The sequence below is a fragment of the Streptomyces sp. CB02923 genome (assembly GCF_001905005.1).
Lineage (GTDB): Bacteria > Actinomycetota > Actinomycetes > Streptomycetales > Streptomycetaceae > Streptomyces.
On record NZ_LWKZ01000026.1, the window covers coordinates 447,852 to 504,621 of the forward strand.

Genomic DNA, 56,770 nt, shown 5'->3' on the forward strand with positions numbered 1-56,770 from the left:
CGCGCCGCGCGTCCGGGGCCGTACCCGCCCCGGGCGCGCGGCGCGGCCACCCGACTGCGCCCACGATCCTGGAGTCAGGAGCGGTGGTACGGGTTGGGGACGTGGATGTCGGCGCCGAGCTCGCGGGCGGCGTTGCGGGCGAAGTACGGGTCGCGCAGCAGCTCACGGCCGATGAGCACGGCGTCCGCCTGGCCGTCCACGACGATCTTCTCGGCCTGCTGGGCCTCGGTGATCAGCCCGACCGCGCCGACCGGGAGGCCGGTCTGCTTCCTGACCTGCTCGGCGAACGGAACCTGGTAGTTGGGCTCCACGGTGATCTTCGCACCCGGGGCGTTGCCGCCCGTGGAGGTGTCCAGCAGATCCACCCCGTGCGCCTTCAGGTCCGCGGCGAAGCGCACGGTGTCCTCGGAGGTCCAGCCCTCACGCTCGTCGTCCGCGTTCTCCGACAGCCAGTCCGTCGCCGAGATGCGGAAGAACACCGGCAGCTCCTCGGGCCACACGGCCCGCACCGCGTCCACGACCTCCAGGGCGAACCGGGTGCGGTTCTCGTACGAGCCGCCGTACTCGTCCGTGCGCCGGTTGGTGAACGGCGAGAGGAACTCGTTGATCAGGTAGCCGTGCGCGCCGTGGATCTCGGCCACCTGGAAGCCGGCCTCCAGCGCCCGCCGCGCGGTCGCGGCGAACTGCCCGACGATCTCCCGGATCTCCTCGGCCGACAGTTCCTCCGGCTCGGTGGACGCCTCGTCGAACGCCAGCGGGCTCGGGCCCACCGGCTGCCATCCGTGGCCCTCGCCCGGGGCGATCGGGGCGCCGCGGTCCACCCACGTACGCTCGGTCGAGGCCTTGCGTCCGGCGTGGGCGATCTGGATGCCGGGTACGGAGCCGTGCGCCTTCAGGAAGTCGGTGATGGGGCGGAACGCGGCGGTCTGCGTGTCGTTCCAGAGCCCCAGGTCGTACGGGCTGATGCGCCCCTCAGGACTCACCGCCGTCGCCTCGGTCAGGATCAGCCCCGTACCGCCGACGGCGCGCGAGCCCAGGTGCTGGAAGTGCCAGCCGGTGGGCGCGCCCTGCTCCGGGCCGTCCGGAGCCGCCGAGTACATGCACATGGGGGCCATCCATATGCGGTTGGGGATGGTCAGCGACCGGAGGGTGAGGGGCTCGAACAGTGCGCTCACGACGGACTCCCGCGTTTGGGGGTTGCTTCTGCTTGACGTTTCATACGATAGACCTCGTAGTACGGAGCTTGTCAAACTACGAAGGTTCTCGTACTTACTCCCGGGAACGGGATGCGTCGCGCCGTCGCCGGCACATGAAAACGGGGCCGGTCCCTGGTGGACCCGGCCCCGCACCGGCGCTTTCGCGGCCTCGGCGAGGCGGTATCGCCACCCCAGCCGCCGTCGTGCCGTCCGCTCGCGACGTACCCCCGTACCGCCGCGACCCGGCCGCCCGGCCCGGAGCGCCCCTGGGCCGACCGGCTCACGATAGGGGCCCCGGCGCTTCCCGTACGAGCGATTTTTGACGCCGCCGGGAGAGCGGCGGTGCGCGCGGTGCCGCAAGGTGGGAGCCGGGCCCGCAGCGATCAGGCCGGGGACCACGTGGCCGCTCAGGTCCGGCCACACCGGACACACGCAGGTGCGATCCCCACAGCCCGTCGCGGCATTCCGCGGCATTCCGAGGAGGGCGCGCACATGGCCACGCGCGGCATCGACCACATAGGCGTCACGGTTCCCGACATCGACACGGCGACAGCCTTCTTCACCGCGGCGCTGGACGCGGAAGTGCTGTACGACACGCTGCCCCGCGAGGACGGCCCCAAGGGAGGTGCGGGCACCGAGCGGCGCCTCGGAGTGCCGCAGGGCACCACCCAGGTGGCCATACGGATGCTTGCCCTCCCGAACGGGCCCGGAATCGAATTGTTCGAGTTCACCGGTCCGCGGCAGCGAACCCCCGCGATCCCCTGCGACCTGGGGTGGCAGCACGTGGCCTGCTACGTGGACGACCTGGACTCCGCGGTGTCCCGGGCCGAGGAGGCGGGCGCCGTGTCCCTCGGGCCGCCGCAGCCTCTGCCCGGTCCGGAGGAGGGGGCACGGAACCGGTTCGTGTATCTGCGTACGCCCTGGGGGAGCACTCTGGAGCTGCTGACGTACCCGGACCCTCAGCCGTACGAGCAGGTGACGCGGCGGCGTCGGTGGCGTCCCTGAGGGGCGCGATAGGGGCGCGCAGGCGGCCGCACTAAGAACCGATGCACTTGCAGTGTTTCGATCCGCAAAAGCGGGAAACACCAGAGTCGAAGCGTTTTGATCTTATTTGTGAACGAGGTGAGCTGCCGTGGGAATCATCGCGTGGATCCTGATCGGGTTGCTGGCAGGTGCGATTGCGAAGGCGCTGATGCCGGGCAAGGACCCGGGTGGATGCCTCGTCACCATGCTGATCGGCATTGTCGGCGGTCTGCTGGGCGGCTGGCTCGGCAAGGTGATCTTCGGGGTGGAGTCGATCAACGGCTTCTTCCACCTCTCGACGTGGATCGCGGCCATCATCGGCTCGGTGATCGTCCTGGCGATCTACCGCATGACCATCGGCCGTAACCAACAGCGCTGACGCGGAACAGAGAGAACGCAGCGCCGCCCGCACGACGGCGGCGACCGGCCGGCCCCCTGGCGACAGGGGGCCGGCTCTTTCTGTCGGTCCGGAGCCCTCCGCAGACGACAGTTCGATGTTCGGCGTTCGGCGTTCGGAAAATGGCGGCACATACGTTCTGACCTGTGAGGACATCGTGCCGGAGGGCCGTTGTCAGTGGTCGGGTGCAGACTGAGCGGTACCTGAGACAACGGCGTCCCGGAGGTGTTCGACATGGCATCCGGCAAGGCAGACGTACTACTCGCGGTGGGCACACGCAAAGGGCTCTTCATCGGTCGGCGGCGGCGCGGTGACTGGGAGCTGAGCGGTCCGCATTTCGCCGCGCAAGCGGTGTATTCGATCGGCATCGACACCCGCCGCCCGACACCCCGGGTGCTGGCCGGTGCGGACAGCGCGCACTGGGGCCCCTCGGTCTTCCACTCCGACGACCTCGGCGAGACCTGGCGGGAGCCGACCCGCCCGCCCGTCAAGTATCCGTCGGATACGCAGACTTCGCTGGAGCGGGTCTGGCAGCTCCATCCGGCCGGCCCGGCCGCCCCCGACGTGGTGTACGCGGGGACGGAGCCCGGCGGGCTGTTCCGGTCGACGGACGGGGGCGAGACCTTCGAGCTGGAGCGCCCTTTGTGGGACCACCCCTCCCGTGAACAGTGGGTGCCCGGCGGTGGTGGCCTGGCGGTGCACACGGTGATCACGGACCCGCGGGACGCGGACGTGGTGACGGTCGCGGTGTCCGCCGCGGGCGTCTTCCGCACGAAGGACGGCGGCCAGAGCTGGGCCCCGTCGAACAGCGGTGTGAAGGCCGTGTTCCTGCCGGACCCGGATCCGGAGTTCGGACAGTGCGTACACAAGATCGCGCAGGACCCCGTGGACCGCGACCGGCTCTATCTGCAGAACCACTGGGGCGTCTACCGCAGCGACGACGCGGGCGCGAAGTGGACCGACATCGGCGGCGGCCTGCCCTCCGACTTCGGGTTCGCGGCAGCCGCCCACCCGCACCGGGCGGACGTGGCGTACGTCTTCCCCATCACCGCGGACATCGACCGCGTCCCGGCGGAGCACCGGTGCCGGGTCTACCGCACCGAGGACGCCGGTGTGAGCTGGGAGGCCCTCAGCGACGGCCTGCCCCGGGAGGACCACTACGGCACGGTGCTCAGGGACGCGCTGTGCGTCGACGACTCCGACCCCGCAGGGGTCTACTTCGGCAATCGCAACGGGGAGGTCTTCGCCAGCGCGGACGACGGCGACAGCTGGGAGCAGCTCGCCTCGCACCTGCCGGACGTGCTGTGTGTACGGGCAGCCGCCGTCGGGTGAGCCGGGAGGGGAAGCGCAAGGCAGGGCCAGCCGGGAGGGGGACTGAGCGGGGGCAGCCGGGAGGGAGGGTGAGCGGGGGCAGCCGGGAAGGAGGGTGAGCGGGAGCGGGTCGGGAGGAGGGTGCGTCGGGAGGGAGGGTGAGCGGGGGCCAGCCGGGAGAGTAAACGGGGTGAGCAGGCTGAGGGGGTGAGTTGTGGAAGCGGGGATCGAGGTGGCCGTGGAGAGCCGGGGGGTGAGTGTTCGTCAGGGCGTGACAGGGAGGAGGGCGGGGCGGAACGGGGTGGACGGGCGGCTGGATCGGGGGGTCGGATCAGGCCATCGGTTGAAGAGGATCACCTTGCGGCCAGTAGGGTGACGTGCGTGGCTGCACGACCTCTTCATGAAATCGTCGAACCCGGCTGGGCCAAGGCACTTGAGCCGGTCGCCGGACAGATCGCCAGGATGGGCGAGTTCCTGCGGGCGGAGATCGCCGCGGGACGTACGTACCTTCCGGCCGGCAGCAATGTGCTGCGCGCCTTCCAACAGCCCTTCGATGACGTCCGGGTGCTCATCGTCGGACAGGACCCGTATCCGACTCCCGGACACGCGGTGGGACTGAGTTTCTCCGTCGCGCCGGACGTCCGCCCGCTGCCCGGGAGTCTGGAGAACATCTACCGCGAGATGGCTTCGGACCTGGGGCTGCCGCGGCCGTCCAACGGTGATCTCACGCCGTGGACGCGGCAGGGCGTCCTGCTGCTCAACAGGGCGCTGACGACGGCGCCGCGCAAACCCGCGGCGCACCGGGGCAAGGGCTGGGAGGAGGTCACGGAGCAGGCCATCCGGGCGCTGGTCGCGCGGGGCCGTCCGATGGTGTCGGTGCTGTGGGGCCGCGACGCGCGCAACCTGCGGCCGCTCCTCGGCGACCTGCCCTCGGTGGAGTCCTCGCACCCCTCCCCCATGTCGGCCGACCGGGGGTTCTTCGGCTCGCGTCCGTTCAGCCGGACCAACGACCTGCTGGTGCGGCAGGGCGCGCAGCCGGTGGACTGGAGACTGCCCTGACCCTGCGGGATAGTGTGCCCGCATGACGAACGCGAACATCCCTGCGGGTTGGTATGCCGACCCGCAGGGCACGCCCGACCGGCTGCGCTGGTGGGACGGCTCCCGGTGGACCGAGCACACGCACGCGGGGCGGCAGCAGGCCCAGGAGCAGGCATCGGCCTCCGGCCACGCGGCGCAGCAGCAGGTGCCGCAGCAGGATCAGCAGCTGCAAGCGCAGCAGCCGTCGTACGTGAAGGCCCAGCAGCAGAGCGGCCCCCACCAGCAGGGCGGGCAGCAGAGCGGGCAGCCGTACGGCCAGCAGATGCACGGCCAGCAGGCCCCCGGGCAGGGATACGCGCCTCAGCAGCAGGGTGCCGGACAGTCGATGCCGCAGCAGCCTCAGCAGTACGCGCCGCAGGCTGCACAGCAGACGCCTGCCGGACACCAGGCTCCGGTCGGCCAGCACGTTCCGGTCGGCCAGCACGCACCGGCGGGCCAGCAAGTGCCCGGCGGGCCGCCGATGCCGGGCGGACAGCCCATGCCGGTTGGACAGCCCATGCCGGGCGCGCAGCCGGGCTACGGGCAGCCGGGGGGCAACCCCGGGCAGGTGCAGCACCAGGTACAGCAGCAGGCCGGCGTCGCTCCCACCGCCCAGGGCGGCGGGACGCTGTTCACCGAACCGGTCCTGGTCGTGAACCAGAAAGCCAAGCTGATCGAGGTGACGAACGAGTACAGCGTCTTCGACCAGCACGGCAACACCCTCGGTACGGTCGTACAGGTCGGCCAGAGCACCGCGAAGAAGGTGCTGCGGTTCGTCTCCAGCCTCGACCAGTACATGACCCACCGGCTGGAGATCCGGGACGCCTACGGCCAGCCGCAGCTGGCGCTGACCCGCCCGGCGAAGTTCATCAAGTCGAAGGTGCTGGTGGAGCGGCCCGACGGGCAGCCGGTCGGCGAGATCGTGCAGCAGAACGCCATCGGCAAGATCAACTTCGCGATGATGGCGGGCGGTCAGCAGATCGGCGCCATCAAGGCGGAGAACTGGCGCGCCTGGAACTTCGCGATCGTCGACCACACCGACAACGAGGTCGCCCGGATCACCAAGACCTGGGAGGGCCTGGCCAAGACGATGTTCACCACCGCGGACAACTACGTCCTGCAGCTCCACTCCCAGCTGCCCGAACCGTTGCGGAGCCTGGTCGTCGCCACGGCCCTGACCGTGGACACCGCACTCAAGCAGGACGCGCGCGGGTTTGGCTGAGTCCCGGGGCAGTACGGCCCGCCCGTCGCCCGGCCATGTTCTCGGGGTGGATTCGGGCGGTTCCGGCCTGCGGATCGCCGTCGCCCGCGCAGACGAGAGGGACGTACTGCCGCTCGCCTCGTACACCTCCCAGGAGCCCATCGGCACCGGGCCGAACGGTGTGGACGCCCATCAGCTGCTCAAGCAGCTGGTACCGGCCGCGCAGGACCTGATGCGGGACTCCGGGGCCCGGCGGCTCGACGCCGTGTGCGTCGGCGCCGCGGGCATGGCGACGCTCGGTGCGGAGCTGCGCGCCGAGTTGCCGGGGGCGCTGGCCGAAGCGTTCGGTGTACGGCGGCTCGCGCTGGCCGCCGACGCCGTGACCGCGTACGCCGGGGCGCTCGGCCAGGCTCCGGGCGCCGTCGTCGCCGCCGGTACCGGCGTGATAGCGATGGGCACCGACCTCACCCGGACCGGCGGCTGGCGCCGCGCCGACGGCTGGGGCCACCTGCTGGGCGACTGCGGCAGCGGCGCCTGGATCGGCAGGGCCGGGCTGGAGGCGGCGCTGCGCGCCCATGACGGACGGCAGGGCGGTTCGGCTGTGCTGCTGACCCGTATGGAAGCGATGTTCGGTCCGGCGGCGGAGCTGCCGGGCGCGCTGTACCCGCGCGCCGACCGGCCCGCCGTACTGGCGTCGTTCGCGCCGGAGGTCGCCGCCTGCGCCGGACACGACTCCGTGGCGGCGGCGATCCTGAGCGAGGCCGCGCGGCACCTGGCAGAGGCGGCAGCGGCGGTCTGCCCCCAAGCGGCGGGCAGTGCGGTGGCGTTCACCGGGGGGCTTCTGCATCTGGGCGGCCCGCTGCTGACACCGCTGCGTGCCGCGTTCGGCGAGTTGCTGCCGCACGCCCGGCAGGTCGAAGCGGAGGGCGATCCGCTCGGCGGGGCGCTGCGCGTCGCCGCGGCACTGGCCACCGACCGGCTGCTGCTGCCCACGGACGAGAAACTGTTGCGCGTCACGCGGTAGGGCACGGCACGGCACCACCGTGCGCCTCCGGCTGCAAAACCCCTGCTGCAAAGCCATGGCGACAGAACCCCGGCAACGGAACCCCGGCAGCAGGACTTCGACAGCAGGGCCCGGCAAAGGACTTCAGCGGCAGAGCAATGCCCGTTAAACCGTGATGTCGTGATTTCCGTAAGTCGTCATGGATATCCAGCGAATCGTTCCAGCGCCCCGAAGGGCGACTGCCGGACGGCGCAGGCCGCCCCGGACCGGCACGGACAGAGGCCGTCACCGAGTCCGTCACGCACTCCGTCACGGAGCCCGCCACGGAGCCAGTCACCGAGCCCGTCACGGAGCGCGTGACGGCGCGCAGGAGGGCGCACGGGGCGGCGGCGCAGCCCCCCGCTCCGGGGCGCCCTGAGGGCTCGCACCATCGCTCGATCCGGGCTCTGACCTGCCCATACGCCGCGCGGGACAATTCGGGACGGATACCTCCCGGCCGAACCCTCCCGCCGCGCGGGGGACCCCTGAGGCGTTAACATGCGACGCCATGAGTTCCCCCACTGGGCCCGCACCCGGCTCGCCCCGTTTTGACGAAGTTTCTCCGAGCTCGGGCGCCGCACCTGGCCTGCCTGTACGAATGCCGCGTCCCCGGCAGTCCGGTCGTCACCGCCGACCGGAGCCCGTCGCTGCGCCCGAGGGCGCACCCGCCCTGGTCCTCGCCGTGCCCGGCACCCCTTCGGCCGCCGCGCGCGGCCTCGCGGCGGAGGTGACCAGCATCGCCCGCTCCGAGCTGCCCGGCCTCGACGCCCGGATCGGCTACGTGGACGGCGGCGACGCGGAGTACCCCGCGCTGGAGGCCGTGCTGGCGCAGACCGCCGGCGAGCACAAGGCCCGTACGGGCGACGGCTCGCAGGCCGAGCAGCAGGGCCCGCCCGCGGTGGTCGTACCGCTGCTGGCCGGGCCGGACAGCGCGCTGCTCCGCCGCATACGCCAAGCGATCATGAACAGCGGTTCGGCGGCCGAGCTGACCGACGTGCTCGGCCCGCACCCGCTGCTCGCCGAGGCCCTGCACGTACGCCTGTCCGAAGCCGGTCTGGCCCGCGCCGACCGGGCCCGCCTGTTCACGGTCGCGACGGCCGCCGACGGCATCGTCCTCGCGACGGTCGGCGGCGAGGAGGCCGTACAGGCGGCCGGGATCACCGGCATGCTGCTGTCCGCCCGGCTGGCCGTGCCGGTGCTGGCCGCCGCGCTGGACCAGGAGGGCTCCATCGCCCGTACGGCCGACGAGCTGCGCTCCTCGGGCTCGCAGCAGCTGGCCCTGGCCCCGTACCTGATCGGTCCGGAGATCGCCGACGGCCTGGTGGGGGCGGCGGCAGCGGAAGCGGGCTGCTCGGCGGCGGAGCCCCTGGGCGCATACGGGACGGTCGGCCGCCTGGTGCTGTCGAACTACGCGTCGGCGCTGGGCATCACGCTGCAGTCGGCGGGGCAGGGCGCGCCGGTACGGTGATGCCGTAGGGCGGCGGCCGACGCCGTCGTCACCATCGCGAAGGGCCGCTCCCCCTGCGGGGGGCGGCCCTTCGGGCTCTCCGGGCACCGCCCGGCTCACGGCGCAGTCGGCCGCGTCAGACGAAGACCACGCAGGAAGCGGCCGGGGCCTCGATCGAGCCGCCCGCCTCCGGCACCCCGGTCGCGGGGTCGACGGAGAACCAGGTCACGTCCCCGGAGCGCTCGTTGGCGGCGTACAGGTGCCGCCCTCCCGGGTGCAGCGCCAGGTCGCGCGGCCAGTGCCCGCCGCACGGCACGGTCGTGACCAGGGAGAAGCTCTCTCCCGAAGGGGCGACGGCGAGGACGGAGATGCTGTCGTGGCCCCGGTTCGCCACCCAGGCGAAGCGGCCGTCGGGCGAGACGACCAGTTCGGAGGGGTGGTTGCCGCCCGCGTCCGGAGGGAGGACCGCCGTCTCGGCCAGCGGTGTGAGGGTGCCGGTGGTGGCGTCCCAGTGGCACGGCGTGGCCGTGGAGGACAGTTCGTTGATGACGTACGCATGGTCGCCACGCGGGTGGAAGGCGAGGTGCCGGGGCCCGCTGCCCGGACGCAGCCGTACCTCGTGACGTATCGCGGGCACCCCGCTCGCGGGGTCGGGTTCGCAGATGCGTACGGAATCGGTGCCCAGGTCGACGCTGAGCAGCCAGCGGCCGGTGGGGTCGGGCAGCACGGCGTGCGCGTGCGGGCCTTCCTGGCGGTCGGGGTGCGGGCCGCTGCCCGTGTGCTGGAGGACGACGGCGGGCTCCGTGAGGGTGCCGTCTGCCCGTACGGACAGTGCGCTGACGCTGCCGGAGGTGTAGTTGGCGGTCAGCAGGTGCCCGGACCAGAGGGCAAGGTGGGTGGGGGCGGCGCCGCCCACCGGTATGGGGGCACCGAGCAGCGCCGGCCCCTTCTCCGTGAGGGCGAAGGCGGCAGCCGCGCCGTCGGAGGTCTCGCTCACCGCGTACAGGTGGCGGCCGTCGGGCGCGGGAGCGAGGTAGCTCGGGTCGCGTACCTCGTCCGTGGCGTGCAGCGGGGTCAGGGCGCCCGTCTCCGCGTCGACCGCCGCCGTGATGATGCCGCGCCCGCCCGCCGACGTGAACGACCCGATGTACGCCCGCTGCCCGCTGCCTGTCGTACCCATCGGCCCCATCGGCGCTCCGCCTGCCCTTCGTCCGCCCTGCGTGTCGTACGGAGTTGTACGCGCTGACGCTAACAGGCTCGTACGGGCGGGCTGCCGGGCACGGGCCGCCAGTCCGTACGCCGGTCACGGGCGGCGCGGGTGACCGTGACCGGCAGCGGATCCACCAGCGGTTCTCGTCGCAGTTCTCAGGCGTCGGCCAGCGGCGAGCGCGGGGAGCTGCGCAGCGGTGCGGCCAGTTCGGCCAGGGCGCGCTCCAGGCCGTGCAGGTGAGCGAGCGCGGGCTCCAGGGCTGCCGGGTGCGGGACGGCGGCCGTGGTGGCGGCCGTGAACTCGCGGGGCTGCTGTGGCGTGGTGAGTGCTTCGACGGCGGCCTCCACACGCTGGCAGGCGGCGGTCAGCCGGGCGTCGTGCGACGCCTCCGGGTCGGCGGCGATGGACGCCAGTCCGCGGACCTCACGGGCACAGTCGTCCAGCAGCGCCAGCACCTGCCGGGCCCGTCCCTTGCGGGCCCGCATCGGCGCCAGCGGGTGCACCAGCGGGGAGAGGGAGAGCCGTACCCGGCGGAGCAGCACTTCCAGCTCGGCGACGAGCGGTCCGGGGTCGGCGCTCTCGGTCCCCGCGATGCGCGCCGCGGCCTCCGCGGTGCAGTGGTGCACGCAGCGCAGGGCGCGCTGGACCCACGCGTCCGTCGTGGCGTGCGTGGTGACGGGCAGGACCACGAGGACGGCCAGCACCGCGCTCAGCGCGCCGACACCGGTCTCCGCCAGGCGCAGCGCGAGCAGCCCGGGGTCCAGGACGCCCAGCAGCCCGTACAGCAGCCCGACCATCAGGGTCACCGCGAGCATGTTCCAGGTGTACGAGACCGGTGAGGCGTAGAAGATCGAGAAGACGCAGACGGCGATGAGGACGGCCGTGGGTGCCAGCGCTCCGTGCAGGGGCACGGCGATCAGCAGCCCGGCGGGGATGCCGAGGAGCGTGCCGAGCATCCGGCGGAAGCTGCGGACCACGGTCTCGCCGCGCGAGGCGGTGTTGACGAAGATCCACCACATGGCGCCGACGGCCCAGTACCACCGCTCGTGGGAGAGCAGCTGGCCCGCGACCAGGGCGAAGGCTCCGGCGGCGGTCGCCTGGAGCGCCTGGCGGGTCGTCGCGCGGGCGAAGCCCTTGCCGCCGGGCAGGGCGGGGACGGCGGGCGGCGGCGTACGGCGCTCGTAGCACCACAGTCCGAAGCGGACGAACGAGCAGGCGAGAAGGGCGAGCGCGGTGGCGGCGTACAGCTCGGGCAGCTGCTCGGGCACCGTGCGCAGGAACTGCGCCTCGAAGAAGGACATGAACGCGAAGATGCCGAGGGCGTTGCCGCGCGGCCCCCAGCGGCGGGCGTAGACGCCGATGCCGACCATGGCGAGGAAGGCGGTGTCCCGTACCAGCGGATAGTCGTGCAGCATCGCCGCCGCGGCGAGCACCGGGAAGCCGACCAGCGGCAGCAGGGCGGTGGACACCATCTGGCCGCGGACCGTCGTGTCCGCGACGGTGAAGAGGGCGAGCAACGCGGCGACCCCGCCCACCACGGCACCGACCAGCGAGTGGCCGACGGCGGCGCACACGGCCACCGCCAGGCCGACGCCCACGACGGCCCGCGCGGCGCTGCGCAGCCGCAGCCGGCCCGGGTCCGGCGCCACGAACACCCTCTTCAACACGTTTTTCCACCCCTTTGCTTTCAGCACTGTCCGCCGGCTCCGCGCTTCGATTCCGCGGTGCGGCGCTGTGGTGCGGCGCTGCGTGCCCGCATCAAAGCTGCGTGCCCGCATCAAAAAGGCGCCGCGGAAATCCGCAGCGCCGTCGACTGGCCTATGACAACATCAACACTACTGTTGGCTCAACAGAGCCCGAAAACACTGATCCATTGGCACAGTCCCGCCGCGGACCCGGCAGCCAAAAGGTGACCATTGGCGCGGGACGCCGCCCGTCTGCCCGAAACGACCCACCCCCGGGTGCCTCGTCTCATTCGCGCGTCCAGATGACGGAACACCGCAACCGCGTGCACCTTTCACGCATTACCCTCGTCGCCATGTCCGCACCCGCACGCCTCCTCTGTCTCGCGCTCTTCGCGAACTCGGCCTGGTGCGTCGACGACGGGCTCTGTCGCCGCTGAAGCCCGCCGCCCGCGCCGTACCGCACGGCGTCGGCGTCCGTGATGTCCGCTTTCCCCCGTGGACTCTCCCCAGGATTTCCCTGCCCCGGACGTTTCCGGGATGACGTGAGCCTCCCGCGCCCCGGGCACCCTCCTCGTGCCGCGTCCCGTCGACTCCCGCTCAGCTCACCTCACCTCACCTCACCGCTCAGCTCACCGCTCACCCTCACGGAGCCCGCTGTGACCACAGCACCCCCTGATCCGCTCGTCGGAGCCCCCCGCCCCGGAGCCCTGCTCGCCCCTTCCCCCACCTCCCGGCCCCGGCCCGCGGCTCCCCCGGCCCCGCCCGTACGCCGCCTGCCGCTCGCCGTCGGGCTGCTGATCGCCGTGGCGCTGGCGGGCCACGTCTTCGCCTCGTACGGCGCGAAGTCCGGCGTCCTGCTGCTGCTCGGGCTCGGACTGGGGGTGGCCCTGTTCCACTCCCGGTTCGGATTCACCTCGGCGTGGCGGCAGCTCGTCGCCGTGGGCAACGGGGCGGGGCTGCGCGCCCACGCGCTGCTGCTGGGCACGACGGCCACGCTGTTCGCTCTGGTCATCGGCACCAGCACCGGACTGTTCGGTTCGGCGCCCGCGCCCTCCGGCGGGCCGCTCGGTGTGGGGCTGCTCCTCGGCTCGTTCGTGTTCGCCGTCGGTATGCAGCTGGGGGGTGCCTGCGCCTCCGGCACGCTGTTCGCGGTGGGGTCGGGGCAGACGTCCATCGTGCTGACCCTGGGCGGCTTTATCGCCGGTTCCACCCTGGCCGCCTGGCAGTTCGACCTGTGGAAGGACCTGCCGGCGTACGAGCCGGTCGTGTTCGCCGACCACATCGGCTGGTTCGGTTCGTGGGCCGTCACCATCCTGGCGCTGGCCGTCGTCGTGGTCGTCAGCCGGGCGGTGCAGGCGCGGCGCAATCCGCCGCCGACCGGCCCGGTTCCGTCGGCGAAGACGTCGGCCGCCCGTGTCCTGCGCGGTTCGTGGCCGCTGGCCGTCGGCGCGGCGGTGCTGGCGCTGCTGGGCGGCGGCGTGCTCCTCGTGTCCGGCGGGGCATGGGGTGTGACGAGCGCGTTCAGCCTGTGGGGCGCGAAGCTGGTGAGTGCGCTCGGCGGGCATCCGGAGACGTGGTCGTACTGGCAGAAGCCCGCGAACGCGCACGCGCTGTCCGGCCCGGTACTGGCCGACAAGACCAGCCTCACCGACATCGGCATCATGATCGGCGCTGCGGTGGCCGCCGCGCTGGGCGGCACCTGGGCACTGCACCGGGGCACCCCCTGGCGCACCGCGGTCGCGGCGGTCGCGGGCGGCGTCCTGATGGGCGTCGGCGCCCGGCTGGCGGGCGGCTGCAACATCGGCGCCTACCTCGCGGGCATCGCCTCCGGCAGCCTGCACGGCTGGATCTGGGGCGCGACGGCGCTGCTGGGCACCTGGGCCGGTCTGAAGCTGCGGCCCGCCTTCCGGCTGGCCAACCCGAAGCCCGGTGACGGGGTCTGCTGACGGGTGACGGGTGACGGGTGACGGATGACCCGGGGGGGGGACGGAGCGGGACGGTCCCCTCACGAGGACCCCGAGGACCCCGAGGACGCCGAGGACGCCGAGAGCCCCCACGCCCCTCTCCGCCAGTGGCCGCCGCACGCGCCCGCCGAGTGGGCCATTGGTACAGTCACCAGGACCCCGTACCGCTCCTGAGGAGGCCGTCGGCCCATGGCCGTGGACACGCTCGACGCGAAGATCCTCCGGCTGCTGCTGGAGCAGCCGCGCACCAGCGTGCGGGAGTACGCCCGTATCCTCGGCATCGCCCGAGGTACCGTCCAGGCGCGTCTGGACCGGCTGGAGCGGGACGGGGTGATCACGGCGTACGGGCCCCGCCTCTCGCCCGCCGCCCTCGGCCATCCCGTACTCGCCTTCGTGCACGTCGAGGTCACCCAGGGGCACCTGGAGGACGTCGCCGACGAGCTGGCCGAGGTGCCGGAGATCATCGAGGCGTTCTCGACGACCGGCGGCGGTGATCTGCTGACGCGGGTGGTCGCGCGGGACGCGGCCCACCTGGAGGACGTGATCCAGCGGCTGATCAAGATGTCGGGGGTGGTCCGTACGCGTACGGAGGTGGCGCTGCGCGAACGGGTGCCGCACCGGATGCTGCCGCTGGTCGAAGCGGTGGGCGGTACCGCCAAGCCGCGCTGAGGGGCGCCTTGGCATGCTGATGCCATGAGCATCCCCGTCAGCCCCTCCTCCGCCCCCGCCACCGGCTCCCACCCCGCTCCCGCTCCCGTCGTCTTCGACCTGGACGGAACGCTCGTGGACAGCGAGCCGAACTACTACGAGGCGGGGCGCAGCGTGCTCGCCGGGTACGGCGTCACCGACTTCACCTGGGAGCACCACGCCCGCTTCATCGGCATCGGCACCCGCGAGACGCTGGAGATCCTCAAGCGCGAGTACGGCATCGACGCCCCCCTCGACGAGCTGCTGGCCGGCAAGAACCGCGCCTATCTGGAACGGGCGCGGGCGCACACCGAGGTCTTTCCCGAGATGCGCACGTTCGTGGAGCGGCTGCACGCGGCCGGACACCCGCTGGCGGTGGCCTCCGGCTCCTCGCGGTCCGCGATCGAGACGGTGCTCGCGGCCACCGGGCTGGACGCGTGGCTGACCGTGCTCGTCTCCGCCGAGGAGGTGGCGCACGGCAAGCCCGCGCCGGACGTCTTCCTGGAGGCGGCCCGCAGGCTGGGCGCGGAGCCGCGGACGTGCGTGGTGCTGGAGGACGCGCCGCCCGGAGCGGAGGCGGCCCGCCGGGCGGGCATGCGGTGCATCGCGATCCCGTACGTACCGGAGACGGCGGCGGACCCGGCCTTCGGCAGCGCCGGGCTGTTCTTCCCGGGCGGGCAGAAGGAATTCACGGCCGAGGCCGCGCACCGCTGGATCACCGCGGGCGGAAGCTGAAACCGGCGCATGCGCTCCGCCATTTGCAGCAGGGTCGCCGCTCCGGGCCGGCGCCCCGTAAGAAGGTGACGGAACCGCTGAGGGCCGGGCCGCCGCGCCGACCGGAAATCACCGGCTGCGGAGGGTCCGGCCCGTAACGCGCTCACTGATTCGGGCGACATCGGCTCCGGATCATGCTGACTTCTTCCGTGCCGGGCACTCCTTTTCTGCCACCCGCCCCCGCATCGCGGAACACCATGGAAAGCAGGTAGCAGAGCATGCGTCATTCAACGCCCGTAACCAAGTCCCTCATAGCCGTCTGCCTGGCCGTGACGGCAACGGCGGTGTCCACGGCGGCCGCGCCCGCCGCCACGCCACCGGAGCAGTCGCACACCGCCCCCCGGGCCCCGAAGGAGTACGTCTCGCTGGACACCGGTGTCCTGATCCACGCGAAGCATTCCGCGGCGTATCTGAACAGGCTCGACACCGCGATGGGAAAGCGCAGACCCTGCATCGTGCCGCAGGTGAACACGGAATTCGGTGCGGGCGGCAGTCAGGAACGTGCCTGGCTCAACACCTTCCTGAAGAACCGGTCGGGAAAGAAGAGCAGCACGTACGCGACCAAGGCGGCGATCGACAAACTGAAGGCGCGGGCCGCCGACACGGGGCAGAACCTCGAAGCCAAGGACACGCAGGTGGTGAGCCAGACCAAAATGCTGAAGCTCTCCCTCATCACCGCGGACGTACGGCTCGCGAACAACCTGGACATCATCAACAGGAAGTACCCGAGGGCCTATCCGGTGGAACGGCTGCGCTTCGCGAATCGCCAGTATCAGGCGAAGCAGCCGCACGCAAAACAGTCCCAGGCGAAGCAGTCGCAGGCGAAGCAGTCGCAGGCAAAGCAGCCCCACGCAAAGCAGGCGCACGCCCCGCAGGCGCACACTTCCCAGGCGCAGGCCCCCCGGGTGCGCGCGGAGGCCGCGTGCAAGTGACTCCGTACGCCGCGGCCTGACCCGCGTACGGCAGCAGAGCTCCCCACGTGACACGCCCGTGGGGAGCTCTGCCCCGTCGTGCCGGGTGCACCGTCCCGTTCGCCTCCTACGGGTGCGCCGTAACGCGGACCAGAGAGCCGGTCTCCAGTGCCGCCCACATCGCGCCGTCGGGGCCGAGGGTGATGCCGTGCGGTTCGGACGCGCGGTCCGGGAGGTCGTGGACGTCGATGTGCCCGTCGGTGGTGATGCGGCCGATGCGGCCCGCGCCCCACTCGGTGAACCACAGGGCGCCGTCCGCGCCCGCGGCAATCGCGTGCGGGCGCGACGCCCGGTCCGGCAGCGGGAATTCGGTGACCGTGCCGTCCGTGGTGATCCGGCCGATCTGCCCGGCCCCGATCTCCACGAACCACAGCGCGCCGTCGGGGCCCGCCGTGAGTCCCACGGGCGCGGCGCCGGACGTGGGCAGGTCGTACAGAACGGTGGCGCCGTCGAGCCCCGTCCGGCCGATCGCGTCGGCCTGGTTGGCGGTGAACCACAGGGCGCCGTCCGGCCCCGGCGCCAGCACCGAGGCGAAGCCGCCGCGTACCGGCAGGTCGTACTCGGTGACCGTGCCGTCCGCCGTGATGCGGCCGATGCGGTCGGCGGCGGACTCGGTGAACCAGACCGCGCCGTCCGGCCCGGCGGCGATGCCGAGGGGCGCGGCATCCGCGGTCGGCAGGGGGAAGGTTTCCACCTTCGCCTCGGCCCCGTCACCGTCACCGTCACCGTCACCGGGCACGATGCGGGTGATGCGGTGTTCCTTGAACTCGGTGCACCACAGGGCGCCGTCCGCGCCGGCCGTGATCATTGTCGGCGCGCCGGTGGCGGTGCGCAGGGGGTAGGTGGTGACGTGCCCGGCCGTGGTGACGCGTGCGATCCGCCCGTGATGCACCAGGGTGCACCACAGCGCGCCGTCCGGCCCGGCCGTCAACGCGTACGGGCCCGCCCCGGGTTCGGCCACGGCGTACTCCTGCATGGTCACCTTTGAACGGGATCGGGATGTCATACGCGGCATCCTGCCATCGGCACTCCCGCCCGCCTCATGAGGGTTCGCCTCAGCGCACCCGCCCGCCCCGCAGAAGTTCATCCGCACGCGGCGGCAACCTTTCTCCCACCGGCGGCAACTGAGGGGCTGACAGAGCGTCCCCGACCAAGAGAGCCTGCCCCGTGGTCAGTCTTCGCTCCCGCGGCACCACCGGCACCGATCCGGCACCGGGCACCGGTCCGTCCCCGAGCGCCGGTCCGTCCCCGGGCACCCGTCCGGCACCGAACGCCGGTCCGTCCCCGGGCACCGATCCGGCCCCGGGTGCCCGTCCGCTCCCGGACACCGGTCCGTCCCGCAGCCGCCCCGACGACGCGTCCGCGGAGTTCCACGCCTTCTTCGAGTGCCATCACGCCGAACTGGCCCGCCTGGCCCACCTGCTCACGGGGGAGACGGACGCCGCCGACGACCTCGCGGCGGACGCGCTGCTCGCCCTGTGGCACCGGTGGGACCGCGTGCGCGACGCGGAACACCCGGTGGCCTACGCCCGTGGCGTGGTCGCCAACATGGCCCGGGGCCGCATCCGCAGCACCGTGCGCGAGCGGCGCCGTATCGCCCTGTTCTCGTCCCGGCGCTCCGAGCCGTCGGACGGCCCCGACGTGGCCGCCGTCGTGGACGTCCGGCAGGCGCTGGAACGGCTGCCGTTCCGCAAGCGCGCGTGCGTCGTACTGCGGCACGCGTTCGACCTGTCGGAACGGGACACCGCCCTCGCCCTGGGCATATCCGTCGGTACGGTCAAGAGCCAGACCTCCCGGGGCCTGGCGGAACTCCAGCGGCACCTGGGCGCGGAGGCCGTGGACGGCCTGGCCGGGAGGAGGAAGTGATGGCGGACGACGAGGTGCGCGGGCAGCTGCGCGAGGTAGCGCAGGCCCACCGCCCGGACCGCGTCCGGATGCTCGCGCGGGTGAAGCGCGGCATGGCGGACTCCGCGGACTCCATTACGGAGGCACGTCGCCGGGCGGCGCCGGCCTGCTCGTGGCCGCGGATCGCCCTCGCGGCCGCCGCGACCGCCGGGGCGCTCGTCGCCGGTGGTTACACGGTGGCCACGGTCGTGCAGTCCCCCGGCCCCGGCACGGTGACCACACGCCCGGCGCCGCCTGCCGGGCGCGGCGAGGACCGGCCCGTACCGCCCGCTCCCCTGCCACTGCCACTGCCACTGCCACTGCCACTGCCACGCGCCGTGAACGGTCCCTTGTGGTCGGACGGTTCCGTGGACCCGCACAGCAACATCTACTGGGCGCAGAGCAACGTCACGCTCAAGGCCGGGCGTCCGCTGACCTCGCTCACCGTGGAACTGCGGGTCGCCCAGACCGGCGGCGTGGCGGACACCGGCTACTGGAGCACGTTGCCCTCGGCCGACTTCGCGGTGTCCGTGGGCGAGCGCGGCGGCGTGCTGGTCTACCGGTGGACGCTGAAGGCGGGCCGGACCGTGCCCGCCGGGCGGCATGTCTTCGCGGGCCAGTACGACCACGCGGAAGGCATCCGCGATGCCAAGGGCGACTCGTATGCGGCGACGGCCGGGGCGCCGGGTGGCGTGCTGCGCGTACAGGGGGCCTTCTGACCCGTACAGAGAGTCGTCTTAAGGGGATGTCGAAGCCGTAGGGAGACGTTGAAGCCGTAGGGGGATGCCGAAGTCGTAGGGGGATGTCGAAACCGTAGGAGGATGTCGAAGCCGCGCCGCACGTCACTTCTTCGCGCGGCTCGGCTGCACCCGCTTAGGTTCGCCCTTCATCTTCGGGTGCTCCGGCGGATACGGGAGATCCCCGAGTCCGTGCTCGCGCTCGTCGCGGTCGGCGAGTTCGAGCGCGGCCTCCAGGCGGCAGGGGTGGCGGTCCATGGTGGCGTGCAGGTCGCCCAGTTCGGCGAAGCGGGCCGGCATGGTGCCGAGGTCGAAGTCCTCGGGTACGGCGTCGGCGAGTTCGTCCCAGCGCAGGGGCGCGGACACCGGCGCGTGCGGGAAGGGCCGTACGGAATAGGCGCTGGCGATGGTGCGGTCCCGGGCGGTCTGGTTGTAATCCACGAAGATCTTGGCGCCGCGCTCCTCCTTCCACCAGGAGGTGGTGATCCGCCCGGGGTCGCGCCGCTCCAGCTCCCGGGCCACCGCAATCGCCGAGCGCCGGACCTGGGTGAAGGTCCAGTCGGGCGCGATGGGGACGAAGACGTGCAGGCCGCGGCCGCCGGAGGTCTTGGGCCAGCCGGTGAGGCCGAGTCCGTCGAGGACGTCGCGCAGGGCGAGGGCGGCCCGTACCGCGTCCGCGTAGCCGGTGCCCGGCTGCGGGTCGAGGTCGATGCGCAGTTCGTCCGGGTGCTCGGTGTCGCCGCGGCGGACCGGCCAGGGATGGAAGGTCAGACAGCCGAGGTTGGCCGCCCAGAGGACGGCGGCGGGCTCGGCGGGGCAGATCTCGTCGGCGTACCGGCCGCTGGGGAAGGAGATGCGGCCGGTGGGAATCCAGTCGGGGAGGTTTTTCGGCGCCCGTTTCTGGAAGAACGATTCGCCGTCCACCCCGTCCGGGTAGCGCTCCAAGGTGGTGGGCCGGTCCTTCAGGGCACGCAGGATGCCGTCAGAGACGCTCTGGTAGTAGCGGACGACATCGGCCTTGGTGAAGCCGCGCCGCGGGAAGTAGACCTTGTCCGGGTGGGAAACCCGGACCGCCCGCCCGCCCACGGTCACCTCCAGCGACTCTGCCATGCACCCACGCTAGGGCCTGTCGTCACATTCCCGCCTGCCGCGCGACGACAGGCCCTAGGCCATACGGGCAGCGGCCGCCCGTCGGCGGGCGCGTACCGCCGCCCGGCCCCGCGCCCCGCCGCACAATCGCCTGCATGGACCTTCCCGTGATGCCCCCGGTGGAGCCGATGCTGGCCAAGGCCGCCCCGGACATCCCGCCCGGCATACAGTACGAGGCCAAATGGGACGGCTTCCGGGCCATCGTCTTCCGTGACGGGGACGAGGTCGAGCTGGGCAGCCGTTCGGGCAAGCCGCTCACCCGGTACTTCCCGGAGCTGGCCGGGGCCCTGCGGGCGGAGCTCCCGCCGCGTTGCGTGCTCGACGGCGAGATCGTCATCGCCCGGGACGGGCAGCTGGACTTCGACGCCCTGCTGGAGCGCATCCACCCCGCCGACTCCCGGGTGCGCCACCTGGCGGAGGTGACTCCGGCCTCCTTCGTGGCGTTCGATCTGCTGGCACTGGGCGACGAGTCGCTGATGGACGTACCGCAGCGGGACCGCAGGGACGCCCTGACGACGGCGCTGGGCTCGGCCGCCGACCCGGTCTTCACCGCGCCCGTCACCGACGACCTCGATGTGGCCCGCGACTGGTTCGAGCAGTTCGAGGGCGCCGGGCTGGACGGGATCGTCGCGAAGCCGCCCGGGATGCCGTACCGGCCGGGCCGGCGGGTCATGGTCAAGACCAAGCACGAGCGGACCGCCGACTGCGTGGTGGCGGGTCTGCGCCCGCACAAGAGCGGCCCGGTCGTGGGGTCCCTGCTGCTGGGCCTGTACGACGAGGGCGGCCGGCTCCAGCACGTCGGGGTCTGCGCGTCCTTCCCCATGCGCCGGCGCCAGGAGCTGATGGAGGAGCTGGCGCCGCTGCGGATGGATTCCGTCGCGGGCCATCCGTGGGAGGAGTGGACCAGTGAGGAGGCGCAGGCGGCGGGCCGGCTGCCCGGTGGTCCCAGCCGGTGGACGGGCAAGAAGGATTTGTCCTGGGTCCCGCTGCGCCCGGAACGCGTGCTGGAGGTGGCCTACGACCACATGCAGGGCGACCGTTTCCGGCACACCGCGCAGTTCCGGCGCTGGCGCCCGGACCGCGGGCCGGAGTCGTGCACGTACGCACAGCTGGAGGAGCCCGTCCGCTACGACCTCTCGGAGGTCCTCGGCGGCGTCCGCCACGGCAAGGGCAAGGGTTCTGCCATGTGAGACGTCGGCGGGCGGTCTTCCGTATCCGGCTCGGAGGGGCTCGTCTAGCGCGTGGCGAGCCGATCCAGCAGAGCGGCGCTCCGTGCCAGCAACGCCCGCTCCTCGTCCGTGAGTTCGGCCTCGATGGCCTGCGCGAGCCAGCCGGCCCGGCGGCTGCGCTCCGCCTCCAGCGCGGCCCGGCCCGCGCCCGACAGCTCGACCAGCGACTTGCGGCCGTCCGTGGGGTGCGCCCGGCGCGTGATCAGGTCCTGTTCCATGAGCAGCCCCACCGCCCGCGCCATCGACTGGGGGCGTACCCGCTGGTCGGCGGCGAGGTCGCTGGTGGTCATGGCGCCGTTGCGGTCGAGTGCGCCGAGCACGGCGGCCTGGCCCAGCGGGATGCGGTCCTCGTGCTTGACGCGCCGGGTGAGCCTGCCCATCGCGGTGCGCAGTTCAGCGGCGATGACGGCGGCGGCTTCCGAGGTGGGCATAGGGCACTTTACCCCGTTGGTCAGCAATGCTGCACACCTCACCTGCACAGCAATGCTGTACAGCAAAACTGCGCAGCATTGCTGTATGGTTTGGCTCGTCGGGCTCAGCGCCAGCGTTGTCGCAGCCGGGGCCACGGCATACGACAACGGGAAGGACACCCCATGTCCGCACAGGCAGCCGGACCCGTCAACGCCACCATCGAGGCCGTCACCGCCCGCCGGATCATCGACAGCCGGGGCAACCCCACGGTCGAGGTCGACGTCGTCCTGGCCGACGGGTCCCTGGGGCGCGCGGCCGTCCCCTCCGGCGCCTCCACGGGTGCCCGGGAGGCCGTGGAACTGCGCGACGGAGACTCCGCGCGCTGGCACGGCAAGGGCGTGGACCGCGCGGTGGCCCACGTCAACGAGGAGATCGCGGCGGCCGTGCACGGCCGGGACGCGGTGGACCAGGCGGGTCTCGACGCCGCGCTGGTCGCCCTCGACGGCACCGCCACGAAGTCCCGGCTCGGCGCCAACGCGATCCTCGGCGTCTCCCTCGCCGCCGCCAAGGCCACCGCCGCGGCCCACCGCCTGCCCCTCTACCGCTACCTCGGCGGCGCCGACGCCCGCCTCCTGCCGCTGCCGATGATGAACATCGTCAACGGCGGCGCGCACGCCGACAATCCGCTGGATTTCCAGGAGTTCATGATCGCGCCGGTGGGCGCGGACACCTTCGCCGAAGCCGTCCGCATGGGCAGCGAGGTCTTCCACACCCTGCGCCGCGATCTGCTGGCCGCCGGGCACTCCACGGGCGTCGGCGACGAGGGCGGCTTCGCGCCCGCGCTGCGTACCGCCGAGGAGGCGCTCGACTTCGTGATGAGCGCCATCGAGCGGACCGGCTACCGTCCCGGCACGGACATCGGTCTGATCATGGACCCGGCGTCGTCGGAGTTCTTCCGCGACGGGGTGTACGACTACGCGGGCGAGGGAGTGCGCCGTACCCCCTCCGAGAACGCCGACTACCTGGCCAAGCTCATCGACGCCTACCCGATCGTCTCCATCGAGGACCCGATGGCGGAGAACGACCTGGACGGCTGGCGCGAGCTGACCGCCCGCGTCGGCGACCGCTGCCAGCTCACCGGCGACGACGTGTTCTGCACCAACGAGACGCTGCTGCGCGAGGGCATCCGCACCGGCGTCGGCAACTCGGTCCTGGTCAAGGTCAACCAGATCGGGACCCTGACCGAGGCGCTGGCCGCGGTGACCACGGCCCACCAGGCGGGCTGGACGGCCGTCATGTCGCACCGCTCGGGCGAGACGGAGGACACCACCATCGCGGATCTGGCGGTGGCGACCGGCTGCGGTCAGATCAAGACCGGCTCGCTCTCCCGCTCCGACCGCACGGCGAAGTACAACCAGCTGATACGGATCGAGGAGGAACTGGGCGACTCGGCGCGCTACGCGGGCCGCTCCGCGCTGCGCCGGGCGTGAACAGCGGGTAGAGGCAGCGGCCGCGCGGGCCCCCGGTCGCCGGTCGCCGGTCGCCCGGTCATGACCGGTCCCCCGGTCCCCCGGTCACGATCGGGGGACCGTTCGCGTGCCGGCGGCCGTCACGCCGTACGGGAAGTGGGCACCGGCTTCGCGCCGGGCCCACCGTCCACCTGACGCCGGACGCCTGACGCCTGACCCCTGACCCCTGACCCCTGACCCCTGACCCCTGACCCCTGACGCCTATCGTGAATTCGCGAGGGCGTGGGCGTCCGCGAACGACCGTGCATGGGAACCGGTGTTGAGCTTCGCGTAATACTCCGCGAACTCAGCGGTCTTCTCCTCGCCGTAATCATTGGCCGCCGCATAAGCACGGGCTTTGCCGCCGCCATGGCGAAGGCATCGGCGTAGGCATAAGCGAGCCGGTAAACCTCCTTCAGCGCCGGTTCCAGCGCCGCGGCCCACTCGCTTTCCGGGGTCTGCTCCCCCGTCAGCGCCCGCTCGTGCGGCGCGCGCACGGTCGGCAGTTCCGCACCCGTACCGCCCCGCCGGATGCTCGCCGCCTCCAGCGCAGGCAGCACCGTACGCGCCTGCCAGTCGTGCACCGCGCTCAGCGGCACCCGTCCCCCGAGGCGCTCCACCTGCCCGAACACCCGCCGCGTCGCGCCGCGGCCCAGCCCTCGGCCGCCTCGTCGCCTGCCTGTCGGACAGCGCCGCGGCCATCTGCTCCAGCCACGCGGGCGTGCCCGTCCCGTCCCCGCTCTGCGGAACACCGTCCCCCGCACCGGTCCCACCGACTTCCCGTTGCGCGCGAAAGCACGAATACGCCTCAGCGCCGACCGGAGACGAGCGCATCTGCCTCTCCTCTTACCTTCGCAGGGGCCTTCACCGTGTCCCGGCGCACTGTCGGCGCATTTACGAGGATCGTCACAACCCCGCCACAAACACCGCGTACCCACCGGTGACAGCTGCCGGACAATTCCCGGTCATGGGATGCTGAAGCGTTGGCAGTTCACGGCAGGGACGGGAGAGTACAGCAGCGTGGGGGCAGTGATACGGCGGAGCCTGACCGGCGTGTGGGACCGATTCGCGGCGTCCGACCCGGGGCTGCTGCGGCTGATGGCGGGGCTGCGGACGGTGGCGGCCATCGCGCTCACCCTCGTCGTGCTGGCCGTCCTCGGCACCGACGTCACCCACCTGGTCGCGGGCGCCATGACGGCGATGGTCGCCACCTTCGCGATCAAGGAGAAGCAGGTACGCGGCCAGGCGGTCACCCTCGCGCTCGGCCTGCCCGTGGCGCTCGCCGCGGTCTCCCTGGGCGCGCTGCTGCACAGCCTGATCATCGCGGGTGACATCTTCTTCGTAGCGCTGATCTTCGGTGCCGTCTACTGCCGCCGCTTCGGCGACCGCGGCACCGCCCTGGGCCTGATCGGCTTCCAGACCTACTTCGTCTCCCTGTTCGTCGGCGCCACCGTGGACGCCCTGCCCGTACTGGCGCTGACCCTGGCCATCGCCTTCGTGTGCAGCGCCGTCGTCCGCTTCACCGTCGTACCGGAAACACCGCAGCGCATCCTGCAGTGGCTGCGCGGCGCCTTCCGGGCCCGGGTCGCCCAGCTGGTCGCCACCCACATCGAGCTGCTGGACGCCCGCCCCGACCAGCTCGACAAGGTCCTCGACGACCTGCGGCGGCACACCGCCCGGCTGCACGAGTCGGCGCTGATGATCCAGGGCCGTCTGGAGGACGGCACCCGCGACGCGGCCACCGCCGCACTGCTGCAACGCCGCGTCGCGGACGCCGAGATCGCCACCGAACGGCTGGGCGTCCTGCTGCTCAACGCGCGCACCGCCAAGAGCGCGGACACCCTCACCCTCCACCTGCCGCAGGCGCCCCTGCCCACGGCGAAGAACGAGATGCCGGCCGAGGACGCCGCGACCGTCACCCTGCGCCGCGACCTCAACGCCCTGCACCTGCTGGTGTCCCGAGGGGCCGCCGACCAGCCCGGCACGGCCGTCGCCCACGTACGCAACCGGCTGCTCGGCTACCGCGACGAGGACAACCTGCCGCGCGCCTCGATCGCCGTCCAGGACGTCTTCCGCGGCATCGGCGAGGCCGCCCGCTCCGTACTGGGCCTGCGGCTCGCGCTCGACGGTCCCCAGGACGAGTCCGACGACACGCCCGCGACAACCCGCTCCCGTGAGGAGTTCGACGCCGAGGACGTCGCGCTCGCCGGTGCCGAGGAGCCCCGGGAGGACGACCGGGCGGGCCTCCGGCGCCCCACCACCCGGGCCGCGTTCCAGATCGCGGTGGGCTCCACGCTCGCCATCGTGGGCGGGGAGTTCCTCTCCGCGCAGCGCTGGTACTGGGCCGTGCTGACCTGCTGGGTCGTCTTCCTCAACACCGCCTCGACCGGCGAGATCATCATCAAGGGCTACCGGCGGCTGCTCGGTACGGTCCTCGGCGTGGTCGCCGGGGTCGGGCTCGCGGGCCTGGTCGGCCAGCACACCTGGACGGCGTTCGCGCTGATCCTCCTCTTCGTCTTCGCCATGTTCTTCACGGCGCCCCTCTCCTACGCCCTGATGTCCTTCTTCGTCACGGCGATGCTCGGCCTGCTCTACACCCTCCTCAACACCTACAGCCTCGACGTCCTCATCCTGCGCATCGAGGAGACCGCCCTCGGCGCCGCCTGCGGGATCATCGCCGCCGCCATCGTCCTGCCCGTCCACACCGACCGGCGCACCGACGACCTCCTCGGCACCGTGCTGAGCAAACTCGACGAGGTCGTCTCGGCCTCCGTCGACCAGCTCAGCGGCGGCCACGCCGCCGACCTGCTGGGGCTCTCCCGTGACCTGGACACCGCCCTGGACGAGCTGCGCGCCTCCACCCGCCCGCTGACCCACCCGATCAGCCCGCTCCGCGTACGCCGCCAGACGGTCCGCTACCTCGTCGCCCTCCTGGAGACCAGCGCCTACCACGCCCGCTCCCTGGCGGCCACCGCCGAACTGCTCCCCTACAGCAAGTCCATCGCCGCCGACCCCCGGCTGGAACGCGTCGGCCGCCGCATCGCCCGCAACATCGAGACCATCACCGCCCACCTGCGCGGCGACAGAACGGAAGCGAAGGTCAGTTCCGGCGCCACGATCATCTCCCTGCTGGAATCCGACGGCTCCGGCGCCCCGAACCCCGGCACGGTGACCTACCGCGTCCTGCGCCACCTCCAGCGCCTCGACGAGAACGTCTCCGCCCTCGCCCGCCCCCTGGACGTACCGGTGGCGGGGCAGCCGGAACCGAAAGCCCAGCGCGGCAGCCGAGCCGACGCCGGAGCCGTCCGGAACTGAACGCCTGCGACTGACCCGCACCTTCAGGATTCTTCGGCCACGCAGGATTCTTCGATCGCGCGGGATTCTTCGGCCGCGCAGGGCTCTTCAGCCACGCGGGATTCTCCGGCCGCGCAGGGCTCTTCAGCCACGCGGGATTCTCCGGCCGCGCGAGATCCTTCGGTCGCGCTTCAGGATTCCTCTGCCACGGTCTCGCACGGAGGCCGGGCAGCGTTTCTCCGCCGGTACACCACCACGGCGCACACCGCGAGGAGAAGGACGGCGACCGCGCCCACGCCCAGCGCCGTCCGCTCGGCGAACAGCCTTCCTAGCAGTTCGAGTGCGCCGAGCCCGGCGGTCGCGTAGAGCAGCGCCCAGGCCGCTCCCCCCACGAACAGGGCGGGGAGGTAGCGCGCCAGGGGCATGCGCATGCTGCCCGCGAGGAAGTTGGCGGCGGTCTGGAAACCGACGGTCAGGAACGAGACGGCCACCACCGGCGCGCCCCACCGCTGGATCGCCCGTTCGGCACGCTGGAACCGGGCCGAGGAGAGCCGCCCGGCGAACCTGCTGCGCCTGGTACCGGCCCCGGCGAGCCACCCGACGGCGAACGTCCCTCCGGCTCGCAGCAGAATGATGACGTAAAGACCGGCGGCCGTGAGCGCGATCTTATCCACGACGCCTCGCCCCCGGCGCCGGGCGGCGGTCCGCCTTCCCCGTCACCGCGTCCCGCGATTCCCGCCGTAGCGGGCCCGCGCCGGGCACCAGCCTGGTCTCCATATCTCACCTGCGGTCTGCTTCTGCCGGTTCCGTCCCTGCGTTCGTGCCGAGGCGGCACCGGCACCCGAGCCCGACGCGGAGTACCGCTGCGCCTGGGGCCTCCCGGGCAGTCCCCTCATCAGAACCACCCGGCACAGGCCAGGCTAACCGAACGCCCGTGCCGCGGGTACACGGCACCGGTCGCAGGTGAGGGACGGGGCGGGGGACGGCGTGAGGGGCAGGGTGAGGGACGGCGTGGGAGACAGCGTGAGGGACGTCACGGATCTACGTCATGAGCCGACGCCACAAGCCCGTGGCAACGAGGCCTACCTCGCCCGGAACCGCCCCGGTTCCACCTCCGCGACCAGCCCTCCGCCCATCAACCGGTCCAGGTGCCGCACCGCCGTCCTCCGCTCCACCGGCCGTACGTGCGGCCCTTCGACGTGGGGCCGGTAGACCAGCCGGTGTCCGACGATCTCCTCGACGGTCCGCGGCTCGCCGAGGAAGGCGAGGAGCGTCGCCTCCCGCTGCTCCACCACACCGGCGAACGCATCGAGCCGGCGCCGGAACTCCGCGGCGCCCCCGATCACACCCTTCTGGTGAGACGTGCCGTACCAGCGTGCGTCGATCTCCCGGCACCGGCCCATCGACGCCTCGAAATCCACCAGACTGCTGCCGACGTCACCGTAGAACGGACCGAACGACGTCAGGTCGATGTCCGCCACGAACAGGAAGCCGTCCGGCTCGATCAGGAAACCGCTGTGGCCCGCGGTGTGGCCGGGGAGGTGCACGACGGTCACGGTGCGTCCGCCGAGATCGAACACGACGCCGTCCCCGAACCCCTTCGCGTCCGGACGTCCCCGTACGTGGAATCGGTCCCGCAACTCCTCGTCCACGGCGGCGGCCTCGTCGGGCGGCAGGCCGAACCCGGCGACCAGCGCGTCACGGGACCGCAGCGCGTCGAGATCGCCTTCATGGACGTGGACCGGCACCTCGTAGCTCCCGAGACCGGCGATGTGGTCCTCGTGTGCGTGATTGACGAGGACCAGGTCCGCCGGCGGCGCGCCTTCGACGAGCGACAGCGACGGGTCGACGACCAGCGACGCGGTCGTGCCCCGTACGAGCAGCGAGTTGCCGTACGGATAGGCACCCCGTCCGGGGAACACCGTCGGTCTCCGTCACGCCCCGCGTACGAGTCACGCCCCGCGGACCAGTCACGCCCCGCGGCCGAGTCAGGCCCCGCCCGCCGCGTAGGTCTGGAGGTAGGCGGTGATGAGCCGTCGCGCCTCGTCGATCGTGGCGTCGTCGCCGGCCGCCGAGTTCCGGAACGCGATGTCGAAGAGCCGGTTGCCGACTTCGAAGGCGAGCCGCAGGACGCGCCGAGGAGTGTCGGGGAGCACCAGTTCTCGCTCGACGAGAAGCCGCCAGAGCCGCTCGGCCTGGGCCTCGTCGAAGGCGCGAACCAGTTCGCCGACCGTCGCACCGCGGCCCGAGAACCACAGTTCGGTGCAGCTGGGGTGCCGGCGGAAGTAGCCGAGCAGGGGGTCGATGACGGCATCGGCGGCATCGCGCAGCGTACGCGGCGCGGGCTCGTCCAGCGCGGCGCCGATGAGCGCGTCGAGCTCGTGGGCGTGGCGCTGCAGGATCTCTGCCTCGACCCGGTGCCGGTCGGAGAAGTAGTGGTAGACGGAGGCGATCGGGACGCCTGCCCGTTCACCGATCGCCTTGAGGGTGGCGGCCTCGTAGCCCTTCTCTTCGAGCAGGGCCTCGGCGGCGTCGAGGAGGGCACGCCTGCGCTCGATCCCGCGGCGCTGCACGGCCGGGCGAGCCGGCGTCCGGGTCGTCGAATTTTTCTCGAACACGATTCGAGATCGTATCAGCCGCACCCCCTGAAGGCCCCGCGTCGACGCGGTTGACATCCCTCAAGCCCTCTCTAAACTCAATCTCGATTCGAGTTCGAGTTTGAACGGAGAGAGTCATGGCCAACAGCTCATACGACGTCGTGGTGATCGGTGCGGGCTTCGCCGGAGTCACCGCAGCGCGGGACCTCAGCGCCGAAGGGCATACGGTGCTCCTCCTCGAAGCCCGCGCCAGGGTCGGCGGCCGGACCTGCGTGGACGAAGCCTTCGGCCGCCAGTTGGAGTTCGGCGGCACCTATGTGCACTGGACCCAGCCGAACGTGTGGCGCGAACTCCAGCGCCACAACATCCCGCTGGCGACACCGCTGGAGATCGACAAGGTGTACTGGCTGGCCGACGGCACGGTGCACTCCGGCAGCCAGCTCGACCACACCAACGCCGTCGCTCCCCTCACCGCCCGGTTCTTCGCCGACGCGCGGGCCCGGTTCCCGGTACCGCACGACGTCGCCGCGGTCGACAACAGCACGATCGAGAAGGAGTCCATCGAGGCCAGGCTCGACTCGCTGAACCTCTCCGTCCACGACAGGGACGTACTCGAAGGCGCGCTGGCCACCCTGGTCCACTCCCCCGGCGAACAGGGCGTCGCCCAGCTGCTTCTCTGGGCGGCCACGACCTTCGGAGACTGGGGCGCGTTTTTGGAAACCGCCGGCTACTGGCCGATCAGGGGCGGAACCAAGAGGCTCCTCGAAGCCGTCCTCGGCGAATCGACGGCAGAAGTCCGGCTGTCCACGCCCGTCGACGCCATCGAAGACGACGGCTCCGGCGTCGTCGTGACCACCCGCACCGGCGAGCGCATCCGGGCACGCCGCGCCGTCGTGGCCCTGCCGCTCAACACCCTGAGCGACGTGTCCATCGCCCCTGAGGTCGCTCAGCCGGTACGCGCGATGATCGAGCAGAAGCACCCGGTGCGGACCGCCAAGATCTGGGCGCGGGTCCGGGGCGAGATCGAGCCCTTCTGCGCCTTCGCCCCGGTCGGCAAGAACCCCGTCAACACCGCCCGCGCGGAGTACCGGCACGACGGCGACACCCTCGTCGTGTGCTTCACCTCCGGCCCCTCGGCCGTCGGCACCGAGGACCGCGAGGGCGTGCAGGCCGCGCTGCGGACCTTCGTCCCCGGCATCGAGGTACGGGAGACGGCCGGCCACGACTGGGCCGGCGACCCGTTCTCGCAGGGAGCGTGGGCGCACCACCGCCCCGGACACCTGACCCAGGCCGCGCCACAACTGCGAGAGCCCCACGGGCGTATCCACTTCGCGGGAGGCGACATCGCACGGCAGGGCGTCGGCGGAATCGAAGGCGCCATGGAGACCGGCGCAACCGCCGCCCGGGGCGTCGCGACAGCACTGGCCGCGGGCTCCGACTGATCGAGGCTGTTCCCGTCAAGGGCCCTTGACGGCCCAAGGGTTCGCGGTCCGGGGCGAAACGGCGCCCTAGCCGAGAAACGACAGACGAACCTGCCGACGAGGGTTGTCCTTGTTGGTGTCCACGAAGCACACCGACTGCCACGTGCCCAATGCGAGGCGGCCGTCGATGACGGGCAATGTGGCGTGCGGTGGCACGAAGGCGGGGAGGACGTGGTCGCGTCCGTGGCCGCGGGAGCCGTGCTGGTGGCGCCAGCGGTCGTCGGCGGGCAGAAGGTCGCCGAGGGCGGCGAGCAGGTCGTCGTCGCTGCCCGCGCCGGTTTCGATGATGGCGATGCCGGCGGTGGCGTGCGGGACGAACACGTTCAGGAGGCCGTCGCCGCCGTTCGCCACCTCGCGGAGGAAGGCAGCGCAGTCGTCGGTGATGTCGGCGACGGTTTCCTTGGTGCCGGTGGTCAGGTCCAGGGTCCGGGTCGTGAATGCGGTACTCATGGGTTCATTTTCGTACAGATGTCGCCCCGATCCGTCCGTGCAGGTGCGTGTCAGCCGTCCGTTGTACGCCGCCCCCGCCCATTGCCCGCCGTCCCCCGACCGCTGTCCGCTGTCCGCGCAACGCCGGTGCAACAATGGTCCACCAGGCGAGACGGCGTTTGACCCGTCGTCAGGCACGCGGCTACGTTCAGCGACATGTCTACGTCAGCCCGGCTCACCACGCGCGGTCACATCGACCTGCTGCGAGTGGCGTCCGCCGCGTGTCGCCGCGGCTGCTGATGTCTTCGCGTCGCTGACGCCGGCGCCTCTCCGGCGTCTCTCATGCCGCCGACACCTCGTATACCGCTGATCGGAACGGCGGTTTCCTGATGGTTTCCGGCGCCGGAGCCGTGTGCTTCCGGCGTGTTCTCGGCGCATCTCCTCCACTCCCCCGTCCGGTTCGGTGCGGACGCAGCGCGTGCCGCGGTGCTGTGCTGCCTCGCTGCCGTGTCGCGGGAGGAGTGCGCTGCCGCTCTTTGAGTTGGAGTGTTCATGACTATTGATCAGGCCGCGCCGCCCGGCGCCCCGCCGCCACGCGTCGAGCGGCCCGCGGCCGGGCCGCGTACCGGACCGGAGCTCGTTCCCGTCGTGCCGGTTTCCGCCCGGCGCCGGGGCGTGCCGCGGTGGCTGCGCCGAGCCGTGGTGCCGGTGTTCCTGCTCGCGCTGTGGCAGGTGCTCAGCGCGAGCGGGGCGCTGCCGGGCGACCTCCTCGCCTCGCCGGGGACCATCGCCCGTACGGCCTGGACGCTGGTGTCCGACGGGACGCTGCCGTCGGCGATGTCCGTATCGCTGCAACGGGTCGCCGTCGGGCTCGCGCTCGGCGTGGTCGCCGGAGTGCTGCTGGCGTTGGCGTCCGGGCTGTCGCGGCTGGGCGAGGACCTGGTGGACCCCGTCGTGCAGATGCTGCGGTCCGTGCCGTGGGTGGGCGTGATCCCGTTGTTCATCATCTGGCTGGGCATCGGCGAGGCGCCGAAGATCGCTCTCATCTCGCTCGGCGTGGCCTTCCATCTGTATCTGAACGTGTACGCCGGGATCCGCGGTGTGGACGCGCAGTTGGTGGAGGCCGGCACGTCGCTGGGGCTCGGCCGCTGGGGGCTGATCCGGCACGTCATACTGCCGGGTGCGCTGCCGGGCGCCATGACGGGGCTGCGCTACTCGCTCGCCACCGCCTGGCTGGCGCTCGTCTTCGGCGAGCAGGTCAACGCCGACGACGGGCTCGGCTTCCTGATGAACCAGGCCCGGGAGTTCTTCCGTACCGACGTGATCGTGGTGTGCCTGGTGGTGTACGCGGTCCTCGGGCTGCTCGCCGACTTCATCGTCCGCACTCTGGAAAGGCTGCTGCTGCAATGGCGACCGACGTTCACCGGACAGTGAAGGCAGGAAGGGCGGGAAGGACGGGAAGGGCGGAAGAGGCAGGGACGGTGGAGCCGTACGACGGTCCCGTCAGTGGTGCTGCGGCAGCAGACGCGGCCGTACGGGTACGGGGGCTCAGCCGGGCCTTCGGGGGCCGGGCCGTCATCGACGGGCTGCGGCTGGACGTGGCACCGGGCGAGTTCGTGGCGCTGCTCGGGCGCAGTGGTTGCGGCAAGTCGACGCTGCTGCGCGTCCTGGCCGGGCTGGATCGGGAGATCGAGGGCCAGGTGCTGGTCCCGCGGCGCAAGGCGGTGGCCTTCCAGGCGCCACGGCTGATGCCGTGGAAGCGGGTGTGGCGCAATGTGCTGCTCGGGCTGCCGGGCAGCCTCGAACGCGGCGTGGCGGAACGGGCCTTGGCCGAGGTGGGCCTCGGGCACCGGGCGGACGCCTGGCCGAAGACGCTGTCCGGCGGCGAGGCCCAGCGGGCGTCGCTGGCCCGCGCGCTGGTACGCGAACCCGATCTGCTGCTGCTCGACGAACCGTTCGGCGCGCTGGACGCGCTGACGCGCATCAAGGCGCAGAAGCTGGTGGCCGAACTGTGGCAGGAACGGGGGTGCGCGGTACTGCTCGTCACCCACGACGTGGAGGAGGCCCTGCTGCTCGCCGACCGTGTGCTGGTGATGGAGGACGGCGTGATCGCGTACGAGAGCGAGGTCGGCCTGCCGCGCCCGCGAGACATCGCCGACCCCCGGTTCGCCGCCCTGCGTGCCCGGTTGCTGGACCGGCTGGGCGTGGAGGGGGCGGAGGCGGAGGAGGCCGAGGGAGCGGAAGGGGCCGAGGAGGCGGAAGGGGCCAAGAAGGCCGAGGAAGCCGTGGGGGCCGAGGAGGTAGGGGCGGTGGTTCCGGAGGTGGTGAGCGCTGCTGTCTGACGCGGCACCCGCCTCGCCTCCCCCCTCCCCCTTCTCCCCCTCCCCCCCCTCAAAAGATGAACCGCAAGGAAACGGACCCCATGAACCCCCTCGAACGTTCGCATCCGCCCACCACACCCCACCGCCACCCTCCGGCCGCCCTCCTGCTCCCCCTCCTCCTGCTGCCCCTCGCCCTCCTGCTCACCGCCTGCGGCGGAGCGTCCCGGGCGAACGGTTCGGGAGGCGGGGGCGGGACCCGCGGCGGAAGCGACGGCAAGGGGGCGGTGACTCTCAATGTCGGTGATCAGAAGGGCGGTTCGGAGGCGGTTCTGCGGGCGGCCGGAGAGCTGAAGGACCTTCCCTACCGGATCCAGTGGTCGACCTTCACCTCCGGGCCTCCGCTGCTGGAGGCGGTCAACGCCGGGGCGGTGGACGTCGGCGGGGTCGGCAACACACCGCCCGTCTTCGCCGCCGCCGCGAACTCGAAGTTCAAGGTGATCGCGGCGACCCACGGCTCGTCCGCGGGTGAGACGGTCCTCGTGAAGAAGGAGTCGCCGATCACGCGGCCCGCGGAGCTGAAGGGCAAGTCGATCGCGGTGGCGCAGGGCAGCTCCGCGCACTACCAGATCGTGGCCTCCCTGAAGAAGGCCGGGCTGACGCCGAAGGACGTGACACTGAACTACCTGCAGCCCGCCGACGCGCTGGCCGCGTTCAGCCGCGGCAGGGTGGACGCCTGGGCGGTGTGGGACCCGTACACCTCGCAGGCCCTGGACCAGACCGACGCGCGAGTGCTGACCACCGGGGAAGGCGTCGTGAACGGTCTCAGCTTCCAGGTCGCCGCGCCTGCCGCCCTGGACGACGGGAAAAAGTCGGCGGCGCTCAAGGACTACGTCGACCGGCTGCGTCGGGCGCAGGACTGGGTCCACCGGCACCCGGACGCCTGGGCGAAGGTGTGGGCCGAGGAGACCGGGCTGCCGAGGGACGTGGCGCTGGCGGCGGTCAAACGTACGCGGGGCACGGCGGTGACGGTCGCCCTGGACCGGCCCGCCGTCGCCTCCGAGCAGCAGATCGCCGACACCTTTGCCGCGCTCAAGCTGATTCCCGGCCGGTTCGACTTCTCGTCCTTCGTCGACACCCGTTTCAACGGCAGCCTGCCACCTTCGAGCACGGCGCCGCGCACCTACGGCACTCAAGGAAAGGCTGGCTGAACACCGTGACTGTGCATCTTCATTGGTTCCTGCCGACGGGCGGCGACGGGCGCACCCTCGTCGACCGGCACGCGTACACCGACGGCGGCGTCAGGCGTGATCGCATCACTCCGGTCAGCGGGGTGCGGGCGCCCGACATCGACTACCTGGCGCAGATCGCCAAGGCCGCCGAGCAGCTGGGATTCGAGGCGGTCCTCACGCCGACGGGGACGTGGTGCGAGGACGCCTGGCTGACCACGACGGCGCTCACCCAGGTCACCGACCGGCTCAAGTTCCTGGTGGCCTTCCGGCCGGGGGTGATCTCGCCGGTGTTGGCCGCGCAGATGGCCGCCACCTATCAGCGGATCTCCGGAGGACGGCTGCTGCTGAACGTGGTGACCGGCGGGGACTCCACCGAGCAGCGGCGCTTCGGGGACGCGCTGGACCACGATCGGCGCTATGCCCGTACGGACGAGTTCCTGCAGGTGGTACGGGGTGTGTGGGGCGGCACCCCGTTCGACTTCCACGGGGAGCACTACCAGGTGGAGGGTGGTCTGACCGCCCTGCCGCCGGACCCGCTCCCGGAGATCTTCTTCGGCGGTTCGTCGGCGGCCGCCGGGCCGGTCGCCGCCCGCAACGTCGATGTGTACCTCACCTGGGGCGAGCCGCCAGAGCAGGTCAAGCAGAAGATCGACTGGATCGCGGGACTCGCCGCGCGGGAGGGCCGTACGGTCCGTTTCGGCATCCGGCTGCACACCATCTCGCGCGACTCGGCGAAGGAGGCGTGGGCCACGGCGGACCGGCTGCTCGGCGACCTGGACCCGGACACCGTGGCCGCCGCGCAGCAGGCGCTGGGCAAGAGCGAGTCGGTGGGCCAGCAGCGGATGCTGGCCCTGCACGGCGGCGCGCGCGACAAGCTGGAGATCTCCCCGAACCTCTGGGCCGGGGTGGGCCTGGTGCGCGGTGGCGCGGGAACGGCCCTGGTCGGCAGCCACGCGGAGGTGGCCGACCGGATCGAGGAGTACCACTCCCTCGGCATCGAGCACTTCGTGCTGTCCGGCTACCCGCATCTGGAGGAGGCGTACTGGTTCGGTGAGGGCGTACGGCCCGCGCTGGCCGCCCGCGGTCTGCTGCCCACCGGTCCCGGCCCGCTGTCCGGAGCCCCGGCTGCCAACGGACGGCCGGCTTCCGCGCCGGGCGGGGCGCCGCTGCTGGTCGCGGGTGGCCGCTGAGAGACCGGCGGGTGAGGCCGTGCGGGAGCGCGGGAGTCCGAGGATAGGAGTGGCGGAAGTTTTCCGACCCCACCCTGGTTAGTAGAAACATGAACTACTCAGGGGTGCGGGAAACCGAGGTCGTGGTGGCCGGTGCCGGGCAGGCCGGCCTGGCCGCCGCCTTCCACCTGCGGCGGGTGGGGTACGTACCGGACCGGGACGTCGTCGTACTGGACCACTCACCGCGACCGGGCGGCGCGTGGCAGTTCCGCTGGCCCACCCTGACGTACGGCAAGGTCCACGGGATGCACGCGCTGCCCGGCATGGAGCTGACCGGCGCCGATCCGGACCGCCCGTCCTCCGAGGTGATCGGCGCGTACTTCGACACCTACGAGCGCACCTTCGGGCTGCGCGTGCACCGGCCGGTGGATGTCCGGTCGGTGCGCGACGGCGCGGACGGCCGCCTCCTGGTGGAGACCTCGGAAGGTACGTACGCCACCCGGGCCCTGGTCAACGCGACCGGCACCTGGGACCGGCCCTTCTGGCCGCGCTTCCCCGGCCAGGAGATCTTCCGCGGCAGGCAGCTGCACAGCTCCGCGTACCGGGGGCCGCAGGACTTCGCCGGGCAGCGCGTCATCGTCGTCGGCGGCGGCACCTCGGCCGTCCAGCAGCTGCTGGAGATCGCGGACGTCGCCGCCGCGACCACCTGGGTGACCCGCCGCCCGCCGCTCTTCCACGAAGGTCCGTTCGACGAACAGCGGGGACGGGCGGCCGTCGCGCAGGTCGAGGAACGGGTCCGGGAGGGACTGCCACCGCAGAGCGTGGTGTCCGTGACGGGACTGCCGATCACTGCCGTGCCGCAAGGCCGCACCTCCCACGCCGGGCCCCTCACGCCGTCCGAGGCTCTGTGGCTGGCCCGTCGGCAGGGCGCCCTGGTCCGTCACCCGATGTTCGACCGCCTCACCGAAACCGGCGCCCGCTGGCCGGACGGCGCGCGAGACGACGGCGTGACCAGCGCGGACGCCGACACCATCCTCTACGCCACCGGCTTCCGCCCCGCCCTGGACCACCTGGCCCCGCTCCACCTGCGCGAACCGGGCGGCGGCATCCGCCTGGACGGCACCCGAACCGCCCGCGACCCCCGCGTCCACCTCGTCGGCTACGGCCCGTCCGCCAGCACCATCGGCGCCAACCGCGCCGGACGTGCGGCCGTACGCGACATCCGGCAGCTCCTGCAACCGGGCACCCTGGTCGCCACCCGCTGAACCGCCCCGGCTCTGCTGCGAGAGCCGGGGCGGTGAAGGCGTTCGGCACTCGGCCAGCGAGCCTTTGGCCTTTGGCCTTTAACCCTTGGCCTTTAACCCTTGGCCTTCGGCCTTACGAGGCGGTCAGCCGATTTCGAGAAGCCAGGTCCCGTCCGGGTTCTCGCTGCACATCCAGGGGCCCTTGTGGTTCGTCTTCTCCATGCCCTGCTTCTCACACGTCGCGTGATCGGGCACGGTGAACCGCTCTTCCGCCTGCGCAGCGCCCATGCTGATCGTGGTGGCTACCGCGACACCGGCCAGGACGACGGCTGCCTTGGTGAACTTCTTGCGCATGTCCTTGTTCCTTCGACGTGCTTGCGTGGACGCGTCACACGCTGCCCGGCAATCCTGTCGTCACACTAATGGATTACTAATCCCTGACTAATGGTCAACACAATGGGTCGCAAGGTCTCCCTTGCGCTACGGCAACCGGCAGGGATGCGGCGTGGTGCTGGCACTGGTCCTGATGCTGACGCTGGCGCTTCAGCCGAGGAAGCGGCTCATGTACAGCGCCGTCTCCCCCTCGGACGCGGTGCCACTGTAGAGAGACGTGTCCAGGCCGCAGAAGCCGAACCCCATCCGCTGGTACGCGCGGATCGCCGGGCCGTTGACGTTCGTGACCTCCAGCCACAGATGCCCGGCGCCGCACTCCCCGGCCCGGTCGACGGCGTGGTCCATCAGCGTGCGTCCGATGCCCCGGCCCTGGTACGGCCCGTCCACCTCGATGTCGGCGATGATCAGCCGCCGGTTCCAGGGCTCGTACTCGGTGTCCACATAACCGCACACACGGTCGCCGTCGAGCGCGACGAAGCGTTTCCCGCCGTCCGGCGGCCCGTCGCTCCCGGGCTCGTCGTCGGGAAAGACCTTGTGAACCGGCGGGTCCAGCCGGGCGGGCCGGAGGGTGAACCCGTCCTCGGTGCCGACCACCTCGTAGACGGTGTCCGAGATGAACTCGCCCTTGATGACGGCGGACCGGTCCTTCTCGCTCGCCGCCGTCCGGTAGGTGATGGCTCCGACTGCCTCATGGTCCGCTGATGTGCTGTCAGTTGGCGCCATGCATTGATCATATCGTTCAGGTTGTTTCGGCCAGGTCGCATCGTTCAGGTCGTATCGGTCAGGTCGTTCGTTCCGGCGCCTGGCAGCAGCCCTCACCCGCTGGTGCGCGGCAGCGCCCTGATGATGTCCCTCCGGTCCTGCGGCTTGCCGGCCAGCCAGGCGCCGAGCTGGTGACCGGCTCCCGCGAGCCGGAGTACGGAGAGGTCCGCGCGGGTGGACAGCGCGGCGCGGATCAGTTCGGTCGTCCCGTCGGGGATGACCGTGTCCTGTTCCGGTACGACGAGGAGCGCGCGGCCGTCGAACCGCGCGTAAGTGTCCAGCGCCTGGCTGTCACGCCAGCTCTCCGGGCGCCGGATCAGCTCGGTGAACCCGGCGCCGAAGGGGACGTCCCAGGCGTCCTTCGCGTAGATGCCCGGCGCGCAGAGGACGATGGCCGCCACCCGCCCGCCGTACAGGTCCACCAGGTCGGCGACGGTCTGGCCGCTCATACTGAATCCGACCAGCACCAAGGGGCGTTCATCGTCGAAGACTTCGTCGATGACGGCTGCGGCCTGGTCGCGCCGTCGCCGGAGGCTGAGGTCGGGCAGCGCTCCCGTGCTCTCCCCGTGGCCCGAGAAGTCCAGCACGACGGCAGGGTGCCCGTATGCGGCGAAGTCCTCGGCGAACGGCAGGTTGCGTTCCTTGTCACCGGTGCCGGCGCCATGCATGATGACGACGCCGCAGGCCCCGGCGCTTTCGTCTTTCGGTGTCACGGTGCAGAGGCTGAGGTGTTCACCGTCAGCGGCATGCACGGCTCTGCGTATGACGGCACTCATGGGATCTCCCGACGTGGTGGTAGGGCGAATGCCTCCTCGGCGTCACCGCACGAAGCACCGGAGCATCGCCGGGGCCGTCGTGTCTCCGGTGAGAGGGGCAGCGTATGGGAAGTCTGTTGAGAGGAGTCTCCCGTATGCACTGGGCGGAACTGCGCCACTCGCAGGGGGAGACGGCTGCGAGCGTCCCGTCCCTGTTGTCCCGGATCGTGTACGGGGGCGAGGACGCCGCCCGCCAAGCAGCCGACGACCTCGGCGAATGCGTCTGCGGATTGGGGTTTGTCGTCGGTGAGGCAACAGCCCCTGCGGTCCCGTTCCTCCTGGAGCTCGCCGGGACACCGCACGTACCGTGCAAGACCGAGTTGCTGGAGCTGCTGGAGAACATCGGCCGGGCCGATGTATGGCACGCCTCCGCCTCGACGGCGCGGAACACCAAGCACTCCCCGAGCTACCGGGAGCAGCTCGGCTGGGAGGCAGCCTCCCGCGCGACCGTACTCACGGGCCGGCCGGTCGTCGAACGGCTTGCCTCGTCCGTACGGCCGGAGGAGGCCGAACCCGCGCGGAAGCTGCTGCGGGCGATGGACGAAGTGCCTCCGTTTTCGGCGGTGTGAGCAGAGCCGGGCAGCCTGACCAGGCCCGTCCAACCAGAGCCGAGCGCCCCCCTCTCGGACAGCGCACCTCGCCGCCGTCGCCGGCCTGACGAGGAGCGAGGGCACTGCCCAGGAGTGTTTACGGCGGAGTGTTCACGGACACGGTGGCGTGCGCACGGACACGGCAGCGTGCGCACGGACACGGTGGCGTGCGCACGGACACGGTGGCGTGCGCACGGACACGGTGGCGTGCGCACGGACACAGCGGCGTGCGCACGGTCAAGGTGACGTCGACAGCCGGCTCACCGGGAGTCGCCGCTGCCCAGCGACGGCAGGTACCGCGGTGCCCGCCAGGCGTCCAGGCGGTGTTCCACCGCGGCCCCCAGCGCCAGCAGCTCGGCGTCCTGGTGGTTTCCGGCCGTCAGGAGCAGGCCGACGGGCAGTTCGCCCACGGCCCCGGCGGGCACCGACAACGACGGGTACCCGGCGACGGCCGCGGGGGTGGAGGACGGGATCACGTCATTGTCACCACGTGCGCAGTCGGTCGTCCACGCGGGCGGGTTCGTCGGCGCGGCGATGGCGTCCAGATGATGGGCGGCCAGGGTCTCGTCGATGGACCGCTGGGAGAGGTCCTTCAGCTCGGCGCGCATGGCGCGGTACTTCGGGTCGGTGGTGGGAGGCGCGGCGAGGGCCTGCTCGAACAGTTCCTGGCCCGCGAAGCAGGTGTGCTCGGCCGGATGGGTACGGTTGAACTCGATCAGTTCGGCGAGGTTCCGCGGGCCCTTGCGGGTGGCGAGGTAGGCGTCGATGTCCCGGTGGAATTCGCTGAGCAGGGCCGGGAATTCCAGTTCGGCGAGCCGATTCTGGTACGGGGGCGTCACCTCGACGACCTCGGCTCCCGCCTTGCGCAGCTTCGCCGCCGTACGGGTCATCACGGCGTCCACCTCGGCGCCGAGCGAGGGCAGCCGCCACAGGCCGATCCGTTTGCCGCGCAGTCCGCCGGGGTGCTTCGCCACCTCCGCGAGGGCGCGGGTGGCGTCCTCATGGCGCCCGGTGTCCCCGCCGCTGAGCACCGAGAGGGTGAGCGCGGCGTCGGTGACGTTGCGTGCCATGGGCCCCGCGGTGTCCTGCTCGGCGGAGATCGGCACGACGCCTGCGCCGCTGACCAGGCCGAGGCTGGGTTTGTGGCCGACCACCCCGTTCATCCCGGCCGGGCACACGATGGAGCCGTCCGTCTCGGTACCGATCGCCACCTGCGACAGGGACGCGGCGAGCGCGGCGGCCGAACCGGAGGAGGAACCGCACGGGTTGCGGTCCAGTACGTACGGGTTGTGGGTCTGTCCGCCGACCGCCGACCAGCCGGACGTCGGCTTCGTCGCGCGGAAGTTCGCCCATTCCGACAGGTTGGTCTTGCCGAGGATCACCGCGCCCGCTTCCCGGAGTCTGGTCACCAGGGTGGCGTCGGTGTCCGGCGGGCTGCCGGCCAGGGCCAGCGATCCGGCCGTGGTGGGCATGTCGTGGGTGTCCACGTTGTCCTTGAGCAGGACGGGGATGCCGTCCAGCGGTCCCAGGGTGTCGCCGCGCCGGTGTCTGGCGTCGCTGGCGGCCGCCTGGCGCAGGGCCGTGGGGTCGGTGCGCAGGACCGCGTTGATCCTGGGGTTGACGGCCTTGATCCGTTGCAGGTAGGCCCGGGTCAGTGCCGAGGAGGTCAGCGAACCGCCCGCCATCCGCGTCTGCAGCTCCGGGATCGTCACGGTGTCGAGATCGATGCCCGGCACCGGGGACGACCCGGCGGACGGCGGCGAACTGCCCGCTTCGGGCTCGGCGGCTGCCGCGCGGGGTGTCGGCCCGCTCGTAGCCAGGGAACTTGTGACCAGGACGGCAATCAGTGTGGCAACTCTCCGCTTCACCATGAGGGACAGCGGACTACACGGGGCGCTTCCGGCGCAAGAGCTTCGCTCCGCGTCCGCGTGCACGCCTTCGCGCCGGGCCACCGGTCCGGTCGGAGGCCCCCTGTGCCACCGGGGTCACCTGCGCTAATGTCTCGCGCCCGCCTGCGGTGGTGCTGAGGCAGCGCAATCCGGCCGGAAACACAGGGGGCTGGGTCCACCGGTGCCGAGGTGAAAACTGCAGTGAAGATCGACGGCCGTGCCTCTAGGTGTGCTGTCCCGGCACGTTGCCGAGTTGCAGGCTGATCACTCTCCGGGGCGTCAACCGCCGCGGGATTTGCGGTGGTTACGGCAACGTCTGCGTGGATGCCGAGGTCAAGCGGTACCTGGCCACCGGGGGCCTCTTCAGGTGACTGACCGGGCCCGGGTCCGGTTTCGGGTCGTATCAGGTCGTGGCTGTCCAGGCGAGGCGGGTGGCGAGCAGTAGGATTGCGCCGTTTCCGGTCGCGGCCAGGGTCAGGCGGCCCCGTTTGCCGGTGAGGATGCGTCCGAGCAGGGCGCCGCCCGCGGCGAGTAGTGCCTGCCAGCTGGCCGAGGCGGCGAAGGCGGCGGCCACGAAGACCGCACCGGCGGCGGTCGAGGGGGAAGTGGTCTGACGGCCGATGACCAGGGCGCCGAAGTAGACGACCGTGACCGGGTTGAGAAGCGTCAGCCCGACCAGGCTGGTGTAGGTGCGTAGCGGGGACGTGCTGGTGGCCGGTGCCCCAGGGTCTTGCGTCCGGTGTGCGCGCACTGCGGCCGTCAGACCGCGCAGGGCGATGAGTACGAGTACCGCCGCGCTGACGAGTTGCATGGGGCGGGCGACGGAGACGAGCGCGTGGGCGAGCGCGGCGCCGCCGACTACGGCGATGAGCGCGTACAGCCCGTCCGCGGTGGCGACGCCGAGTGCGGCTGCCATGCCCTGGCGCAGCGAGACCCGGGCGGAGAGCGTGACGATGAGGACCGCCATGGCTCCCACCGGCATGGCGATGCCGTAGCCGGCGAGCAGTCCGGTCAGGAGCGCGTCGGTCATCTTCGTTCGGCGGAACGCGTGGAGTTCCGTTTGTGGAAGGGCTCGGCCATGTTGCTCAGCGTCCCATGGGGTGCCCGGCGGGTGGGGCCGGATGTCGCCATGCCTCTTCGGGCCGCGGATCGCCGCAGCCCACCGGTCCGCCATGCCTCCTCGGACCGCGGACCGCGGACCGCGGCTGGCCATCGGCCCGCCATGCCTACGCGCTCGCGGCCTTGGCGGTTTTCCCCGTGGCCAGGACCTGGCGGGCGAGGGCGAGCAGGTCCGGGACGGCCGGGTGTCCCGGGCCCTCGCGCCAGGCGAGGACGACGAGGACGGGAGGTGCGTCCGCGAGCGGGCGGTGGACCAGCGAGGGGTGCATGTGGTTGCTCGGGGTGGCCGACGTGGAGATGCCCACGGAGCGGCCCGCGGCGATGGCGATGAGCCACTCGTCGGTGTTGGTCACCTCGACCGCCGCGACCGGCCGGGCCGTTGGCGGCCACAGGTCCATCGTCGTGGTGCCGGAGACGGTGTTGAGGGCGATCGTGTACGCGGCGAGGTCCGCCAGGGTGATCCGGGGCAGAGCCGCCAGCGGGCTGTCCGCCGGCATGACCACCACCCGTTCCTCCGACATCAGCGGTTCCGTGCGGAGTCCTACCGCGGTGACGTCGCCGCGCAGCAGGGCCGCGTCGGTCCTGCCCTGAGTGAGGCCCGCCGTACGGTCGTCGATGCGGAGCAGTTCCAGTGGCGTGCCGGGGCGTGTCTCGTCCCAGCGGCGCAGCAGCGGGACGGTGTGGTCGCCGAGTGCCGCCCAGGTGTGGCCGAGGCGCAGCGGCCAGTGGTGCAGTCCGCGAGGGTCGAGGGCGGTATCGGCGGCGGCGAGGGCTGCGCGGGCCTTGTCGCGGAACATGCGGCCCTCGGCGGTCAGTTCGAGGTGGTGCGTGGAACGGTCCACGAGCCGGGCGCCCAGGTGGTCCTCAAGTTGGCGCAGGGTGCGGGAGAGCGCCGGCTGGCCGACGTGGAGGCGGGCGGCGGCGCGGGTGACGTTGCCTTCATCGGCGATGGCGACAAAAGCGCGCAGGTGCCGCAGCTCGATGGTCATGTATCGGAAGCATAACCGGCCCGGTCCTGGCGTTTGGCGGGGCGGCGACCGGCCGTATTCCGCTGGGGGCGGCGGTCGCGTAAGTGGTCATGACGCCGCCCGGCGCGCTGTCGCGCTGTCGCACCGGGCGGCGTACGGGCTCAGTGCGTCGCGAGGTCCACGATGCGCTGGATCAGGTCGGGGTAGGTCCAGCCCGCCCCGGCCGCCGCGAGCGGGACCAGGCTCGTCGCCGTCAGGCCCGGGAGGGCGTTCACTTCGAGGCACATCGGCTCGCCGGCGGCGTCGCAGCGGAAGTCGGCGCGCGAGTACGTGTCGCTGCCGAATCCCAGGGCACGGTGCGCGCGCAGAGCCGACTCCCGCAGCCGGGACGCGAAGTCGTCCGGGATCCGCGCCGGGCACACCTCGCCGGCCGCCCCGGGCTGGTACTTGGCCGCGTAATCGAAGACCGGTGCCGTCAGCTCGATCTCGATCACGGGAAGCGCCTGCTCGCCGAGCACGGCCACGGTGAACTCCCGCCCCGGCAGGAACGGTTCCACCAGCAGGTCCTCACCGTCGGAGCGCACTTCGGCGGCGATCTGCTCCAACTGCGACAGCGAGTCGACCCGGTGGACCGACACGCTCGAACCGTCCGCGGCCGGCTTGGCCACCACCGGTCCGGCCGACACCAGCCGTCGCACGTACTGCGGCACCTCGGACGCCCCGGGCCGCCACAGTGCCCGCTCGGCCACCGGCAGACCTGCCGCGGACAACACCGCCTGCGTCCGGCCCTTGTGCCACGCGGCCGCGCAGGTCGCACTGTCCGCGCCGGTGAACGGCACACCGGCCATCTCCAGCAGCGCCTGTACGTGCCCGTCCTCGCCCCAGCCGCCGTGCAGCGCGAGGAACACCAGGTCGGCGCCGCGCAGCAGTTCCAGGACCGGGCCGCCGGTGAGGGCGGCGTACATGTGCGACCGGAGCCGTTGCCGGTCCGAGCGGGACGGCGGCTCCTTGCCGACCACGACCCCGTCGACCACGTCACCGGGGCGCAGCGGACCGGCCAGGACCGGCTCCGCGGCGGCCGGGTCGACCAGTACCACCTCGTGCTCCCGCTCCAGCAGGGCCCGGGTGGCCGACCAGCCGGAGGCCAGCGAGACGTCTCGCTCCGAACTCTCTCCACCACACAAGATGACAACACGCATACCGGGAGTCTGCCGCACGCGCACGGCGCACGCCCGTACCCGCGCGCCGCGTCGCCGTCGCACGCGCCACCGGGCGGTCGGACGGTCGGGCGGAGTGGGGCTCGTGCGTCATCTCCAGTGGCCGAGCCGGGGCGGGCCGTGAAGGTCACGCACGGGGACACGGGCCCGCCCCGGCCGGCAGTCAGCGGCCGTGGCCGGTCACTGGCCGCGGCCGGTCACTGGTGGACGTCGAACGTCGTCCGGGCCGGGCGGAGGGTGTGGGACGGGTGCGGCAGGCGGACGTCCGCCGTGCCGGTGCCCTCGAAGAGCCGCTCGCCCGCCTTGACCGGCGCGACACCGAAAGCGCTCTTGAAGGATGCGGCGCCCTGGCTGGTCAGCGTGAAGGTGACGCGCGCGGTGACCTTGCCGGAGGAGACCCGTACCTGCTTGCGGTCCAGGGTGAACGCCAGGAACGCCGCCCTGGCGGGCCGGGTGCCCCGGACGTCCCCGGAGACCCGTCCGGTGGCGAAGTCCGCCTTCAGGTGGTTGACCCGCAGGTAACGGCCGCCGCGCGTGAACTCGAAACCTCCGTCGAAGCGCAGCTCGCCCTTGGAGAGGCTGCGGTTGAACGTCCCGCCGGTGATCGGCGTGGTGACGCACCTCCGCTCGCGGGTTCCGGAGAGCCGGGCCGGGCGGACGGCGTTGAGCCGTACGTGCGCCTTGGCGAGGGCGCGGTGGGCCCCCGGTGCCAGGCAGAACTCACCGTTGCCCTGGCCCACCCGGGTCAGATCCCCCTGGGGCGCGGGCACCGGGCGCGGGCTCTCCGGGGCGGCGGCCAGCGAGATGCTGCCGCCCAGTGGCGCGGTGAGGGCGAGCGCGGTCACACAGGCCGTGGTCAGCAGGCGGCGCGGTGCGGACATGGGGACGTCTCCTTCACGTACGGCTGCGGTCGGCCGCGGCTGACCGGCAGCGTTGCTGTGTTTGCTGAAGGTATTGACGTTCCGCTGTCCTTGGTGACGCTCAGCGCATCAAATCACCCGATTGCCGCGTATTTTGTGGTGTGTCGCCCCGGGATTCACGGGCCGCAAGGGCGTAAAGGGGTACGGGGCGGCGCGAGGGGTGCAGCGAGCGCGGCCCGCACCAGCGGCCGACGCACCGGCAGCGCCCAGTACGGATCGACGCGGCCCGGCGCGGCCCGGCATCCTAGCAAGCGGACTCCGCCGTGGCGGTTCTTTGTGCGGTTGGCGCCAACAAGGCGAAGGCCGCCCGGCACCGCATTAGCGTCCTCTTTCCCGTCACCCGGAGAAGGAGGACACCTTGCGAAGCGTCGGACGGCGGCGTTCGGTGATCGGCGGTGTCCGGTCGCGATTCTCGGTGGGGACCGGGCTGGTCATTGCCGGGCTTTCCCTCACGGCCGTGGCCATCCTGCTGCCGGTGCAGCTTTTCGCGAGCAGTGGCAGCGCCGCGGACAGTTCCGCTCCCGCCGCGCAGGACGACGGGCTCGGGGTGTGGAACACGCCGTCTGGTCCGCTGTCACCGCTCGACCGTGAATTCGTCAGGAAGGTACGGCAGGCCGGGTTGTGGGAACTCCCCGCGGGGCGGCAGGCGTTGCGACGCGGAACGCGGCAGGCTGTCCAGCACGCGGGCCGGCATTTGATGGAAGGGCACACCGATCTCAATCAGCGTGCAGCCGACGCGGCCCGCACCCTGGCCATCACGCTCCCCGGGCAGCCGACCGGTGAGCAGCAGGGCTGGCTCGCCCAGCTCGACGCGGCCGAAGGTGACGCTTACGAGCGGCTGTTCGCGAATCTGGCGCGCCGCGCACACGGCAAGGTCTTCTCCCTCGTCGCCCAAGTGCGGTCAGGCACCCGCAATTCCGTGATCCGGGATCTGGCCACGCGTGCCAACAACGTCGTCCTCGATCACATAACAGCTCTGGAACAGACCGGACTGGTCGACTTCGGCGCACTCGCCGACGGACCGGCAACCGGCGGGCCCGGTACGGCTACGGTGGCGCCGCCGCCCGCGTGATCCCGTCGCGTACGGGAGGTGGACTTCCGTCTCCGTCGCGTTTCCACAGGGTTTCAATTCCCAGGACCGCATCTCCCAGAACCGCATCTCCCAGGGCCACATTCCGCAGACCGCATTCCGCAGGAACGGTGAACCGCGAAGTGAAGCGAAGTGATGACATGAAACGGCAGAAGCAGAACCAGAAGCAGAATCAGAAGCAGAATCGGATACCGGCGTGGGCGCCGCGTCCGCACAAGAGGACGCGCCTGTCGAAGCGGAGCGGAGCGCTGATCGTCGCGGCGCTGGCCGCGTGCGGCGGTACGGCACTGATCGCCGCACAGGCGCTGGCCGGTACCGGCGGCCCCGGCACCGCCCGGCCCGAACTCTCCGGCGAAGGCGGCACGGGAGGCCCGGGAGGCCGCCCCCCAGGCACCGCGCCCAGCCGGACGATCAGCTGCCCGGACGTAGGGCAACGGCTGCGCAGCCTCCCGGCGCAGGCGGCGCCCGAAGTGAACCGGAACCTGGGGCAACTGGAAGCACAGGTGGCACGGGCGTTCCAGCGGTGGTCGGCCGCCCCCGGCACACAGGGCCGGGTGCTGGGCGCGCTGGAGCGGGACCGCAGTGCCGCCATCGGGCGCATCACGGACGCCCTGCGCCGGGCCGGTGAACAGCCCACCGCACTCGACCGGCTGAGCGCGTGCCGGACGACGGAGATATCCGCCGCAGCGCAGAGCGCTCCCCGCGGCTCGCAGGACGGAAACAGTGCGGACAACGGACCTTTCCGCGACGACTTCGTCGACATCACCACCGTACGGCCGAACGACCGGAACGGCAGAGCCCAGAACGGCGGAGCTCAGGACGGCAGCACCCAGGACGGGCAGGGCGGTTCCTTCCGGTCGGAATGCGGGCGCAACGAGAACGGGCACAACAATCCGGACAACCTGATCGTGGCGCCGGGCGTGAGCAACGGCGCCCACCACATGCACGACTACGTCGGAAATCTGGAGACGGACGCGTTCTCCTCCGACAACGAACTGGCGCGGGCGGACACGACCTGTGGCAACGGGGACAGGTCCACCTATTACTGGCCGGTGCTGCGGCTGCGGGACAACGGCCGGGAGCGGGACGCCGACGCGCCCGGCGGCGGGCAGGACGGCAATGTGGGCACGATCCTGCGTCCCGTCGATGTGTCGCTGACCTTCGACGGGAACGGAGCGGGAGAGGTGACCGCCATGCCGCCTTTCCTGCGGAACCTCACCGGTGACGCGAAAGCGCTGACGAACGGGCCGTCCCAGGCGCACGCCTCGTGGAGCTGCACCGGTTTCGAGGACCGGCAGTTGCGGAACAAATATCCGCTCTGTCCCCGGGGCAGCGAGGTCGTCCGGTCGCTGGAATTTCCCAGTTGCTGGGACGGGCGCAACATCGACAGCGCCAATCACCGTACGCATGTGGTCTTTCCGGGCGGGAACGGGCGGTGTCGGAACGGCTTTCGGGCCATTCCCCGGCTGGTGCAGCGGCTGACCTACACCGTTCCCCCGGGCACGCTGTACGCGGTGGACAGTTTTCCCGACCAGTTGCACAACCCGGTCACGGACCACGGCGATTTCATCAACCTGATGCCGCAGCGTCTGATGCGCAAGGCCGTGGACTGCATCAATTCCGGCCGTGAGTGCCGCTGAAAGGGAGGGCCTTCCCATGAGGTTTCCGTCCGGGCCGACGCTTCCCCTCCTCGCGGCGGGTGCCCTGTCCTGTGCGATCGTCGTGACCGGCTACGCGAACGGCGGTCCCGCCCCGCCCGCGCAGCCCGCCCGGCACACCGCGCCCACCGCTCCCCCGCCTCACCCGCCCGGCCCGTCGACCACCTCGCCCGCGCAGCCCGCCCAGCCCGCTTCCATGGCCCGGATCGCCTCCGCCCTCGGCTGCCGCGCCGACGTCATCATCGAGGCCCAGGAGCTGCGAGAAGGCGGCTGCACCACCGGCGCCGGTGTCTTCCGCATCCTGACCTTCAGCAGTGACGGCAAGAAACGCGCATGGCTCACCGAGGCCCAGGCGTACGGGGGCACCTACCTCGTCGGCACCCGCTGGTCGGTCACCGGCCCTTCCCGGAGCGCGCTGCTGCCGCTGCGGCGCGCCCTGGGCGGCACCATCGAGTCGGGCACCGGACACGGCCACACCCCCTGACGGCACCGAGCCGCAGCCAGCGACGGCACCGAGCCGCGGCGCGCCCCTCCCCGATCGTGCCGTCCCGCCCGCGCCAGGGCGGGACGGCGCCCCTTCCCCCGCTCCCGGGCACCGTCTTCGGTGCCCGTTTTCCGTGTGTGACAGCCTCCCGGCGGTGGTAGTGATCACGGGCACGGACGTATGTTCGCGTCCGTAAACTTCCGTGCGATCCCCGCACGTCCCCCGTATCACCCCCGTATCGATCCCTGGAGGCATCCCATGGAATCCCCGCACCCCGTCGCGCCGACCGCGTCCCCGCTGCCGCTGATGCAGTTAGCCACCGGGTTCTGGGCATTCAAGACGCTGGCCACCGCCGACGAGCTGGGTCTGTTCGGTCTGCTCGACCGGCTGGGCGGCGGAACGGTCGAGGAGTGCGCCGAGGAACTGGAGATCGGCATACGGCCCGCGGGGATGCTGCTGACCGGCTGCGCGGCGCTGGACCTGCTGGAGCGCCACGGGGACGGCCGCTTCGTCAACTCGCCGCTGACCGACGCCTATCTGGTGCCGGGCCGCCCGTACCACTTCAGCGGCTGGCTGCGGATGCTGGACCAGCGGCTGTACCCGGGCTGGGGCCGGCTCGGCGAGGCCGTGCGCACCAACCGGCCCACCACCTGGGACCCCGACAAGCAGCCGCACCTGTTCGACACCGAGGACCCGGGGCTGCTGTCCGTCTTCTGGGAGGCGATGCACGCGCTGTCGTCGTGGACCGCGCAGCGGCTCGGCGAAGTGGTGGACCTCACCGCCGGGGCGCGGCTGCTGGACGTGGGCGGCGGTTCCGGTGCGTACGCCATCGAGCTGTGCCGGCGGCATCCGGGGCTGAAGGCGACGGTGTACGACTTGCCGAAGGTGTGCCCGGTCGCCGAACGCAACATCGCCGACGCCGGGCTCGACGACCGGATCGGCACCCACCCCGGCGATTTCCTCGCCGAACCCGACCTGCCCGGCGGGCACGACATCATCGTGCTGTCGATGATCCTGCACGACTGGGACGAGGACACCAACCGCATGCTGCTGGACAAGTGCTGTGCGGCGCTGCCGCCGGGCGGCACCCTGGTGATCAGTGAGCTGATGGTCGACGACGATCTGACCGGGCCCGCGCCGGCCGCCCTGATGAGCCTGAACATGCTGGTCGAGACCGAGGGCGGCCGTAACTACACGGCGGCGGAGTACAGCTCCTGGCTGACCGACGCCGGGTTCGCCGAGGTCCGCAAGGTGTCGTTCGAGGCGCCCGGCGCCAACGCGGCGATCGTCGCCCGCAAGTGACGCTGCCGGTGTGATGCGGCGTGCGGGCCGTTCGCGGCGTGCGCACGGGCCACGGCCGGCCCGCGCGCACGGCCGCCTCAGGTGTCCAGCTTCTGCTTGGCGGTCTCCGGCAGGGTCAGGTACACGACGAAGGAGATCAGGCAGAGCGCGGAGACGTACCACGGGAACAGGTCCGCGTGCCCGGCCTGCTTGAACCAGGTGCCCACGTACGGTGCGGTGCCGCCGAAGAGGGCCACGGTCAGCGAGTACGGGAAACCGATGCCCGCGGCCCGTACGCGGGCCGGGAAGACCTCGGCGTTCACGGCCGCGGCGACCGCGGTGTACCCGGTCAGCAGCACCATGCCCGCGCACTGCACGAGCAGCAGCGACAGGAAGGCATCGGTCACCAGGTGCAGCAGCGGTACGGCGAGCACCGCGAAGCCCAGCGCGAAGCCGAGCAGCAGCGGCTTGCGGCCGATGCGGTCCGAGAGGAGGCCGCCGAGCGGCTGGAGCAGGGCGAAGAACAGCAGCGACAGGGTGCCGACGGTGAGCGCTTCGCTCTTGTCGAATCCCGCGTTGACCTGCGCGTACGTGGGCAGGTAGGTGGTCCAGGTGTAGTACGCGAGGGTGCCGCCGGCGGTGATGCCGCAGATCAGCAGGGACTGGCGCGGGTAGCGGCGCAGCGCCTCGAAGATGCCGGGGCGGGCGGCGGCTTGCTGCTCCTCGCTGCGTGTCTCGCGCGCACCGCTGCGGATCCACAGTCCGAGCAGGCTGAGCACCGCGCCGATCAGGAACACCAGGCGCCAGCCCCACTGTCCCATCTGGCCCTCGGACAGTACGCCCGCCAGGAGGGCGGCGGTGCCGGACGCCAGCAGCTGGCCGGCGGTGGTGGAGACGTACTGGAAGCTGGAGAACAGCCCGCGCCGGCCGGGCCCGGCGGACTCGACGAGGAAGGTGGTGGAGGCGGCGAACTCACCGCCCACGGAGAGCCCCTGCACGAGCCGGGCGACGACGAGCACGACCGGCGCGAGGACGCCGGTGGCAGCGTAGGTCGGGGTGACGGCGACGAGCAGGCTGCCGCCGCCCATCAGCAGGATCGTCAGAGTCAGCGCGGCCCGGCGGCCACGGCGGTCGGCGACCGCGCCCATCAGCAGTCCGCCGACCGGCCGCATGAAGAAGCCCACCGCGAACACCGCGAAGGTGGACAGCAGCGGCACCAGCGAGTTGCCGGTGCCCTTCGGGAAGACCCGCTCGGCGATATAGACGGCCAGGAAGGAGTACGCGTACCAGTCGTACCACTCCACGGCGTTGCCGACCGACGCCGCGGCGAGCTGCCGCAGCTGCGACACCTTCCGCGGCGCGCCGTCCGGCGCCCCCTCCTCCGTCACGTTCTCGGCCTGCTCCGCACGTGTCATGGTCCTCCGTTCCGGGTCCTTCTCCTTCGCCCGCCGCTGGGGCAGGATGAGCCGACAGGTGATCATGTACCGGTGAGGCGGCCCGCCGCCAGCGGCCACGGCAGCCGAAAGGAGATGGCAACGTGCGCGTAGCACTGTTCGTCACCTGTATCAACGACACGCTCTACCCGGACACCGGCCGGGCAGTGATCACGCTGCTGGAACGCCTCGGGGTCGAGGTGGGATTCCCTGAGCAGCAGAGCTGCTGTGGCCAGCCGCAGTTCAACACCGGCTACCGGCATCTGACGGAACCGCTGGTGCGCCGCTTCGACCGTGCCTTCGCCGATTACGACTACGTGGTCACCCCCTCCGGGTCGTGTGCGGCAATGGTGCGCGACAACTATCCGCGGATCGCGGCGAAGGCCGCGGCCGAGGGGCGCGGCGGGCGGGAGCTGGCGCGGGCCGCGGCGAGCGCCGTACCGAAGACGTACGAGCTGACCGAGTTCCTGGTCGACGTGCTGAAGGTGACGGACGTCGGCGCGTACTACCCGCACACCGTCACCTACCACCCCACCTGCCACGGCCTGCGGATGCTGGGCCTGGGCGACCGGCCGCGGCGGCTGCTGGAGCGGGTGCGGGGACTGGAGCTGCGGGAGCTGCCGGGCGCCGAGGAGTGCTGCGGCTTCGGCGGCACCTTCGCGGTGAAGAACCCGGCGGTGTCGGCCGCGATGGGCGCCGACAAGGCGCAGGCCATCCGGGAAACGGGGGCCGAGGCGGTCTGCACGGTCGACAACTCCTGCCTGCTGCACATCGGCGGCACGCTCCAGCGGCAGGGCGCGGCGGCCCGGCCCGTGCACATCGCGGAGATCCTGGCCGCCACGGAGGCCGACGCACGGGGGCCGGTGCCCGCCGCCGTCACGGAAGGGAGCCCGCGATGAGCGGCACGTATCTCGGTATGCCCGCGTTCCCCACGGCCGCCGCGTCCTCCACACAGGACGCACGGCTGCGCGGCAACCTGCGCCACGCCACCCACACCATCCGCGACAAACGGGCCAAGGCGGTCGCGGAGCTGGACGACTGGGCGCGGCTGCGGGCCGCGGGCGCCGCCGTCAAGGACCGTACGCTGCGCCACCTCGACCACTACCTGGAGCGGCTGGAGGAGTCGGTGACGGCCGCCGGCGGGCAGGTGCACTGGGCGGCGGACGCCGCCGAGGCCAACGCCATCGTGGCCCGGCTGGTGCGGGAGACCGGCGAGCGCGAGGTCGTCAAGGTCAAGTCGATGGCGACGCAGGAGACCGGGCTGAACCGGGCGCTGGCCGAGGCGGGCATCAGCGCGTACGAGACGGACCTGGCGGAGCTGATCGTGCAGCTCGGCGACGATCTGCCGTCCCACATCCTGGTGCCCGCGATCCACCGCAACCGGAGCGAGATCCGGGACATCTTCCGCGAGCAGATGGGGCGTTGGGGCCGCCCGGCGCCGGAGGGGCTGTCCGACGCGCCGTCCGAGCTGGCGGAGGCGGCGCGGCTGCATCTGCGCGAGAAGTTCCTCGACGCGAAGGTCGGCGTCTCCGGCGCCAACTTCATGGTGGCCGACACCGGGACGCTGGTCGTCGTGGAGTCCGAGGGCAACGGCCGGATGTGCCTGACCCTGCCGGAGACGCTGATCTCCGTCGTCGGCATCGAGAAGGTCGTGCCGACCTGGCAGGACCTGGAGATCTTCCTCCAGCTGCTGCCCCGGTCCTCGACCGCCGAGCGGATGAACCCGTACACCTCGATGTGGACCGGCACGACGGACGGCGACGGGCCGGACACCTTCCACCTCGTGCTGCTGGACAACGGGCGCACCGACACCCTCGCCGACACGGTCGGCCGCCAGGCGCTGCGCTGTATCCGCTGCTCGGCCTGCCTGAACGTGTGCCCGGTGTACGAGCGGGCCGGCGGGCACGCGTACGGCTCGGCGTACCCAGGACCCATCGGCGCGATCCTCACCCCGCAGATGCGCGGTACGGCGAGCGAGCTGGACGCCTCACTGCCGTACGCGTCGTCGCTGTGCGGCGCCTGCTACGAGGTGTGCCCGGTGGCCATCGACATCCCGGAGGTGCTGGTGCATCTGCGGGAGCGGGTGGTGCAGGGCGGCCGGGTGACGCGGCGCGGTGTGAAGACCGTCGTCAAACCGGCCAAGGGGCATGCCGCGGAGCGCGCCGCGATGCGCGCGGCGGGGTTCGCGTTCGACCACCCGGGGGTGCTGCGTACGGGCCAGCGGCTGGCGGCCCGCACCCGGCGGCTGCATCCGCGCCGCCTGCCGGGCCCTGGGCGCGCCTGGTCGGACACCCGGGATCTGCCGCCGGTGCCGGCCGAGTCCTTCCGTGACTGGTGGCGGCGTACGCGTGGAGAGGAGCGGGACAGGTGAGCAGCCGGGATGTGGTGCTGGCACGGGTGCGCCGGGCGCTGGCGGACGTACCGCGCGGTGAGGGGTACGAGGATCCGCCGGTGCCGCGCGACTATCTGCGCGTCCACGGCTCCCGTACGCCAAAGGAGCGGGTGGCGATGCTGGCGGAGCGTCTCGCGGAGTACCGGGCGCTGGTGCACCACTGCACCACGCGGGACATGGACATGCTGATCATGCGGCTGCTGGCCCACCACGGCTCGCAGACGGTGCTCGTGCCACCGGGGCTGGACCCCTGGTGGATGGCCGCCGCCGATCCCACCCGTATCCACGACCGGGCGGCGAGCACCACCCGCGAACTCGACACGGTCGAAAGTGTCGTCACCGGCTGCGCGGTGGCCATCGCCGAGACCGGCACCATCGTGCTGGACGGCTCGCCCGACCAGGGACGCCGCCGGATCTCGCTCATTCCCGACCATCACATCTGCGTGGTCCGCGTGCCGGACCAGGTCGTCGACTCGGTGCCGCAGGCACTCGAACGCCTCGATCCGGAGCGGCCGTTGACGTGGATCTCCGGCCCGTCGGCGACCAGCGACATCGAGCTGGACCGGGTCGAAGGGGTGCACGGGCCGCGGAAGCTGGAGGTCGTGCTGATGTCGGAGTGAAGGCGGTGGGGACATGGCCGGGACGAGAGCGGGAAGGGGCACGCGGGACGGTGCGCCGTCACTCGTACATGACGTACTCCGGCTGCGGCCGCAGTGCCAGGACCTCCTTGTGGGTCATCAGGCGGCTGCCCTCGGTGTCCTCGTCGTAGAAGAGCTTGAAGCCGGTGTGCATCCCGCGGGGCAGCTTTCTGACCAGGTCGTTCCAGGTGCCGCGCTTCAGCCCCGGCGAGCCGATGCCGTCGGCGCATTTGATGGCGGCGACGCCGGGCTGCGGCCGGAACGCGTGCTGGTCCTCGACGACCGAGGTCGCCACCTGGTGGAAGACGAAGGCCTTTTCGGGCAGGTCGTGTTCACGGACCAGGCCGGAGAGGTAGCGGGCGATGTCGGTGAGTTCACCGCCGTCGGTGCTCCCGTAGGTGTCGCCCGGTTTCTCGTCCGGGCCCATCTCCCACTCGGGGTCCAGGGCGACGCCCACGTCCGGGTGCACCAGCCATTCTCGCAACGCCTTGACCTCGCCGAGTGCCGAGGCGCGGCCCGGCTGGATGTTCAGGAGCAGCAGTGCGCGGTGCTTGCGGGCGGCTTCGTGGAAGCGGCGGACGGTGTCGGCGGACGTCCGCGAGCGGTAGGTCCCGTCGGGGCCCGCGCTGGAATTGGCGACCACGGCCAGCAGTTCGAGGACGGGCAGCGGCTCGCGGTCGGCGGCGTAGGTCTGCGCCAGCTTCTCGATCTCACGGGCGCGTTCATCCAGGTCGCCGATGCCGAGGCGGCCGAGCGCGGCGGCTCCTGGCAGGCCGCAGTAGCCGGCGAGCTGGTGACGGGGGAACAGTTCCCGTCCGCCGCGCGGCAGCTGGGGCCGCTTCTTGGCCGGCCTGGGTGACGGGCTGCCGGTCCGGCCGCTGGGGGTGCCCGCGGTCCGGGGCGGTGCCGCGCCGGGTGGTGACGCGTCGCCGTCCGCCGCCCCGGCGCAGGCGGTGAGGAGACCGAGGCCGGCCGCCGCGGTGGCGGCCAGGGCGCCGCGGCGGCCCAGCTCGGATGCGCTGTCGAGCACGTCGCCTCCGTAAGTCCGTAGGGGTGTCGGGAGTTCGTAAGGGGCTCGGGAGTCCGTAGAGGAGTCAGAGGAGTCGGGGTGTCCGTGGAGGATTCGGGGGGTCAGGGTGCTGTCCGGTGGGGTGTGTGCCGTTCGCCTTGCCGAGCTTGATCGAGTGAAACTCCACTCGGCACGCTCTCTGATCTCTCACGATCAAGATTGCGCCAACCTTGACCGGCCGGACGGACCCGGACGGACCCGGACGGACCCAGTCGGATCTGGACGGACCTGGACGGCCTCGGGCGGACGCCGCCGTCCCCGCAGCGTGACCCTCCCGTTGGTAGGCACCCGATGCGTACGTATCCCCGGGATCTGGGTGTCCCCCCGCCCGCTCGGCAGGCTCGTGTGCACCGCAACGACGAGCGAGAAGTGAGTGGTCATCATGAGTGGCGACACCGTGTGGAACGCCGGCTGGAGCACCGCCGTACAGCGCCCCAGCACCGGATTCGACAAGAACTGGGCCGAGGAGGGGTTCGCCGACCAGACGGTACGTCAGGTCGTCCGGGTCACCGGCTCCGGCACGGCGGCCCGCGTCCGCCTCTCCAACCGCTTCGGCGACACTCCCCTGGAGGTCGGCGGCGCCGCTCTCGCCCGTACGGACCAGGGCGCCGCCGTCCAGGACGGGACGACGCGCCGGCTGACCTTCGCGGGCGCCGGATCGGTCCGGATTCCGGCGGGCGGCGAGGTCTGGAGCGACGCGGCCGAGCTGTCCGCGGCGCCCTTCGACCGGCTCACGGTGAGCCTCTACTTCGCGCGGCCGACCGGTCCCGCGACCTTCCACGCCCAGGCGTTCACCACCGCCTACCGCGCCGCGGGCGACCAGCTGTCCGCCGCCGACCCGGCCGTCTTCGGCGAGACGACGGTCTCCTGGTACTTCCTCGCCGACGTCGAGCTGGCGGGCGGCCCGGCCCGGCGGGACACCGTGGTGGCGTTCGGCGACTCGATCACCGACGGCTTCGCCTCGACCACCGACACCGGCCGCCGCTACCCGGACGCGCTCGCCGAACGGCTGGCCGCCGCTGGCCTGGACCGCCCGGTGCTCAACGCCGGGATCGGCGGAAACCTGCTGCTCAACGACTCGGCCTGGTTCGGCGAACGGGCCGGTGCACGCTTCCGGCGGGACGTCCTGGACAAGCCCGGGGTGCGGACGGCGATCGTACTCGTGGGCCTCAACGACATCGGCTTCAGCGAGGTGGGCGCGGACGCGTTCCCGACGTACCGGCCGAATCCGGATCTGTCCGCCCCGCAGATCATCGACGGCTACCGCGGTCTGATCGCGGAGGCCCGAGCGGCCGGGGTACGGATCATCGGTGGCACGATCATGCCGTTCCGGGGCTCCGAGTACCACACGCCGCACGCCGAGGCGAAGCGCCGGGAGATCAACG

52 protein-coding genes and 1 pseudogene (1 of these 53 running past the window's edge) are annotated in these 56,770 nt (G+C 71.9%); 33 read left to right on the forward strand and 20 right to left on the reverse strand.

The window, feature by feature from the left end:
* Positions 1-74: 74 nt before the first annotated feature.
* On the reverse strand, positions 75-1,175 hold the full coding sequence (locus A6A06_RS33490; RefSeq protein WP_073766651.1) for an NADH:flavin oxidoreductase/NADH oxidase: 1,101 nt from the start codon (positions 1,173-1,175) through the stop codon (positions 75-77).
* 513 nt (positions 1,176-1,688) lie between these two features.
* Here A6A06_RS33490 and A6A06_RS33495 point away from each other — a divergent pair.
* From A6A06_RS33495 to A6A06_RS33525, 8 genes and pseudogenes are all read left to right on the forward strand, one after another.
* On the forward strand, positions 1,689-2,201 hold the full coding sequence (locus tag A6A06_RS33495) for a VOC family protein (RefSeq protein ID WP_073766653.1): 513 nt from the start codon (positions 1,689-1,691) through the stop codon (positions 2,199-2,201).
* A 127-nt stretch (positions 2,202-2,328) separates the two neighbouring features.
* Positions 2,329-2,598, forward strand: coding sequence for a GlsB/YeaQ/YmgE family stress response membrane protein (locus A6A06_RS33500; RefSeq protein ID WP_073766655.1), 270 nt, complete (start codon positions 2,329-2,331; stop codon positions 2,596-2,598).
* A gap of 252 nt (positions 2,599-2,850) precedes the next feature.
* Positions 2,851-3,948: a WD40/YVTN/BNR-like repeat-containing protein gene (locus tag A6A06_RS33505; protein WP_073766657.1), complete on the forward strand. Its 1,098-nt coding sequence runs from the start codon at positions 2,851-2,853 to the stop codon at positions 3,946-3,948.
* 360 nt (positions 3,949-4,308) lie between these two features.
* On the forward strand, positions 4,309-4,986 hold the full coding sequence (locus tag A6A06_RS33510; RefSeq protein WP_073766659.1) for a uracil-DNA glycosylase: 678 nt from the start codon (positions 4,309-4,311) through the stop codon (positions 4,984-4,986).
* Between the two features lie 22 nt (positions 4,987-5,008).
* Positions 5,009-5,116: pseudogene (locus tag A6A06_RS43295) on the forward strand (DUF2510 domain-containing protein); the annotation flags it as partial.
* Positions 5,117-5,287: 171 nt separating this feature from the next.
* Positions 5,288-6,226: an LURP-one-related/scramblase family protein gene (locus tag A6A06_RS33515; protein WP_443333818.1), complete on the forward strand. Its 939-nt coding sequence runs from the start codon at positions 5,288-5,290 to the stop codon at positions 6,224-6,226.
* A 46-nt stretch (positions 6,227-6,272) separates the two neighbouring features.
* A complete protein-coding gene (locus tag A6A06_RS33520) occupies positions 6,273-7,229 on the forward strand; it encodes an N-acetylglucosamine kinase (protein WP_242441083.1) in 957 nt (318 codons plus the stop codon).
* A 616-nt stretch (positions 7,230-7,845) separates the two neighbouring features.
* The gene (locus tag A6A06_RS33525) at positions 7,846-8,715 is read left to right on the forward strand and encodes a sirohydrochlorin chelatase (RefSeq protein WP_073766665.1); all 870 of its coding nucleotides are present in this window, start codon (positions 7,846-7,848) and stop codon (positions 8,713-8,715) included.
* Between the two features lie 115 nt (positions 8,716-8,830).
* Here the strand turns inward: A6A06_RS33525 and A6A06_RS33530 are convergent, their stop codons facing one another.
* Complete coding sequence (locus A6A06_RS33530; protein ID WP_073767173.1) at positions 8,831-9,874, reverse strand: lactonase family protein; 1,044 nt, start codon at positions 9,872-9,874, stop codon at positions 8,831-8,833.
* A gap of 185 nt (positions 9,875-10,059) precedes the next feature.
* A complete protein-coding gene (locus A6A06_RS33535; protein ID WP_073766667.1) occupies positions 10,060-11,571 on the reverse strand; it encodes an FUSC family protein in 1,512 nt (503 codons plus the stop codon).
* A gap of 674 nt (positions 11,572-12,245) precedes the next feature.
* On the opposite strand from A6A06_RS33535, the gene A6A06_RS33540 reads away from it, so the two are divergent.
* The 4 genes from A6A06_RS33540 to A6A06_RS33555 all read left to right on the forward strand — a co-directional run bounded on the left by A6A06_RS33540 (position 12,246) and on the right by A6A06_RS33555 (position 15,946).
* Positions 12,246-13,535, forward strand: a complete 1,290-nt coding sequence (locus A6A06_RS33540) for a YeeE/YedE family protein (protein WP_073766669.1) — start codon at positions 12,246-12,248, stop codon at positions 13,533-13,535.
* Between the two features lie 207 nt (positions 13,536-13,742).
* Positions 13,743-14,222 (forward strand): Lrp/AsnC family transcriptional regulator, encoded by a 480-nt coding sequence (locus tag A6A06_RS33545; RefSeq protein WP_073766671.1) that lies wholly within the window; start codon positions 13,743-13,745, stop codon positions 14,220-14,222.
* Between the two features lie 24 nt (positions 14,223-14,246).
* On the forward strand, positions 14,247-14,975 hold the full coding sequence (locus A6A06_RS33550) for an HAD family hydrolase (RefSeq protein ID WP_079194538.1): 729 nt from the start codon (positions 14,247-14,249) through the stop codon (positions 14,973-14,975).
* A 323-nt stretch (positions 14,976-15,298) separates the two neighbouring features.
* Entirely contained in the window at positions 15,299-15,946 is a 648-nt protein-coding gene (locus tag A6A06_RS33555; protein ID WP_073766673.1) for a hypothetical protein, read from the forward strand.
* Positions 15,947-16,052: 106 nt separating this feature from the next.
* Here A6A06_RS33555 and A6A06_RS33560 read toward each other — a convergent pair whose 3' ends face one another.
* Positions 16,053-16,991: a Vgb family protein gene (locus A6A06_RS33560; protein ID WP_075806934.1), complete on the reverse strand. Its 939-nt coding sequence runs from the start codon at positions 16,989-16,991 to the stop codon at positions 16,053-16,055.
* Positions 16,992-17,386: 395 nt separating this feature from the next.
* On the opposite strand from A6A06_RS33560, the gene A6A06_RS33565 reads away from it, so the two are divergent.
* Positions 17,387-17,851 carry a SigE family RNA polymerase sigma factor gene (locus A6A06_RS33565; protein ID WP_242441108.1) on the forward strand — a complete coding sequence of 155 codons (465 nt, stop codon included), beginning with the start codon at positions 17,387-17,389 and terminating at the stop codon, positions 17,849-17,851.
* Complete coding sequence (locus A6A06_RS33570) at positions 17,851-18,588, forward strand: hypothetical protein (RefSeq protein WP_073766675.1); 738 nt, start codon at positions 17,851-17,853, stop codon at positions 18,586-18,588. Before A6A06_RS33565 ends, A6A06_RS33570 begins: the two co-directional genes overlap by 1 nt.
* 123 nt (positions 18,589-18,711) lie before the next feature.
* Here the strand turns inward: A6A06_RS33570 and ligD are convergent, their stop codons facing one another.
* Positions 18,712-19,716, reverse strand: coding sequence for a non-homologous end-joining DNA ligase (ligD, locus tag A6A06_RS33575; RefSeq protein WP_073766677.1), 1,005 nt, complete (start codon positions 19,714-19,716; stop codon positions 18,712-18,714).
* A 134-nt stretch (positions 19,717-19,850) separates the two neighbouring features.
* Between ligD and A6A06_RS33580 the strand changes: the two genes are divergently transcribed.
* Positions 19,851-20,945, forward strand: a complete 1,095-nt coding sequence (locus tag A6A06_RS33580; RefSeq protein WP_073766680.1) for an ATP-dependent DNA ligase — start codon at positions 19,851-19,853, stop codon at positions 20,943-20,945.
* A gap of 44 nt (positions 20,946-20,989) precedes the next feature.
* Here A6A06_RS33580 and A6A06_RS33585 read toward each other — a convergent pair whose 3' ends face one another.
* On the reverse strand, positions 20,990-21,415 hold the full coding sequence (locus A6A06_RS33585; RefSeq protein WP_073766682.1) for a MarR family winged helix-turn-helix transcriptional regulator: 426 nt from the start codon (positions 21,413-21,415) through the stop codon (positions 20,990-20,992).
* A 162-nt stretch (positions 21,416-21,577) separates the two neighbouring features.
* On the opposite strand from A6A06_RS33585, the gene eno reads away from it, so the two are divergent.
* Positions 21,578-22,885 (forward strand): phosphopyruvate hydratase, encoded by a 1,308-nt coding sequence (eno, locus tag A6A06_RS33590; RefSeq protein ID WP_073766684.1) that lies wholly within the window; start codon positions 21,578-21,580, stop codon positions 22,883-22,885.
* 990 nt (positions 22,886-23,875) lie between these two features.
* Positions 23,876-26,218 (forward strand): FUSC family protein, encoded by a 2,343-nt coding sequence (locus A6A06_RS33595; RefSeq protein WP_073766686.1) that lies wholly within the window; start codon positions 23,876-23,878, stop codon positions 26,216-26,218.
* 170 nt (positions 26,219-26,388) lie between these two features.
* Here the strand turns inward: A6A06_RS33595 and A6A06_RS33600 are convergent, their stop codons facing one another.
* The 3 genes from A6A06_RS33600 to A6A06_RS33610 all read right to left on the reverse strand — a co-directional run bounded on the left by A6A06_RS33600 (position 26,389) and on the right by A6A06_RS33610 (position 28,815).
* Positions 26,389-26,871, reverse strand: a complete 483-nt coding sequence (locus tag A6A06_RS33600) for a DedA family protein (RefSeq protein WP_073766688.1) — start codon at positions 26,869-26,871, stop codon at positions 26,389-26,391.
* Positions 26,872-27,279: 408 nt separating this feature from the next.
* Positions 27,280-28,119 carry an MBL fold metallo-hydrolase gene (locus tag A6A06_RS33605; protein ID WP_073766690.1) on the reverse strand — a complete coding sequence of 280 codons (840 nt, stop codon included), beginning with the start codon at positions 28,117-28,119 and terminating at the stop codon, positions 27,280-27,282.
* A 66-nt stretch (positions 28,120-28,185) separates the two neighbouring features.
* A complete protein-coding gene (locus A6A06_RS33610; RefSeq protein WP_073766692.1) occupies positions 28,186-28,815 on the reverse strand; it encodes a TetR/AcrR family transcriptional regulator in 630 nt (209 codons plus the stop codon).
* Between the two features lie 116 nt (positions 28,816-28,931).
* Between A6A06_RS33610 and A6A06_RS33615 the strand changes: the two genes are divergently transcribed.
* A complete protein-coding gene (locus A6A06_RS33615) occupies positions 28,932-30,236 on the forward strand; it encodes a flavin monoamine oxidase family protein (protein ID WP_073766694.1) in 1,305 nt (434 codons plus the stop codon).
* A 66-nt stretch (positions 30,237-30,302) separates the two neighbouring features.
* Here A6A06_RS33615 and A6A06_RS33620 read toward each other — a convergent pair whose 3' ends face one another.
* Complete coding sequence (locus A6A06_RS33620) at positions 30,303-30,725, reverse strand: secondary thiamine-phosphate synthase enzyme YjbQ (protein WP_073766696.1); 423 nt, start codon at positions 30,723-30,725, stop codon at positions 30,303-30,305.
* A gap of 195 nt (positions 30,726-30,920) precedes the next feature.
* Here A6A06_RS33620 and A6A06_RS44075 point away from each other — a divergent pair, with 195 nt between their 5' ends.
* The 6 genes from A6A06_RS44075 (at position 30,921) to A6A06_RS33645 (ending at position 36,688) form a co-directional block, all read left to right on the forward strand.
* Positions 30,921-31,004 (forward strand): putative leader peptide, encoded by an 84-nt coding sequence (locus tag A6A06_RS44075; protein WP_385227559.1) that lies wholly within the window; start codon positions 30,921-30,923, stop codon positions 31,002-31,004.
* 252 nt (positions 31,005-31,256) lie between these two features.
* Positions 31,257-32,138: an ABC transporter permease gene (locus A6A06_RS33625; RefSeq protein WP_199931343.1), complete on the forward strand. Its 882-nt coding sequence runs from the start codon at positions 31,257-31,259 to the stop codon at positions 32,136-32,138.
* Positions 32,111-33,046, forward strand: coding sequence for an ABC transporter ATP-binding protein (locus A6A06_RS33630; protein ID WP_443333812.1), 936 nt, complete (start codon positions 32,111-32,113; stop codon positions 33,044-33,046). The genes A6A06_RS33625 and A6A06_RS33630 overlap by 28 nt, the downstream gene beginning before the upstream one ends.
* A gap of 80 nt (positions 33,047-33,126) precedes the next feature.
* Positions 33,127-34,233 carry an ABC transporter substrate-binding protein gene (locus tag A6A06_RS33635; protein ID WP_199931344.1) on the forward strand — a complete coding sequence of 369 codons (1,107 nt, stop codon included), beginning with the start codon at positions 33,127-33,129 and terminating at the stop codon, positions 34,231-34,233.
* A gap of 5 nt (positions 34,234-34,238) precedes the next feature.
* Positions 34,239-35,444 (forward strand): LLM class flavin-dependent oxidoreductase, encoded by a 1,206-nt coding sequence (locus A6A06_RS33640; RefSeq protein WP_073766700.1) that lies wholly within the window; start codon positions 34,239-34,241, stop codon positions 35,442-35,444.
* 89 nt (positions 35,445-35,533) lie between these two features.
* Positions 35,534-36,688 (forward strand): NAD(P)-binding domain-containing protein, encoded by a 1,155-nt coding sequence (locus A6A06_RS33645; protein WP_199931345.1) that lies wholly within the window; start codon positions 35,534-35,536, stop codon positions 36,686-36,688.
* 123 nt (positions 36,689-36,811) lie between these two features.
* Here the strand turns inward: A6A06_RS33645 and A6A06_RS33650 are convergent, their stop codons facing one another.
* The 3 genes from A6A06_RS33650 to A6A06_RS33660 all read right to left on the reverse strand — a co-directional run bounded on the left by A6A06_RS33650 (position 36,812) and on the right by A6A06_RS33660 (position 38,535).
* Complete coding sequence (locus tag A6A06_RS33650) at positions 36,812-37,021, reverse strand: hypothetical protein (protein ID WP_073766704.1); 210 nt, start codon at positions 37,019-37,021, stop codon at positions 36,812-36,814.
* 189 nt (positions 37,022-37,210) lie between these two features.
* On the reverse strand, positions 37,211-37,783 hold the full coding sequence (locus A6A06_RS33655; RefSeq protein ID WP_073766706.1) for a GNAT family N-acetyltransferase: 573 nt from the start codon (positions 37,781-37,783) through the stop codon (positions 37,211-37,213).
* Between the two features lie 92 nt (positions 37,784-37,875).
* Positions 37,876-38,535: an alpha/beta hydrolase gene (locus A6A06_RS33660; RefSeq protein WP_242441084.1), complete on the reverse strand. Its 660-nt coding sequence runs from the start codon at positions 38,533-38,535 to the stop codon at positions 37,876-37,878.
* Between the two features lie 197 nt (positions 38,536-38,732).
* Here A6A06_RS33660 and A6A06_RS33665 point away from each other — a divergent pair, with 197 nt between their 5' ends.
* A complete protein-coding gene (locus A6A06_RS33665; protein ID WP_242441085.1) occupies positions 38,733-39,206 on the forward strand; it encodes a hypothetical protein in 474 nt (157 codons plus the stop codon).
* A 281-nt stretch (positions 39,207-39,487) separates the two neighbouring features.
* On the opposite strand, the gene A6A06_RS33670 is transcribed toward A6A06_RS33665, so the two are convergent.
* The 5 genes from A6A06_RS33670 to A6A06_RS33690 form a co-directional block, all read right to left on the reverse strand.
* Complete coding sequence (locus A6A06_RS33670) at positions 39,488-41,098, reverse strand: amidase (RefSeq protein ID WP_073766712.1); 1,611 nt, start codon at positions 41,096-41,098, stop codon at positions 39,488-39,490.
* 421 nt (positions 41,099-41,519) lie between these two features.
* Complete coding sequence (locus A6A06_RS33675) at positions 41,520-42,146, reverse strand: LysE family translocator (protein ID WP_073766714.1); 627 nt, start codon at positions 42,144-42,146, stop codon at positions 41,520-41,522.
* A gap of 196 nt (positions 42,147-42,342) precedes the next feature.
* Positions 42,343-43,224, reverse strand: coding sequence for a LysR family transcriptional regulator (locus A6A06_RS33680; RefSeq protein WP_073766716.1), 882 nt, complete (start codon positions 43,222-43,224; stop codon positions 42,343-42,345).
* A 140-nt stretch (positions 43,225-43,364) separates the two neighbouring features.
* Positions 43,365-44,402, reverse strand: coding sequence for a D-alanine--D-alanine ligase family protein (locus A6A06_RS33685; RefSeq protein ID WP_073766718.1), 1,038 nt, complete (start codon positions 44,400-44,402; stop codon positions 43,365-43,367).
* 215 nt (positions 44,403-44,617) lie between these two features.
* The gene (locus tag A6A06_RS33690) at positions 44,618-45,301 is read right to left on the reverse strand and encodes a hypothetical protein (protein WP_073766720.1); all 684 of its coding nucleotides are present in this window, start codon (positions 45,299-45,301) and stop codon (positions 44,618-44,620) included.
* 496 nt (positions 45,302-45,797) lie between these two features.
* On the opposite strand from A6A06_RS33690, the gene A6A06_RS33695 reads away from it, so the two are divergent.
* From A6A06_RS33695 to A6A06_RS33710, 4 genes are all read left to right on the forward strand, one after another.
* Positions 45,798-46,412, forward strand: coding sequence for a DUF4142 domain-containing protein (locus A6A06_RS33695; RefSeq protein ID WP_242441086.1), 615 nt, complete (start codon positions 45,798-45,800; stop codon positions 46,410-46,412).
* A gap of 158 nt (positions 46,413-46,570) precedes the next feature.
* Positions 46,571-48,070 carry a DUF1996 domain-containing protein gene (locus tag A6A06_RS33700; protein ID WP_079194541.1) on the forward strand — a complete coding sequence of 500 codons (1,500 nt, stop codon included), beginning with the start codon at positions 46,571-46,573 and terminating at the stop codon, positions 48,068-48,070.
* Positions 48,071-48,086: 16 nt separating this feature from the next.
* The gene (locus A6A06_RS33705; protein ID WP_073766724.1) at positions 48,087-48,572 is read left to right on the forward strand and encodes a hypothetical protein; all 486 of its coding nucleotides are present in this window, start codon (positions 48,087-48,089) and stop codon (positions 48,570-48,572) included.
* Between the two features lie 258 nt (positions 48,573-48,830).
* Positions 48,831-49,874, forward strand: a complete 1,044-nt coding sequence (locus A6A06_RS33710; RefSeq protein WP_079194542.1) for a methyltransferase — start codon at positions 48,831-48,833, stop codon at positions 49,872-49,874.
* A gap of 77 nt (positions 49,875-49,951) precedes the next feature.
* Here A6A06_RS33710 and A6A06_RS33715 read toward each other — a convergent pair whose 3' ends face one another.
* Complete coding sequence (locus A6A06_RS33715; RefSeq protein WP_073767184.1) at positions 49,952-51,268, reverse strand: MFS transporter; 1,317 nt, start codon at positions 51,266-51,268, stop codon at positions 49,952-49,954.
* A 122-nt stretch (positions 51,269-51,390) separates the two neighbouring features.
* Between A6A06_RS33715 and A6A06_RS33720 the strand changes: the two genes are divergently transcribed.
* From A6A06_RS33720 to A6A06_RS33730, 3 genes are read left to right on the forward strand one after another with little or no spacing between them, the layout of a single operon-like run.
* On the forward strand, positions 51,391-52,185 hold the full coding sequence (locus tag A6A06_RS33720) for a (Fe-S)-binding protein (protein ID WP_073766726.1): 795 nt from the start codon (positions 51,391-51,393) through the stop codon (positions 52,183-52,185).
* A complete protein-coding gene (locus A6A06_RS33725; protein ID WP_073766728.1) occupies positions 52,182-53,657 on the forward strand; it encodes a lactate utilization protein B in 1,476 nt (491 codons plus the stop codon). Before A6A06_RS33720 ends, A6A06_RS33725 begins: the two co-directional genes overlap by 4 nt.
* Positions 53,654-54,298, forward strand: a complete 645-nt coding sequence (locus tag A6A06_RS33730; RefSeq protein WP_073766730.1) for a LutC/YkgG family protein — start codon at positions 53,654-53,656, stop codon at positions 54,296-54,298. Before A6A06_RS33725 ends, A6A06_RS33730 begins: the two co-directional genes overlap by 4 nt.
* Before the next feature lie 58 nt (positions 54,299-54,356).
* Here A6A06_RS33730 and A6A06_RS33735 read toward each other — a convergent pair whose 3' ends face one another.
* Positions 54,357-55,346 (reverse strand): hypothetical protein, encoded by a 990-nt coding sequence (locus tag A6A06_RS33735; RefSeq protein WP_073766732.1) that lies wholly within the window; start codon positions 55,344-55,346, stop codon positions 54,357-54,359.
* 421 nt (positions 55,347-55,767) lie between these two features.
* Between A6A06_RS33735 and A6A06_RS33740 the strand changes: the two genes are divergently transcribed.
* Positions 55,768-56,770: the 5' portion of an SGNH/GDSL hydrolase family protein gene (locus A6A06_RS33740; protein ID WP_073767186.1), read on the forward strand. Its footprint extends 173 nt past the window's final position; 1,003 of the gene's 1,176 nt are visible here — the first part of the coding sequence; the start codon lies at positions 55,768-55,770; the stop codon falls past the right edge of the window.

Bases quoted from the DNA above. Each gene is read 5' to 3' on its own strand.
- A6A06_RS33585 (WP_073766682.1), bottom strand. From the start codon at position 21,415: ATGCCCACCTCGGAAGCCGCCGCCGTCATCGCCGCTGAACTGCGCACC.
- A6A06_RS33630 (WP_443333812.1), top strand. From the start codon at position 32,111: ATGGCGACCGACGTTCACCGGACAGTGAAGGCAGGAAGGGCGGGAAGG.
- A6A06_RS44075 (WP_385227559.1), top strand. From the start codon at position 30,921: ATGTCTACGTCAGCCCGGCTCACCACGCGCGGTCACATCGACCTGCTG.
- A6A06_RS33615 (WP_073766694.1), top strand. From the start codon at position 28,932: ATGGCCAACAGCTCATACGACGTCGTGGTGATCGGTGCGGGCTTCGCC.
- A6A06_RS33690 (WP_073766720.1), bottom strand. From the start codon at position 45,301: ATGTCCGCACCGCGCCGCCTGCTGACCACGGCCTGTGTGACCGCGCTC.
- A6A06_RS33665 (WP_242441085.1), top strand. From the start codon at position 38,733: ATGCACTGGGCGGAACTGCGCCACTCGCAGGGGGAGACGGCTGCGAGC.
- A6A06_RS33680 (WP_073766716.1), bottom strand. From the start codon at position 43,224: ATGACCATCGAGCTGCGGCACCTGCGCGCTTTTGTCGCCATCGCCGAT.
- A6A06_RS33650 (WP_073766704.1), bottom strand. From the start codon at position 37,021: ATGCGCAAGAAGTTCACCAAGGCAGCCGTCGTCCTGGCCGGTGTCGCG.
- A6A06_RS33495 (WP_073766653.1), top strand. From the start codon at position 1,689: ATGGCCACGCGCGGCATCGACCACATAGGCGTCACGGTTCCCGACATC.
- A6A06_RS33530 (WP_073767173.1), bottom strand. From the start codon at position 9,874: ATGGGTACGACAGGCAGCGGGCAGCGGGCGTACATCGGGTCGTTCACG.
- A6A06_RS33525 (WP_073766665.1), top strand. From the start codon at position 7,846: ATGCCGCGTCCCCGGCAGTCCGGTCGTCACCGCCGACCGGAGCCCGTC.
- A6A06_RS33515 (WP_443333818.1), top strand. From the start codon at position 5,288: ATGCACGGCCAGCAGGCCCCCGGGCAGGGATACGCGCCTCAGCAGCAG.
- A6A06_RS33580 (WP_073766680.1), top strand. From the start codon at position 19,851: ATGGACCTTCCCGTGATGCCCCCGGTGGAGCCGATGCTGGCCAAGGCC.
- A6A06_RS33570 (WP_073766675.1), top strand. From the start codon at position 17,851: ATGGCGGACGACGAGGTGCGCGGGCAGCTGCGCGAGGTAGCGCAGGCC.
- A6A06_RS33560 (WP_075806934.1), bottom strand. From the start codon at position 16,991: ATGACATCCCGATCCCGTTCAAAGGTGACCATGCAGGAGTACGCCGTG.
- A6A06_RS33725 (WP_073766728.1), top strand. From the start codon at position 52,182: ATGAGCGGCACGTATCTCGGTATGCCCGCGTTCCCCACGGCCGCCGCG.
- A6A06_RS33505 (WP_073766657.1), top strand. From the start codon at position 2,851: ATGGCATCCGGCAAGGCAGACGTACTACTCGCGGTGGGCACACGCAAA.
- A6A06_RS33620 (WP_073766696.1), bottom strand. From the start codon at position 30,725: ATGAGTACCGCATTCACGACCCGGACCCTGGACCTGACCACCGGCACC.
- A6A06_RS33645 (WP_199931345.1), top strand. From the start codon at position 35,534: ATGAACTACTCAGGGGTGCGGGAAACCGAGGTCGTGGTGGCCGGTGCC.
- A6A06_RS33705 (WP_073766724.1), top strand. From the start codon at position 48,087: ATGAGGTTTCCGTCCGGGCCGACGCTTCCCCTCCTCGCGGCGGGTGCC.
- A6A06_RS33675 (WP_073766714.1), bottom strand. From the start codon at position 42,146: ATGACCGACGCGCTCCTGACCGGACTGCTCGCCGGCTACGGCATCGCC.
- A6A06_RS33635 (WP_199931344.1), top strand. From the start codon at position 33,127: ATGAACCCCCTCGAACGTTCGCATCCGCCCACCACACCCCACCGCCAC.
- A6A06_RS33595 (WP_073766686.1), top strand. From the start codon at position 23,876: ATGCTGAAGCGTTGGCAGTTCACGGCAGGGACGGGAGAGTACAGCAGC.
- A6A06_RS33700 (WP_079194541.1), top strand. From the start codon at position 46,571: ATGAAACGGCAGAAGCAGAACCAGAAGCAGAATCAGAAGCAGAATCGG.
- A6A06_RS33550 (WP_079194538.1), top strand. From the start codon at position 14,247: ATGAGCATCCCCGTCAGCCCCTCCTCCGCCCCCGCCACCGGCTCCCAC.
- A6A06_RS33710 (WP_079194542.1), top strand. From the start codon at position 48,831: ATGGAATCCCCGCACCCCGTCGCGCCGACCGCGTCCCCGCTGCCGCTG.
- A6A06_RS33685 (WP_073766718.1), bottom strand. From the start codon at position 44,402: ATGCGTGTTGTCATCTTGTGTGGTGGAGAGAGTTCGGAGCGAGACGTC.
- eno (WP_073766684.1), top strand. From the start codon at position 21,578: ATGTCCGCACAGGCAGCCGGACCCGTCAACGCCACCATCGAGGCCGTC.
- A6A06_RS33655 (WP_073766706.1), bottom strand. From the start codon at position 37,783: ATGGCGCCAACTGACAGCACATCAGCGGACCATGAGGCAGTCGGAGCC.
- A6A06_RS33545 (WP_073766671.1), top strand. From the start codon at position 13,743: ATGGCCGTGGACACGCTCGACGCGAAGATCCTCCGGCTGCTGCTGGAG.
- A6A06_RS33715 (WP_073767184.1), bottom strand. From the start codon at position 51,268: ATGACACGTGCGGAGCAGGCCGAGAACGTGACGGAGGAGGGGGCGCCG.
- A6A06_RS33625 (WP_199931343.1), top strand. From the start codon at position 31,257: ATGACTATTGATCAGGCCGCGCCGCCCGGCGCCCCGCCGCCACGCGTC.
- ligD (WP_073766677.1), bottom strand. From the start codon at position 19,716: ATGGCAGAGTCGCTGGAGGTGACCGTGGGCGGGCGGGCGGTCCGGGTT.
- A6A06_RS33670 (WP_073766712.1), bottom strand. From the start codon at position 41,098: ATGGTGAAGCGGAGAGTTGCCACACTGATTGCCGTCCTGGTCACAAGT.